Source organism: Paraburkholderia sp. HC6.4b, assembly GCF_014200875.1.
Lineage (GTDB): Bacteria > Pseudomonadota > Gammaproteobacteria > Burkholderiales > Burkholderiaceae > Paraburkholderia > Paraburkholderia tuberum.
Map to the genome: position 1 here is coordinate 115,343 of NZ_JACHDC010000022.1, position 55,767 is coordinate 171,109.

Sequence of the window (55,767 nt, forward strand, 5' to 3'; positions counted from 1 at the left end):
CAATGCCGCGCACGAACCAGCGGCCCGAAATGAAATAAACCGCGAGCGGCACCAGCGACGTCAGGATCGTCGCCGCCATATTGACGTTGTAGAGCCGCTCGCCGGTCGTCGTGTTGATGATGTTGTTCAACTGCACCGTCATCGGCAGATTCTTCGTGCCAGCGAACACGAGGCCCAAAATGAAGTCGTTCCAGATGTTCGTGACCTGCATGATCAGCGCGACGACGATGATCGGCGTCGACATCGGCAGCATCAGTTGAAAGAAGATGCGCCAGAAGCTGCCGCCGTCGATGCGCGCGGCCTTGAACAGCTCCTGCGGAATCGACGCGTAGTAGTTGCGGAACAGCAGCGTCATCACCGGCATGCCGAACATCGTATGGATCAGCACGATGCCCGGCAGCGAGCTGAACAGATGCACGCTCGCGAGCACGCGCACGAGCGGATAGATCATTACCTGCACTGGAATGAACGCGCCGACGAGCAGCACGCCGAACAGCAGACCCGCGCCGCGCGGCCGCCAGAACGACAGCGCGTAGCCGTTCACCGCGCCGACCATGATCGACAGCACTGTGCTTGGCACGACGATACGCACCGAGTTCCAGAAGCCGACGCGAATGCCGTTGCAATCGAGCCCGGTGCAGGCCGACTGCCATGCGGCGCTCCACGCGTCGAGCGTGAAATGCATCGGCAAGCCGAGCAGATTGCCGAGGCGGATCTCGCTCATCGGTTTGACCGACGTGACCAGCATCACGTAGAGCGGCAGCAGAAAGAACACCGCCGCGGTGAGCAGAAACGCGTAGATGCCGAGCCGCGCCGGCGAGAACGCCGAGCGGCGGGGCCGCGTGCGCGCGCGATGCGGCATGCCGCCTTTGAGCGTGGAATCGAGCGTGTTCATCCTCTCTCCCCGCGCAGCGCCGCACGGCTGCGTGCATAGAAGAACGGCGCGAGAACCGCCAGCACCGTCGCGAGCAGCACGATCGATGCGGCCGACGCAAGGCCGATGTTCGCGCGCCCGAACAGATAGTCCATGATGAATTTGGCCGGCACTTCGCTCGCAGTGCCGGGGCCGCCCTGCGTCATCGCGACGACCGCGTCGTACAGCTTCACGACCATCACGAACAGCAGCACGAACGCGGTCGAGATCGACGGTCCGAGCATCGGCACCACGATGCTCGCGTACACGCGCCAGCGTGGAATGCCGTCGACGCGCGCGGCTTTCCACAACTCTTCGTCGATGCCGCGCAGGCCCGCGAGCAACAGCGCCATCACGAGGCCCGAAGCCTGCCACACTGTCGCGATCACGATCGTGTAGATGACCCAGTCCTGATCGACGATCCAGTCAAAGCGCGCATGCGCGAAGCCGAGATTGCGCAGCACCTGCTGCGCACCGAGCGCGGGATTCAGGATCCATTGCCACACGAGCCCGGTCGCGACGAACGACATCGCGTACGGATACAGAAACACCGTGCGCAACGCGCCTTCCGCGACCACGCGCTGATCGATAAAGATCGCCAGCAGCAAGCCGATCACCATGCACGCGATGATGAAACACGCGCCATAGATCACGATGTTCTGCAGCGACGTCAACCAGCGGTCGTTGTGAAAGAGCCGCACGTACTGCGTGAAGCCCACGAAGTCGTTCGACGGAAACGTGTGCGAATTGCTGAGCGACACGCGCGCGGTCCAGACCATCGTGCCCAGGTACGTGAACACGACGGTCAGGAGCATTGGCAGCAAGGCCAGCCAGACCGCGATCGAAAACCGCCGGCTCAGCGGCTTGTTTCGCGGTTTGGGGTGCGACTTGCCCTGTGGTTTCGGACCCCCGGCTGGCAGCTTGAGCGCGTGCACGGCGAGGCCTAGCCCTTCAACGCGCTGGCGAACGCTTTCTGCGCGTCGTCGACGGACTCGTTCTTGTTCCAGAAGTTCGTCACGACGTCAGTCAGCGCACCCTGCATATCGGGCGACAGCAGCATTTCCGGATTCGGCAACTGGCGCGACTTGTCCTTCATGATCGCGATGCCCTCCTTGGCGCAGACGTCGAGGCTGCTTTCGTCGACGTCAGACCGGATCGGAATCGAGCCCTTCTTCGCGCTGAACGCGACCTGCGCGGACGGCGAGGTCATCACCGTGGCGAGCAGATTCTGCGCCTTGATCGCCGACGCGCTGTCGGTCTTCGGGAACACGAAGACGTCGCCCGCGACCAGATACGGCGAACGCGGACCGAAGCCCGGGAAGCAGCCGAAGTCCTTGCCCGCCGTTTGATTCGCCGCGACGAACTCGCCCTTCGCCCAGTCGCCCATGATCTGAACGCCGGCCTTGCCCGAAGTCACGAGCGCGGTCGCGTCGTTCCAGTTGCGGCCAGGCGAGCCCGGATCGACGAAATCGTGCAGCCGCTTGAACGACACGAGCACCTTCTTGAACGCATCGGAGTTCACCGCGTTCTGATCGTGATCGCGATAGACCTTCATATACAGGTCCGGGCCGCCCACATCGGCGAGCACCGCGTCGAAGGTGATCTTCTCCTGCCACGGCTGGCCGCCGAACGCGAGCGGAATCACGCCCGCGCTCTTCAGCTTGCCGAGATCGGCGATGAATTCGTCGTAGCTTTTGGGCTCGCTCGCGATGCCCGCTTTCTGGAACACCGGCTTCGAGTAGAAGAACCACGCGGGCATATGAATGTCGACCGGCGCCGCGTAGAAATGGCCCTTCACGCGGATACTGTCGAGAATCGACTGCGGGAAAATGCCGTTCCAGTTTTCTTTCGCGGCGACGTCGTCGACGTTATTCAGGAGTCCCTGGTCGATCAGATCGTGAAACTGCTTCGACGTATTGAACTGGGCGGCGGTGGGTGGATCACCGCCGACGATCCGGTTGATCGCGGTGGCGCGCGCCTGATCTCCGCCGGCGACTGCGTTGTCGACCCATTGGCCGCCGGCCTTGTCGTACGCGACGGCAAACTGCCGAATCGCGGCCGACTCGCCGCCCGAGGTCCACCAGTGAATCACGTTAGCCTTGAGCGGTTCCGCATGCGCGACGACGCCATACAGCGCCAGTGCCGCAACTACGCCTCTCAAGACCATTCTGTTGCTGTTCATCCCGTCTCCTCCAGGCTCAGTGCCCGTGTGTCAAGTCGAAATACCAATCAGCTCCACCCGGCTTTACATCGTTGCTGCGTCGTTTTAATTGTGTTTATTGCGCTTGCGCGTTGCGATCTTGGAGGAATTTCGACACCAGCTCCGCGCTGCGCTTGACGGTACGCTTCTGAGTTCGGTAGTCGACGTGCACGATGCCGAAGCGCCGCTCATAGCCGAAAGCCCACTCGAAGTTGTCCATCAGCGACCACAGGAAATAGCCGCGCACGTCGACGCCCGCCTTGATCGCCTGATCGACCGCGGCGAGATGGCGCCTCAGGAACGAGATGCGCTGCGTGTCCTCGACGCGGCCGTCGATCACCTTGTCGTCCGATGCCATGCCGTTCTCGGTGATGTAGATCGGCGGCAGATTGGCATAGGTATCCCTGAAACCGGTCAACAGATCGCGAAGACCGTCAGGGTAAACCTCCCAGCCCATCTGCGTGCGCTCGACACCCTCGAGCGGCACCTCCTTGAAACCGTGCCCACCATCGCTCGCCACGTTGGTGCGGAAATAATAGTTGATGCCGAGAAAATCGAGCGGCGTATTGATCGTCTGCATGTCGCCTTCGAGCACGAGCGGCTCGCTGCCAGGCCACAACTCGAACAGGTCTTGCGGATACTCGCCCTTGAACAGCGGATCGAGAATCCACGCGTTGTGCTGAACTTCGAACAGCTCGGCCGCGCGACGGTCGGCGGCGCTGTCGCTATTCGGCGTGCCGCGCCCGACATTCGCGACGATGCCCTTGTGCGAGCGCGGATCGTTCGCGCGCAGCACCGGAATCGCGAGACCGTGCGCGAGCAGCAGATGATGCATGGCCTGCGCGGCGAAACGCAGGTTCGAGAGTCCCGGCGCGTGATGGCCGTTGCCGTAGCCGAGGTACGCCGAACACCACGGCTCGTTGAGCGTCGCCCACGCATCGACGAGGCCGTGCAGCTCGCGGCTCATCAGATCCGCGTAATCGACGAAACGGTACGCGGTTTCGCGATTGAGCCAGCCGCCGCGATCCTCGAGATGCTGAGGCAGGTCCCAGTGATAAAGCGTGACGAAAGTCGTGATGTTCTTCTCTTTGAGCCGTCCGAGCAGGCGCTTGTAGAAGTCGAGCCCCTTGCGGTTCGGCGTGCCGTTTTCGTCCATCACACGCGGCCATGCGGTCGACAGCCGGTACGCTTCGAGGCCGAGGCCCGCGAGCAGGTCGACGTCCTGTTCCCAGCGATGATAGTGATCGCACGCGACGGCGCCGGTGTCGCCGGCCAACACCTTGCCCGGTGTGGCCGAGAACGTGTCCCAGATCGACGGCAGGCGGCCGTCTTCGTTGACCGCGCCTTCGATCTGATACGACGCGGTGGCCGCGCCGAGCAGGAAATCCTGGCGCCACAGCGACGAATCGGCGGGCGGTGTGAATTGATCGGAATGCGGTTCGCCGTGAGCGGTTGGACGGGCGGCGTCGATGACTGCGGATGCGTCGTTGACCACGGATTCTCTCCTGCCAATGAGGTCGTTGAACCGGGTGTGGTGGAACTCGAGGCGCTGGCGTTCGAACTTGCTGTGAACGCTTAAGTGGAAGCGCTTCCACACTGTCCAGCGAACGATAGCAGCGGAGAAATCGGCGCAGCAATCCGGGTTTGTCTGGAGGGTTTCTGGCATGCGTGCGTGGGTGATGCGGCGCGCATCGGGGGTGTTCACTGCAACGGATAGTTACGGCTTCCGACGAAAATCCCTGGCAGCCGTGCAACGCAAAGTCTCGGATCGCCGACAATCGGCTTATCCACTGAAGCATGGAAGACGATTGCGATGAGCGAATTCAATCTGTCGGAACTCTACCGCGGCTATATCGCCTGCCTGAACACGCAGGACTGGTCAAAGCTGCGAGACTTCGTTGGCGAAGACGTGAAGTACAACGGCCAACGAATCGGTTTGTCGGGCTATCGCGAGATGCTGGAAAGAGACTTCCGCGAAATTCCCGACCTGCACTTCGAGATTCAGATCCTGGTTTGCGAGCCGCCACATATCGCAAGCCGATTGCATTTTGACTGCACACCCGTCGGCATGTTACTTGGGCTTCCCGTGCAAGGAAAACGGGTGGAGTTTTCCGAGAACGTCTTCTACGAGTTTGGTGACGGCAAGATCCAGCAAGTCTGGTCGGTCATCGATAAAGCCGCGATCGAGAGTCAGTTGTAGCGGCTCAGCGACACGCGTGTCGCTCGCGTGCATCTTTTTGTGCGCGCGGAGACGCCCCGTCAGCGAGGCTGTCACGGAGCGCATCGCTCCGGCAAACCTCCGTCTCCGTTGAAGTCGCTATGCGCGGCACTCATGGCAAAACCGAACTCGCGCGGCAATTCTGCCATGTGGGAACTGCCGCGGTTATCAGAAACGCCCGCATTTCACTTCGATTCTTTTTTTATCGGGCGAATGCGCTCGTCTATGGCTTGTCGTCCTCGCTATCGGGGTCGATGTCGGGATCGAGCGGCGGCTCATCCGGGTCCTGCGATGGACCGAGGTCGGGCAGATCCGTCTGCACGACGTCGGACTGATCCGGGCGGATCGGGTTTTCGTCCTTGTTCGGTGTGGTTGCCATGGCCGGTCCTCCTTAGGTCGTTGCCATGCTGAAGCGGCAGCAAGTTCCGCTCCCGATCCAGACGCGGCCATGCCCGTTCCAGTCACAAGTCGAAGCCCATTTGCGCACGGCCAAGCTCGGTGAGATCGTCTGGCGTCGCGCGGCCGACGAAATCGACTTCGAAATGATCGGCCGGAAAATCCGGCGGGCTCCTGCCTTCGAGAAAGCCTGGCAGTTGCCGCTTCAGATACGCATCGTTCTTCGCGCAGCCCGGCAGCGAAGCGATATACATCACGTTGCTATAGCCGTTGCCGCGATGCGCGTCCTCGACCGCGTGAATGACGTCGCTATGCCAGAACACGGTGTCGCCCGCCTGCATCAGCGGAATCGACGACAGCGCATGAAACAGCGGCGCGTGATAGTCGGACTTGATCGACAGCGCGCGCCCCGGCAGCGCTCCGCACAGATCGTCTTCGGCGACATCATCCTGAAGCGCGCGCAACAGGATGTAGACCATCGAGTTCGCCATTGGCACCAACTGCAGCGTGCCGTCGCCGGGACCCTGCGGCGTCAGCGCGGTCCAGCCTTGAAACGTGCGGAACATCGAGCAGACGGCCGGCGATGCGATCTCCTCGACTTCGGTTCGCCACGCGGCGTCGAACGGATCGTAGTCGCGCCAGTGGCCCGAGAACACATGGCGATAGACCTTGCGGAAGTTCGGCTCGATCCAGCGCTCCACCGAACCGCCGTCGCAATGCGCCGACAACCCGAGCGATTCCGATCCGGGCGGCCGACGGCGCAGGCGGTCCGCATACACCGGCACATGGTTCGGATCGAAATGCACGCGCCCTTCGCTTTCGGTGCGCCACAGCCGGTTCAGGAACACGCGGGCCTGCGTGAGCTCGGTCGATTGCCGCGCGAGCACCTGCGGTTTCGACCAGTACACACCGTAGATTTGCGGCTTGCTCGAGGCGAGCTGCCCAAAGTACTTGTCTTCCGCGCGATTCTGCAGCTTTGCGTCGAGGTCGTTGCGCTCGACGTAGTCGGCGATGTCCTGATCCCATTGCTCGACGAGCGACCGGTCGAACACCTTGCGGATCACACAGGCGCCGTGAGCTTTGACGAGCGCGATCTGCTCGTCGGTGACGCGGTTCGTCACGATGTCGGCGAACTGGATTTCCGGAATGACCGGCTCGCCGCGCTCACGCAGCGTCGCGATTCGCTCCGCCTCCTTCGTCATCGCCGCTTCGACGTCGGCGAACACGTCGCGGTAGTTCGGCAGCATCGCGCGCAGTTCGCGCTTCGCTTGACGGATCGCTGCCGGCAGGTCGTCGATTTGCAAGGCCATGGCATCGTCTCCATATGGTTTCTGATGCTTGAAGCGTACGCGAACGATCGCCGCCTGCGTGATACTATCCGGTCAAAGATTTGACGATTTCGGACATGAAAGCCGCTTTTGAACATGTGGATTTTGGCCGGGACTGTTCGGTCAGGGTTTACCACCGCCGGCTGCCCCGCATCCCTTTCGAATGGCACCACCATCCCGAGTACGAGCTGACGCTGACGATGAACAGTCAGGGCAAGCGGTACATCGGAGACTCCGTCGCGACCTACGGCGCGGACGATCTGGTGCTGGTGCCCCCGAATCTGCCGCACACTTGGGCCTCGAACCGTTCGATCGACGCGGCGCACCCGCAGGTCGCGATCGTCGTATGGTTCGACGGCGCGTGGGTGCGGCGACTCGCCGATGTCTGCCCCGAATACAACGGACTTTGCGACCTGTTGCGCAGAGCGGCCTGCGGCCTCGCGTTCGAAGACGGTGCCGGCACACGCATGCGCGAACACCTCGACCGCCTGCTGTCCGACAAACCGCGCGAACGCTTGCAGGCGGCGCTCGATGTACTGGATCTGCTGTCGGCGCTCCCCGCCACGCCGCTCGCGTCCCCAAGCGCATTCGACGCGCGAACCGGAACGCCGACTGGCCACGAATCCGATCAGATCAATCGCGTGCTCGCGTTGATCGAAACACAGTTCGCGCATCCGCTTCGGCTTTCCGCGCTGGCCAAGGCGTCGGGGCTTTCCGAGCGCTCGTTGACGCGGCATTTCACGCAGCATCTTGGCGAGAGCGTCGGGCGCTACGTGACGCGCGTACGAATCGGCCACGCATGCCGGATGTTGACCGATACGCAAGCGCCGATTTCCGTCATTGCGACGCGCTCCGGATTCGCGAACGTCGCGAATTTCAACCGGCAATTCAAAGCCGCCAAGGACATGACGCCGGTTGAATTCAGGCAGCAGTTCGCGGGCGCGCGGCGGGCGGAGCAACAGATGTCGCCAATGCTCACCGAGCGCTCGCCTTCTCTGCAGAGACTCCGCAACAAAGGAGACGGCAAACGGATGTCCGGGCCCTCGCGCGCAGGCCGGCAGTCCGAATGACCGGACTACTCGGCGAGCAATCCCTGCAGGCGCCAGACATTTTTTGCACGTCAGGGGGAGTACTTGCAGCAAGGGTGGGGCCAGGGATTTTATGGCGCACACTATGCGCTGGCGGCGAAATTTCAACGCGACGGCAACGCGCGGCTGGTCGACTGCAATACCCGACTCTGGAGGCACTCCATGAACGAACAAGCGATACGTGAAGCCTTGAACGCACACTGGCGAGCGTCGGCGGACGGCGATCTCGACGCCGAACACGCTATCTACGCCGACGATGCGATCTGCGACTATCCCCAATCAGGCGAGCGAATCCACGGACGAACCAATTTGCAGGCTCTGCGCGGCCATCATCCCGGCAAGCCATCGGGTTTCGCGATCAGGCGAATTCAAGGCGAAGGCAATCTGTGGATCACCGAGTACACGATCAACTATCAGGGGCGCATCGCTTACACGGTCAGCGTGATGGAGTTCCGCGAAGGCAAGGTCGTCCGCGAGACGCAGTATTTTGCTGATCCGTTCGAGGCCCCGGATTGGCGGAGTCAATGGGTTGAGCGGACCGCGTGAAAAAACGCGCCGCGGCCGTGTAGGACCAAGGTCCGATTGATGACAAACGCGCGCATGCGACTATGCTTCGAGGGGGCTGAAGCCCGAACTTGACGAGGTTCGCTATGCGGCAGGCCAAGATCGTTATCGTCGGCGCGGGGCTGGTCGGGGGATCGGCAGCCCTGTTCGTGGCGTTGGCCATTCCGAGTGCGAAAGTCGTCATCATCGATGTCGCGCGGGTGCGCGCTGAGGGACAGGTTCTCGATCTCGCCCACGCCGCGGCATTCTGGGGGCACAGCCGTTTTCGCGCAGGGGACTACGAAGACGCGCGTGACGCCGACATCGTCGTGATCACGGCCGGCGCCGGCGTCAAACCCGGCGAGACTCGCCTGCACCTTGCCAGAACCAATGCGGACATCGCGACCGAAATCGTCGGGCGGATCGCGCCGCTCGCGCCCGACGCCATCTATCTGATCGCGACCAACCCATGCGACGTGCTGACCGGCGCCGTTTACGACCAATTGCGTTGCGAGCGCGAGCGCGTCATCAGCACGGGAACCTCGCTCGATACCGGGCGGCTGCGCTCCCTGCTGTCCGAGCGGCTCGGCGTGGTGGCCTCCGCGATTCACGCCTATGTGCTCGGCGAGCACGGCGAATCGGCCGTGATCCAGTGGTCCGCCGCAACGGTCTGCGGCATGCCCCTCGAAACCTTCCTGACGCGCAACGGCAAGGAGCTGGGCCCCGCCAGCAGGGATCTGATCCTGCGCTCCGTCCACGAGGCGGCGAAGCTCATCAAGGAAGGCAAAGGCGCCACCCATTACGGCATCGCCAGCGCGATAGGAAGGATCTGCGAGGCCATCGTGCACGATACCGATCTGATTCTCACGGTTGGCATCGTCCAGCCCGAAGTGGAAGGCATACCGGACGTGTGCGTGTCGCTGCCAATGGTCGTCAATGGCGCGGGCGCGCGGTTGATCGCCTATCCGGAACTCGACCCTATCGAGCGCGAGACCTTGCTCGGTAGCGCGCGCATCGTCAAGGACGCGACGGAAAGCGTGCTCCACGTGCGGTGACACCTTCCCGCGCACTCCGAAAAAACCCAACCACGCCGGCACGAGGTCCATCATGGCTCCTACACCTGCCAAGGTTTCACGGCCCACCAGCTCGCCTCCCGCCACGCCGAAGCCCTCGGTCGGACTGCCGGCCGGCGTGTGGAAATATCTGGTACCGATCGCGGTCGGCGTCGCGCTGTGGTTTCTGCCCGCGCCCGCCGGACTCCAGCCGAAGGCGTGGCATATGTTCGCCGTGTTCGTCGCGACCATTGCCGGCATCATGACCGCCCCGCTGCCGATGTCGGTGGTTGCCATCATCGGCTCGACCATTGGCGTGCTCGTCGGCGTTCTGTCGTTTGCCGACGTCACCAAATCCACCGGCACCGACCTCGTATGGCTCGTGATGCTCGCGTTTTTCATTTCACGCGGCGTGATCAAGACCGGCCTTGGCCGCCGGATCGCGCTTCTGTTCATGCGATTGCTGGGAAAGCGAACGACGGGGCTCGGCTACGGGCTCGTGTTGACCGAACTCGTGATCTCCCCCGCGATGCCGAGCATCACCGCGCGCGCGGGCGGCGTGATGTTGCCGATCACACGAGCCATTTCCGAAGTGCTGGGCAGTCACGCCGACGATCCGGAATCACGCGTGAAGGTGGGACGCTACCTGATTCTCTGCGCCTTCCACGCGAACATCATCACGGCGGGCATGTTCATCACGGCAATGGCGGGCAATCCGCTGGCGGTCAGGCTGGCCGCGGACCAGGGCGTGTCGATCAGCTGGCTCGACTGGGCGGTGGCGGCGTCGATCCCCGGTCTGCTGTGCCTCGCCGTGATTCCGATCGCCATGCTGTGGATCGCCCCGCCGCAGGTCAGACGCACCCCCGATGCCACCGACCTCGCGCAACGAGAGCTCACGACGATGGGGCCCATCTCGGTCAAAGAAATCATCATGGCGTGCATCTTCGTCGGCTTGCTGGTGCTGTGGGTGTTCGGCGACGATCTCGGCGTCGGCGCAACGCTCGCGGCGGCGATCGGCGTTTCGTTGCTGTTCATCAGCGGCGTGCTGACCTGGCAGGACGCGCTGAACGAGAAGTCCGCCTGGGACACGATGATCTGGATCGGCCTGCTCATCATGCTGGCCTCCAAGCTCAACGAATATGGCATGGTGAGCTGGTTCGGCAAGGAATTCGGCGCGCATCTCGCGGGCTTTCCGATGCTGGCGGTCTATATGATGGTGGCGGCGATCTACGTTTACATTCACTACTTTTTCGCCAGCGCCACCGCGCATATCAGCGCGCTGTTTCCGCTCTCCATGGCACTGATGGTCGCCGCCGGCGTCCCACCCTTCGTCGCCGCAGTCTCGCTCGGCATTCTGAGCAATGTGAATGGCTGCCTGACGCAATATGGCATCGGCTCCGGTCCCGTCATGTTCGGCGCGGGCTACGTGACCCAGGGCGAATGGTGGAAGGCGGGATTTTTGATGAGCCTGTTTTACATGGTGGCCTGGCTGGTCGTTGGGCCGCTTTGGTGGAAGGTGCTGGGGCATGTATGAGACAACGCGACTTTCGCCGCGCGGCTCGTACGGCCCGCGCACACGTGATCCTGCTCCGCTTCCCGCTTCGTCAATCGCGAGCGGTCATGACCCGCGCAACTTCCCCGGTCGTCATCGATCGCCGCCGATCACCGCGACGCCGTCCGCAGCCCTGACGCCCGCGCCGGCCCTCCAATGCAACGCTTCAGTTGCCCGTGCCGCTCGTCTCGAAGGTTCCCCGATCATAAGCTTCGCAATAAGCCTTCCAGTCTGCCGCGACCTGCGCCTCACACTGCGTCGCAAGATCGATCAACGGCAGTTGCCAATCGCGCCGACTGCCAAACGCGATCAGATCGTCCGCGATCGCCGACTTCTGCCGCCCTCCGCTGCGCAGATGCGCCCACGCGCTCAACTCGGCCATGCTGTTGATCACTTCCTCGAGCCGCGGCAGCTTGCCGTCCCAGTCGGCAAGCGCGACGCGATCTTCCGATGGCTGCAAACTCCGCAGCACATAGGAGCGCTGGTTGAATTCCACCGCGTGCAAAAAGGCCTGCGAGACCGCCTGATTGCGCCGCTGCACTTCGACGACACGCTGCGCCTCGGTCTGCCACTTCGGCTGCGTCGCCGTCACGTGCGCACTCACTGATGACGGCAGCGCCTCTTTCAAATCGATCAGGTAGTTGCCATCGGGCGAGCCCTTGCCCTCGACCAGAATCACATAGCGATCGACACCGAGGCTGCCCGTCCCCGCAATGCGGCGCGCGACATCGAGCGTGCGGTAGAACTCGGGATTCGGCTCCGTCACCGCGAACTGCTGCATGAACTGCGCGACCGCGGCACGCCGTTCATCGCTGACGGGCAGCGCTTTCTTGCCGTCGACCTTCAGCATGCGCGTTTTGCCCTTGAGCACCGTGCGCCGGTCCAGATGCGCGGCGCGCGTGCGGCTCACGAGCGCGACGAACAGATCGCGCACCATGCCGGTCGCGGTCTCCGCTTCGATCCAGCGCGACTTGCCGTACGCGAGCGCGGCGCCGTAGGCATCGAGCGCGGTGTGGCACAGCGCGAGCGCTTCAGCGCGGCTCAGCTTCAGGTTGGCCGCGCCGACCAGCACGCTCGTCAACAGACGCACCAGCTCGTACGGAACCGGCGCGAGACAGGCTTCGTCGAAGTCGTTGTTGTCGAAGTAGACGAGGCGATTGTCGCCCTTGTAGCTGCCGAAATTTTCGAGGTGCATGTCGCCGCAGATCCACACGTGCGGCGCGTCGTCGAGTACGTTCGCGCGCGGCAGACGCGCATAGAACAGATGGCAGGTGCCGCGCAGAAATACGAACGGCGAGCCGCGCATGGCTTTGTATTTCATCGCGAGTCGTTCGGGGTCCCGCCCGGCGTTGAAGTTGGCGATGATCTTTGCGATATCGGACATAGCGGGTTCCGTTGAATGGGCAAGCTCGACGTGAGCTCCATGCCTGCTGCTGTGACCTCGGAGCGTGCCGCGAATTCAATGCGGGTTCAACCCGGATGCAGTGACGTGGCTGTCGTTGCTTGTCGCGGCAGTGGCGATCGGTGGGCTGCTTGCCTACGCGTATCGCCAGTGGGCGCGCTCGACAGGCTCGAACTTCGAGTTCTATGCGTCGTTGTTGGCGTTCAACGCGACCGCGCTCCTGTTGCTGACGAACGAGCTATGGTGGTTCGAATACATGTCCAATGTCATCAATGTGTCGCATCCATTGTGCTTACGACCTGCTGGACTCACCCCTCCCCACCGAACCTGCGCCGATACGCCCCCGGACTCGTCAACGCGATCCGGCGAAAATGCCGCCGCAACGACTCCTCCGACCCGAACCCCGCCGGCTCGGCGACGCGCGCCATCGGCAGCGGCGTCGCGGCTTCGAGCAACTCTCGCGCAAGCGCGACGCGCTCCCTGACGAGCCATTCATAAGGCGCCATGCCGGTCGCGTCGCGGAACTGCCGTTGCAGCGTGCGCGGGCTCATCGCCGCGCGCCCGGCGAGCGAGAGCAGCGTATGCGGCTCGGCCGCATGGCTGCGCACCCAGTCCATCAGCTTCGCGATACGTCCGCTTTCGTCGGGCGGCATCGGGCGCGGCACGAACTGCGCCTGGCCACCCTCGCGATGCGGCGGCACCACGAGCCGTTGCGCGACGCGATTCGCGACCGCGCCGCCATGATCGCGCCGCACCAGATGCAGCAGCATGTCGAGCCCGGCCGCCGATCCCGCCGAGGTGATCACCTGCCCTTCATCGACATACAGCGCGTCGGGCTGCACACGCAGTTGCGGATAGCGCTGCTGCAACTTGTCCGCGTAGCGCCAGTGGGTCGTCACGGTCTTGCCGTCGAGCACGCCGGCCGCCGCGAGCACAAACACGCCCGAGCAGATCGAGCAGAGCCGCGCGCCGCGCTCGTAAGCCGCGCGAAGCCTGCGCAGCAGCGCGGCCGGCGGCACCTCGTCGGCATCGCGCCAACCCGGAATCACGATCGTGTCGGCGCTCGCGAGCAGCTTCAGCGTGTAGGGCGCGGCCAGCGTGATGCCGCCCGCCGCGCGGATCGGACCGGGCTCGCTCGCGCAGACCGCGAAGCGATACCACGGCACGCCGAGCTCGGGACGCTCGAGCGCGAACAGTTCGGTCACGCAGCCGAATTCGAAGGTGCAAAGCCGGTCGTAGGCCAGCGCGACGACGAGATGATTGTGCATGGCGTAATGTTACCGAAGATTGACGATCACGCCACTTACCGGGCGACCCGCCGCTCGTCACAATCGACCGTGCCTGAAAAGCGCGCGTCCCACCACCTAATCAACTCACCCCTGCTGCCATGACTCACGACAACCTCACCACCGTCCCGAACGCCGTCACCGCGATCCCCGCCGCCGACAGCGCCGCCGCGCTCGCGCACTTCCAGGCGTCGCTGCGCTTCGAAACCGATTGCACCGACGTCCACGCCGCGCTCGCGAGCGGCGCGCCCGGCTTCGTGCTGCTCGACGTGCGCAGTCCCGCGCTGTTCGCGCAGGGCCACGTGCCGGGCGCGCTGAATCTGCCGCACGGCAAGATCGTCACGTCGAAGCTCGCGGCTTTTGCGCCGGACACGCTGTTCGTCACCTACTGCGCGGGCCCGCACTGCAACGGCGCGGCGCGCGGCGCACTGCTGCTCGCGCAGTTGGGGCGGCCCGTCAAGCTGATGGCGGGCGGCGTCACCGGCTGGCTGGACGAAGGCTTCCCGCTGAGCCGCGAGGACGCCGATCCGCCGTCCGATCCACGCTCCGATGCATAGCGTGACTCGCAATCCGACACGCGTTCCAGCGCGGCATCCGCCGCCGTCCGCGCGTCGGCTTTGCCCCCTGTTCGCAAATCGCAAATAAGTTAAACAAAAGTTCGAAAGGTGCCGATAACATGTCCAGCCGGACTCTTCCCGGCGGACCCAATATGCAGAGTTCATATAATTTCTGGCTCGTCGCGATTTCGTTCGCGGTCGCGACCCTCGCGTCGTACACCGCGCTCGATCTGACGGGCCGCATCTTCCTGCTCGGCTCGACGCGCCGGCGGCACGCATGGCGGCTCGGCGGCGCGTTCGCGCTCGGTGTCGGCATCTGGTCGATGCACTTCGTCGCGATGCTCGCGTTCTCGCTGCCTATCCCGCTCGGCTACGACCCGGCGACGACCGCCTGCTCGCTGGCCCTCGCGATCGGCGCTTCGTATCTGGCGCTCTCGCTGACGACCCAGCAGCGCCTGACGCCGGTCCGGCTGCTGATGGGCGGCGTGGCGATGGGGATCGCTATCGCCGGCATGCATTACACCGGGATGGCGGCGATGCGCATGGCGCCCGCGATCCACTACCAGCCGGCATGGTTCGCGGCCTCGATCGCGATCGCGATCGGTGCGTCGAGCGCCGCGCTGTGGATGGCGCGCGCGCTCAGCAACGAACACGAGCGCCATATCGCGCGCAAACGTCTCGCCGCGGCGCTGGTGATGGGCGTCGCGATCAGCGGCATGCACTACACTGGCATGGCCGCCGCCGACTTCGCGCCGGGCGCGATCTGCGGCGCGGCCAACGACATGAACGCGCGATGGCTCGCCACCTCGGTGATCCTGCTCACGTTCGCGGTGCTGATCGTCACGCTGATGCTGTCGCGCTTCGACGTGCGCACCACCTTCCTGCTCGGCGCGGTGTCGCGGCTGAACGGCCAGATCGTGCGGCTCGCGACGCTCGACGCGCTGACGGGCCTGCCGAACCGCGCGACGCTGACCGAGCGGATCGAACGCGCGATCAGCGGCGCGCGTCGCCAGCGTACGTCGTTCGCGGTGCTGTTCATGGATCTCGACGGCTTCAAGACGATCAACGATTCGCTCGGTCACTCGGCTGGCGACGCGGTGCTGTCCGCATTCGCGCAACGCCTGCAGCAATGCGTGCGTTCGAGCGACACCGTCGCGCGGCTCGGCGGCGACGAGTTCGTCGTGCTCACGGAACATCTTACGTGCGGCGACGACGCGGCCGCGCTCGCCGACGGCGTGCTTCACCGGATGCGCCAGGGCACGTGGAGCGACGAACAACCGCTGCAGGTGATGCCGAGCATCGGCATTGCGCTCTATCCGCGCGATGGCGACAGCGTCGAGACGCTGCTCCAGCACGCGGACGCCGCGATGTACGAAGCGAAGCGCGCCGGCCGCGGCACCTACCGATTCTTCGAGCGCAGCATGAACGAGGCCGCCACGCGCACGCTGCGGATCCAGCAAGTGCTGCACGACGCCTTCGCGAATGATCGTTTCTCGCTGCTGTTCCAGCCGAAGTTTGAGCGCGGCGGCGACGCGCTCGCGGGCGCCGAGGCGCTGATCCGCCTGCACGATCCGGAGATGGGCGCGCTGATGCCGGCCGAGTTCATCCCGGTCGCCGAGCGCTCCGGGCAGATCGTGCAGATCGGCTACTGGGTCGTGCGTGAAACCTGCCGGCGCATTCGCGGCTGGATCGAACAGGGCCTGCCGGCGATGAAAGTGGCGATCAACCTGTCGCCGCGTCAGCTGTTGCAACCGGACCTCGTCGAGACGATCCTCGACATCGTCAGGAGCGAGGGCGTCGCGTGCGAGCAGATCATGTTCGAGATCACCGAGACCGTAGCGATGCAGGATGCCGCGCGCACCGTCGAAGTAATCCGCGCGTTTCAGGCGAGCGGCTTCGACATCTCGATCGACGACTTCGGCACCGGCTATTCGAGCCTGGCGTATCTGCAGCGCTTCCAGGTGAAGCAGTTGAAGATCGATCGCTTCTTCATCAACGGTCTCGACGCGAACGGCGCCGCGGGCAGCGCAATCGTGTCGGCGATCATCGCGCTCGCGCACTCGCTCGAAATGGACGTGGTCGCCGAGGGCGTCGAAACCCAATCGCAACTCGACAAGCTGTGCTCGATGATGTGCGACGAAGTGCAGGGCTACCTGCTCGGCAAGCCGATCAACGCCGACGACTTCGGCGCAATGCTCCGCGGCAAAACGATGGCCGCAAGCGGCGTCTCTATCTGAGCAGCGTCTCCCCTGACGCCGCGAGCCGTTCGGTCAACGCCTCGCTCGCACGCGTCATCGGCAAACGCAATTCGTTGCGCACCCATCCCCTCGCCGCGAGCAGCGCCTTCACCGGCGCGGGATTCGGTTCCGCGAACGCGAGTTGGATCTGCGGCACGAGCGCGTGAAAAATGCGTCGTCCTTCGTCGAGCTTCCCCTGCGTCAACGCGCGATAAAGCGCGATGAAACGCTCGGGCCGCCAATGCGCCGACGCCGCGATCGCCCCGCTTCCACCCGCGCACACCGTCGAGAAGAGCTCGAGGTCGTTGCCCGCGAGCACTTGCAGACGGCCGTCGCGAATCAGCGCGAGCGTCGTGTCGAGCGAACCGGCGCAATCCTTGATCGCCTGAATTCGCGGATGCACGGCGAGCGTCAGCAGCGTGTCGAGGTCGAGCCGCACGCCGGTGCGTTGCGGAATATCGTAGAGCACGACGGAATGCACGCTCGCGTCCGCGAGCGCGCTGAAATGCGCGACGATGCCGTCCTGCGAGGGCCGTGTGTAATACGGCGCGGCGATCAGCACGCCGGCAATCGGCAACGGATTCAACTGCTCGATCCGCGCGCGCATGCTCGCCGTGTGATTGCCCGAGACGCCAACCAGCACCGGCAACGCGCGCCGCTGCGGCGACGCGCTGACGGCTTGCGCCGCGTCGAGAATCGTCGCGAGCACGGCGTCCTGTTCGGCGGCGTCGAGCGTGGCGGGCTCGCCGGTCGTGCCGAGCGCGACGAGCCCGGCCACGCCGGCCTCCGCATAGCGACGCACCAGCGCACGCAACGCGGCGTGATCGACGGCGCCGTCGGCGAACGGCGTGATCAGCGGAATCCAGATACCCGAGAAATCAGACATGTTTTCTACCTCGATGACGACCGTATCGATTCCGGGTCAGCGGTGCGAGGGAGAACAGAGGAGAAAGCCGCAGGCGGGCGGTCGACCGGTCGTTCCGTCGCACATCTGACGACGGAACAGCGTGCTCCGGTCAGATGAGCGGCTGTTTTTTGGCTTTGGCGCCGACGTTGCGCGAAACACCGATCGCGCGTGCGACCGCCGCGCTCGCCAGAGCGACGCGGGCGAAGGTCGAAGAACGGAGCGGGAACGTGGGGCCGGAGTGCATGGACCGCAGTGTAACCGCGAAACCCGCGTCGCAGGGTCTTCGGCGCCTCGCGAACCAGCTCGCGAAGGAAAACGCTTGACTTCTACGCGCCGGAAACTAATATACGCACCGCGTACATCAACGCGTTTTGCTGCCTTACTCCCGCCGACCCCACTTTTGCGACAGGTGCCCTCATGAGCGTTCCGCAACAAGCCTTCCTACGCGATGCGATGCGTCGCCTGAACATGACGCGCGATACGTTCGCTAACCGCATCGGCGTGTCGCGCCGGGCGCTGGATACGTGGCTGCTGCCGGACGACTCGCAGGAATCGCGGGCGATGCCGGAAATCGTCGAGCGTTTCGTGTCGGAGATCGTCGCGAACACGGAGCCGGGCGAAGGATATACGCAAAGCGTAGACTCGCAATCGCTCGCAAGCCAGATTCTGTTCGAGGGCAAGCCGCAGCTGCTGTCGGTCGATCAGTTTTCGCGCGACTCGGTCGAGGCGCTCTTTCGCGTCGCCGACATCATGCAGCCGATCGCCCGGCGCCGCAAAATCTCGCGCGTGCTCGAAGGCGCGGTGCTCGGCAATCTGTTCTTCGAGGCGAGCACGCGTACCCGTGTGAGCTTCGGCGCGGCGTTCTGCCGGCTCGGCGGCTCGGTGTGCGACACGACCGGCTTCACGTTTTCGTCGATGGCGAAGGGAGAATCGATCTACGACACGAGCCGGGTGATGAGCGGCTATGTCGACGCGCTGGTGATCCGCCACCCGGAGCAAGGCTCGGTGGCCGAATTCGCGCGCGCGACCAACGTGCCGGTGATCAACGGCGGCGACGGTCCCGGCGAGCATCCGAGCCAGGCGCTGCTCGATCTCTACACGATCCAGCGCGAGTTCTCGCGGCTCGGCAAGATCGTCGACGGCGCGCACATCGCGCTGGTCGGCGACCTCAAGTACGGACGTACCGTGCATTCGCTCGTGAAGCTGCTGGCGCTCTATCGCGGCATCAAGTTCACGCTGATTTCGCCGCCGATGCTCGAATTGCCGGGCTATATCATCGAGCAGATTTCGCGCAACGCTCACGTGATCGAACAGACGCATGACCTGCGCACTGGCTTGCGCGGCGCCGACGTCGTATACGCGACGCGCATCCAGAAGGAGCGCTTCACTGACGAATCGTTCGAAGGCTACACGCCCGACTTCCAGATCAACCAGGCGCTCGTCGATAGCGTGTGCGGCGCCGACACGCTGATCATGCACCCGCTGCCGCGCGACAGCCGGCCCGGCGCGAACGATTTGAGCACCGACCTCAATCACGATTCGCGGCTTGCGATTTTCCGGCAGACCGACAACGGCATTCCGGTGCGGATGGCGATTTTCGCGGTGCTGCTCGGTGTCGACAAACAGGTCCAGCATTCGATGCGCGATGCCGCGTGGCGCCCGCCGGTCTACCTGGGACCGGACGACGCGGTGTTTCACGGAATCGATTGACGCGGATAGCCGTCTGCCGTCAGGCCGCGGCCGCGGCCCGCGCGTCACGCATTTCGCGCACCGCCTGCCTGAACGTGCCGGCAAAGAACAGCACCTGATATTTGACCGCGTTCGACCAGTACTTCCACGTATGGCCGCCGGGCCGCTCGGCGTAATCGTGCGGCACGCCGAGTTCGACGAGCCGCTCGTGCAGCAGCCGGTTCGACTGCACGAGCGAGTCGTTCACGCCGCAATCGATCGTCAGCGCGATATGGTCGCGGCCGAAATCCTCCGCACTCGCGACGATCGCCTTGCTGTTCCAGAAGTCCGCATATTGCATCGGGTCGCCGAACACCCGCTCGATGCCGGGCTCGTCCTCGCTCCCGCGCGGGTCCACCGCACCGCTGATGCTGCCCGCCGCGCCGAACGCGTCGGGCCGGTCGAGCGCAATGCGTAGCGCGCCGAAGCCGCCCATGCTCAAGCCCGTGATAGCGCGCGCCTGCTTCGTCGCGATCGTGCGGAAATGGCTGTCGATATAGGCCACCACTTCCGTACCCACGTAGGTTTCGTAGCGGCTGCGCGGATCGACGGGGCTATCGATGTACCAGCTGTCGCGGCCGCCGTCGGGCATCACGAGGATCACGTGATAGCGGTCGGCGAGCTTGCCGATATGCGAATTCGCGGTCCAGTCCGTGTAATCGCCGCCCGAGCCATGTAGCACGTAGACGACCGGAAAGCGCGCGGCCTGGTTGCCACGCGCGTATCGATCGGGCAGTACGATGGTTGCGTCGAACGTACGATGCATCGCCGCGCTCGGAATCGTGACGACGCGCGACTGGAACGCCCACGCCGGCGATGCGATCAGCATCAGAATGAGCCAGAACGTATGGACTGGATTCATGGTGAGTCGCCCCTTGCGCTTGCTTCCGGCTGCTTACGTTCGTCAGGCGTCCGAAGAAGAGCGCCCCGGCATGCCTCGGCCTATGTCCGCGAACGACTGTAGCAATGGCGACTTACAACCAAATTTCAGGGAAACATACGATCCAGTCAGGCTTCGGTCGCTTCATCGGCTTCAGTTGCCGTCTCTGCGCCCGCATCTTCAACGTGCGCGGCAAACCCCACCCGCCCCGGCGCCAGATCGTCCCGCAATGTGAGCGCCGGAATCTCATACGCGCCGCCGTTCTGCGGCAGGAACGCGATCGGCGCGGCCGTCCACAGCGTGTCGAGCCGTCGCCCGGGCACCTCGCTGACCTCGGCATACTTCGCCTCGTCGACGCGGCTCGTGCGATAGACGACGAACGGCGGCAATACCTCGAAGCCGGGGTAAAACAGCGCACCGTGCTGGATCGGGAACAGCACGTCGTCGATCGGACCGTTGATGCCGCGTGCGCTGTAGTGCGACTCCCAGCCGCCCGTCGTGACGATCAGCATCGCGCGCTTGCCCGCGAAACGGCCCTCGCCATAACGCTCGCCCCAGCGCGCATCGGAATGCTCGCCGACGCCATACGCGAGACCGTACGCATAGACACGCTCCACCCAGCCCTTCATGATCGCCGGCATCGAGAACCACCACAGCGGAAACTGCAGGATCACCGCATCGGCCCACTTCAGCTTGTGCTGCTCACGCGCGATGTCCTCGCTCTGCAGACCGTTCTCGAACGCATGCTTCGATTCGAGCGACGCGAAGAAGCGCTCGCCGCTGTGACGCTCGCTGGTGTCGTGCGCGTCTAGCGACGCTTTCCAGTTCATCGCGTACAGATCGGACACCTGCACCGTATGGCCGGCGCGTTCGAGATGGCGGACAGTGAAGTCCTTCAGCGAACCGTTCAACGATTTCGGTTCGGGATGCGCATAGATGATGAGAACGTTCATGATGGGACCTTCGTGGCTGAAAACAGTCACGATAGGCATCGCCGAGGTATATTGGAAATGAATTCCCAATATGTCAGGTATTGCCGTGGTTAATCTCAGAAGACTCGACCTGAACCTGCTGGTCACGCTCGTGTTTGCCCACAAAAAAAAGAAAAAAGAAAACAATAAAGATGAAAAAACCGTTGCCGACGCGACTCAATAAAGAACGAAAAATGCAAGCAAAACGAAAGATGTAGAGCCTCCGATTTACGGGCACAACCCAGCCAAAGGCGTTATCGGGAGGTGGATGTCAGTGCGGCAACCCGCTCCGAATGCTCGAATTGCGCCTCTCCCGGCATACCCCCCCGCCGACCGAAGGACCAAATCCGATCCACCGTTGCGGGTCGCGCGCCGACTGATCCGGTCGCCACGTCGGCCAAAGCTGACGCTCGCCCGTTTGACGGCGAAGGCTGCAGGTCACTTCGCTGCCGTTCGCAGGCAGATGTTGGCGAGCGGACACTTCTCGCGTTCAGCAAATGACAGTCCCAAACCCGCCTTTAGTCGCCCGCAATTACGCCGACAGACGTCTCTTCCTTTAACACGGTGCTGAAGAAAACGGCTACTACTGGATCATTGACGACACCGGCTTTCCAAAGAAGGGACGTCATTCGGTCGGGGTGGCACGTCAGTACTGTGGGCAACTCGAAAAGCAGGACAACTGCCAGGTTGCAGTGAGCCTGTCGATCGCGACGCAACGCGGCAGCCTGCCGATTGCCTGGCAGCTGTATGTCCCCAAGGAAGGGCACCAGGTACGGCGCCGCTTCCGCCCAAGCCCTGGAGCGGGCGCGGCAAGCCCCCGACATTGTTGCGCCGTGCGCCCGGCCACGAGCCGATCGCCGTGAAGGAACTGGCCATGCAATTACCCGTAAGCGCCAGGCAATCCGTAACCTGGCGCGAAGGCAGCAACGCAGCACTTTCCTCGCGCTTTGCCGCCGTACGGGTTCGTCCCGCACATCGCGACTATTGGCGAAGCACCGTTCGCGACGAAGAGTGGCTGCTTATTGAATGGCCTGATGGCGATCCGGAGCCGCTCAAATACTTTCTTACTACCGCCCCTGACGAAGCGAGACTTGAGAAGTTTGTGTTCGTGACCAGAATGCGCTGGCGCATCGAGCGCGACTATCAGGACCTGAAACAGGAGTTCGGGCCCGGTCATTATGAAGGGCGAGGCTGGCGTGGCTTTCACCACCACGCCACACTGAGTATCGCTGCGTATAGGTTTCTGATGGCTCAGCGACTCCGAATGCAATCAGATGGACGCGATAAAAAAACTTCCTTGAACGCGCGCTGTCTGCCCTTCCCCCGGATTACATCCCCCGGGGCAGTCCAGCGCGCTCAACGCCACGTTCCTGATTCCACTACTACGTTGCGCATCCTGCTTGGGCTAAGGCTCATGCAACGATGGCTCTCTTCCTGTATGGCAATAAAGCGCTCAACTAATTATCTGACACAGTAAGATTGGGGAATCGTCATAGCGCCGTCGCAGTTATGACCATGGTTGCACCCTTCGCTATGTCATTGATCCGGTCTTGAGCATCGGCAATACGTTGATCTGCGTAGTCGTAGTCATTGGATTCGCCTCTTGCTGGTTCAACCGGCCGCAATCATGCGTCCCGTAGCGCCACGATCAACAACGACGCGCGAATCATTCCAGGCGCCGCAGCGTGTCGTGCCGGGTCAGGCGCGCTCCAGCGCAGCGAGCTTCTTCCGACCACGGCATGCAGACCCGGAAAGACGCGGGCTTCCAACCGGGAATCTTCCGGTTTCCTCCATCCTCACCCGTGCATGGCATTACCGGAAGTCACCAGATCCAACGAGATAATCACCGCTCCCGGAACGCTTCACGAGCCTTGAAAATCGGCTTCAGAATGTAGTCAAGAATGGTTTTCTCACCGGTACGGATGTCGACCGTCGCGACCATCCCGGGCAGAATCGGTAAGCTTTTTCCGCCTGCATGCAACTCACTGGAGTCTGTCAGCACAAGCACGCGGTAATACGTCGCATCGGGCCGGCCCGCGGCGGCCTTCTGGTCGTCCTTGAGCGTGTCGGGGCTGATGTGCTGAACCGTGCCTTTCAAGCCTCCATAAATTCCGTAGTCGTAAGCCGTAATCTTCACGGTGGACGGTTGATTAGGATGCAGGAATGCGACGTCCGAAGGCTTGATGCGTGCCTCGACGAGCAATTGATCTTCCAGCGGGACAATTTCCATGATGTGCTCGCCCGGCTGGATGACCCCGCCAATCGTATTGAAGCGTATATTCTTCACCGTGCCGTACACCGGTGCAATCACAGTCGTACGCTGTAGAACATCCGCACGACCCACTACGGTTTCGCTGGTTTGCGCCAGTTCGAGTTCCAGCTTCGTGAGTTCCGAGTTTGCGTCGGCCTGAAATCTGTTGCGACGCTCGACGATCTGTGAGCGCAGGTCGTTTGCCTGCCGGCGCATGCGGAGCAGTTCGACTTCAGAAACAAGACCTTTGGCCGCCAGCGGCTCGGCCAGGCCAATTTCCTTGCTCGACAGCGAGTAGCTCTTTTCCAACGCGGCCACGCTATCGTTCAGTGCACGACGTCGCGCGTTGTAAGCAAGCGTCTCCTGCTTCACGACCGTAGGCACGGCTTTCACGTCGTCAGGAAACGTCAGCGGCTGCTCGTACGCCTCGGCACGCAAACGCGCAATCGTCGCCTTCAGTCCTACTGACTTGGACCACGCTTCGCGATAGCTCGTCTCGGCTCGCGTCGGATCGATCTTTGCCAGCACTTGTCCCTTCTTGACAATGTCGCCTTCACGTACGTCCAGTTGTTCGAGAATGCCGCCCTCAAGACTCTGGATGACCTGTTCGCGGCTCTTCGAAATGATGGTCCCCTCGCCGTGCGTTATCTCCTCCACGCGCGCAAAGTACGCCCAGGTCAGACCGCCGGCCAGGACCGTGAGAATGACGTAAAGCATGATCATTGAGCCCGGCGTCGACTGCGTCAGCAGCGATTCCCGGATGTCGCTCATGAAAGCAGCGTCGCCTTTGGCGAGCTTAGCCTTTTTCTTGCCTCGTTTGAAAATATTGAAGTTCATTGCGATTGCTCCTTGTTCGGTGCGCCTGCCTGCGTATTGCCCGCTTGCGCAGCGGCTGCCGGTACCGTCTCTTTGGCGCTCATGATCCTGATCTGCGCGGCAACGGCCTGAGGCGCCACGGGCGTATTTGTTGCGGCCGCGACGCCGGGCGAGGTGCCCGGTCGCGCGCGCTTCGGCGTTCCATCCACCGCTGCCGGTTCGCTCTTGCCTGACAGCATCGCGAGGATCTTGTCCTTCGGACCATCGGCCACGACCTTGCCTTCTTCGACTACGACAATCCGGTCAACCAGGGCCAGCAAGGATGGGCGATGGGTCACCACAACGATCGCCTGCCCCGCAGTTGCACGCGCGAGATGTTCAAGGAAGAGCGCCTCGGTTTGGGCGTCCATTGCGCTCGTCGGCTCATCGAGCAACAGGAGCTCCGGCCGGGCAAGGAGGCTGCGGGCCAGCGACACCAGCTGACGCTGGCCACCGGAGATGCCCGCACCACCTTCTCCGATTGGGAGGTTGATACCCCGTGGGTGGCGGCTAGCGACATGATCAAGCCCTGTCAAACGTATCACGCGTAGAAACTCGTCGGCGCTCGCTTCAGGCCGTCCGATCATCACGTTTTCGCGCAGACTGCCGTGAAAAAGACGCGCATCCTGGCCCACGTACCCCACAGCTTTGCGCCAGTCGGCAAGGTCAATCTGCTCAACGTCCAGACCGTCCGTGAACATCTGGCCTCCGACCGGCGCGTAAAGACGCGCCATCACACGCAGAAGGGTCGATTTACCGCTTCCAATGCGGCCCAGGATAGCAACCCGCTCGCCGGACTGGATGCTCAAATTGACGTCCTTCAGAACCGGTGGATTCGGTTGCATCTCCTGTGTGGGATACGAGAAGCAGACGTCCTTCAGGGTGATTTGCCCCGAGAGCGAAGGCTTCGGCAGATACGTGCGCGATGAATCGCGATCGACAGGCATCGCCATCAAGCTATTCAACGAATGTAGCGCGGCTTTTGCCTGCTGGAAGCGCAAGGCGAGTCCCATCACCTGGCTCAACGGCGCAGTAATCCGGCCAGCCAGCATCACCGTACCGATCAACGCGCCTTGCGTGAGCTCGCCTGCGTCGATCAGGTAGACGCCGAACACGACCAGCACCACGGTCTGCAACTGCTGCAACAAGGTAATGAAGCTCGTCGCCTTGCTGGAAATCTGACGCGACTTCATCGAAGAAGATGCCGCCATCGCGCTGAAAGACTCCCAGCGCTTTTGCATATGCCCTTCGCCACCCACCGCCTTGAGTGTTTCCAGACCTTCAACCGATTCGATCAGCACGCCCTGCTTGAGCGACGCCTCCTTGAGGTTCTCTTTCATGATCCGCGCGAGCGGCCATTGCACCAACAGACTCACACCGATGATCAACGGGATCATCAGCAACGGCACCCAGCCGAGCGAACCGCCGACCGCGAATACCACGCCTACAAAGACGAGCACGAATGGCAGATCGGAAATTGCAGAGAGCGTGGCAGAGGTTGCGAAGTCGCGCACCGACTCGAACTCGCGCAACTGGTTGGCGAATGACCCTGCCGACGACGGTTTGTGCTCCATGCGGATGGAGAGCGCCTGGCGGAACAAAAGCGTGCCCATGACCAGGTCGGCTTTCTTGCCGGCGACGTCGAGTAAATGGCTACGTACATGGCGCGAGATCGCTTCGAACAGCATCGCAATTCCAACCCCGATCGCGAGCGACCAGAGAGTGACGTAGGCCTGGTTCGGGACCACGCGGTCATACACGTTCATCGTGAAAAAGACGCTGGCAAGGCCGAGCACATTGATCAGCAATGCACCGAGCGCAGCACTCGCGTAGTAGCGTCGATAACGCCATAGCGTGCCCAGCAACCAGTGGCCGGCCGGTTCGACGCTATCCCCTTCGCGCAGCTCGACTTTGGCCGTCGGCTTGACCAGAATGGCGTAGCCCGAATAGATTTCGTCCATTTCCTCTTGGGTGTACTCCACGGGCTCGGGACCAATTTCCGGCACCATCACCTGATATAGAACGCGGCTTTTGGCTTCCTTGTCCGGATTCGCACGCCGACCCAGCAGCACGCAGCCACCCGTGCGGCGATGCAGCAAGATGACCGGCAGCACGTGCTCCGGCAGCAGTTGCAGGCGACGCTCCACCAAGCCCGCCGTGAGGCCCGCGTTTGACAGGGAGTCGAGCGCCAGTGACGGCGAAAGCATGCCGCTCTTCGGCAGCCCCGCGGTGAGCGCCTGCGCCGTCTTGCCGCAACCGTAGCGCTCGCAGATCCACATCACGGAACCGAGGAGGCCGTCCTCGTTGGTGAGGGGCGCGGCAGCCTGTACGTCAGGAAAATCGTTTCGAGTCATGATCGTAACCGGTTAGATTGAAGTATGTGGTGCGACACCTGAACCGCAATCCAGACTCAGAAAACAATGAAGCAATGCTCGTCGTTTAAAGGATCGATTCGGCTAATTCGGGTGACCTGATGAACGAAACACGAGATTTCGTACTGGCTCCAATTGTCCGGATATCGGTGACCCCGCGAAATCAGACAGCCGCGACAACATAGTGAGACTGGTACGAATTTTTAGTTCACAGTCTTTCACAAGCACTGATTTCCGTGCGCGATTGTCTGACCAGATAGGGCCGCCAGGATCAACGGTGGCCAACCCACTATTCGCCTGTTAATCTTGTATCGTTACTAGTAACATGAAGTTAAAGTCCGACGTTTGTCGATTTAAATTTGTCTCAGTGCGGTGAAACATGAAATGGCACCGATTTAAGGTTAGAAACCTGACAGACAGGCTGACCAGCCCCAGGAAAACGGTCCCGCTTTCTCATAGTCGAATTGCTTATGCGGGCGCGTTGTAATGCAAGGCATTGTGCCCGGAGATAAAGGACGCCCCAAATGGAGAATGCCGCCATCCAGGTCATGTTTGCTGACGATCACCCTGCGATCGTTGCCGGACTGATTTACATGCTTGAAGAACACCGTACCATCAAGACAGTGGGCACCTGCACAAACTCGACCGAGCTGATCGCGGAACTCGGCACGCAGCCATGTGATGTACTGGTGTGCGATTACTCCATGCCGGGCGGCAATTACGGTGACGGCATTACGCTGTTTTCATTTTTGCGGCGCCGATACCCGGCCATGCGCATTGTCGTGCTGACGATGATCGACAACCCAGGTATCATCCGCTCGCTGCTCAAGCTCGGCATTCAGTGCATTCTGAGCAAGGCCGACCCGATGGAACATCTGGTCGCCGCGATTCACGGCGCATATGCGGACGCACGTTATTTCTCTCCAACCATTTCAAAGATTGTCTGGCAACTCAACGTGGATACGCCTGCCTCCGGCAGTCGAGCGCTTACTGCACGCGAATCCGAAGTGGTCCGACTCTTCGTGTCGGGACGGTCGGTCAACGAAATCGCAGCGCAACTCAAGCGCAGTAAACAAACCATCAGTTCGCAGAAAGCCAGCGCAATGCGCAAGCTAGGCGTGGGAAACGACATCGAGCTGATCAAGTGTTCGATTGACACGGCGCCTACCCTCGTACCGGAAGATGGTGACCATGATGCGTCCGATCCGACGCAGCCACGCGACGGCAAACCCTGACGACGAAATGAGAGCGGCGACGAGGGCCTTTAAGTGCACACGCGACCGAGGGTAGCATCGCAACAAAAAACACTAAAAGCGCAAAAGCGATGAGTTTGGACGCGTGTGATACGAAGACTGAGCCGGTCAGATCTCCGGCTGCGACCCATCGGTCGCCACACCGAGCCCAGCTTCGTATGCAAAGTGAAACAGGTCGGCGTCCCGTTCAATCCCGAGCTTTCGCATAGCGCGGGTCTTTTGGGCACTGATTGTCTGCTTAGTGCGATGTAGTCGGTCGGCGATTTCATTCACAGACATACCTGACACGAACAGCCGGATGACTTCCGTTTCGCGCGTGCTCAGCGTTTGGGTGCGCTCGTTCCGACCAGGAGAGGAATCCGGAATAGCGTCTTTCAGGCTTCGCGAGGTAGAAAGAAAGTAAGTGGCGCCCGCATAGACAGCGTGAATCGCGGAGATCAAATGGCTCGTGTCATGAGATTTACTTAACACCGAATGCACGCCACGCTTTGACATTTCACGCGTAATGGCAGGGTTTTCGATAGTCGTGAAGACTACGATCTTGAGCGCCGGGTAGGTTCGTCGCAAGAATGCCAGCAACGTCAAGCCGTCCCCGTACTCTCCACCGGGCATCGCGTAATCGGTAATGAGGACATCGCAAGGGGCGCTGTTCAGCACCTTGATGAGCTCGCCGGAGTCTCCTGCCGTGCCTGTAATTTCCAGCGTAGGCACAGCGGAAAGTTCGTGCTTGATACCGGAAAGGAGTGCCGGATGATCGTCGGCCAGCACGACACGGATTTTCATTTTGCTCATGCAAAGCTCCGCGGAAATGGGATGAACCGGGCCGCGACGGCAAGCTCAATGTACCCGAATCTGACTTATCCGAGAGAATACCCTCTGGAAAACTGGAAAGCAAAAAAAGTGGGGCAAATTCGACCGACTGGAGAATTTATGGCTTTCCCTCGTATGTGTCGGATTTCCGAGGGCTGGCCACCTGGAACCGAGAGCCGGGCCATTGTCGACGTTGTCAGGTAGCTGAGGTCGTCGCGAAGAGGGTCAGATGAAGAAATCAAAATCGCCGCTTCACGGTCACCGTTTGTCCGCTGGCGTCATCAGCACGCCGTGCGTTGGTATTTTTCTCTTTCAGTTGAGCTTGCACGTCATCGAGGAGTTGCTCTTCGAGCGCAGCGTGGTCGTGACGTACGAGACGATCCGAGGCTGGCGCGACAGATTCCGTGCAGGCTTTGATGCCGCTTGAAAGCGGCCCGACGCGAGACAGATAGCACCCGGCATCTCGATGCGATGTTTTTGACGCTGCGCACCCTCACTTCCCTGCTTGACGAACATGACGCCGGGCCCCGAACAGTCATCAACCCACGCGTAAACGTGGGCGCCGCATGCGAGGCTTATTTGACAAACCGCCTCAGCATGCGCTGGCACTGGATCGTCACGTTGATAACCCATCCTCCGGACGTCCTTTCACCAGAATCAGATTTCTCAACCGACCTCAGGACACTCAGATTCTGATACCTCCGCAAGAACTTCACGCAGTGTTTTCGTGTCGGTCAGAACATCGGTGCGCAAACGGGCGCCAAGAGTCTCAATCATTTTCTGCGCCACCTGAACACCATCCTTCGATATCGTCATTTCCAGCCGGGCGCATTGATCTGCCAGGGCGTCATGCCCAAACACCGCTAACGCGCCTCGCAGCGAATGCAACTCAGCCAGCAACCGGGTTGCATCCCCGTCATTGTGTGCCGCACGGATCACCCTCAGCGATGCCTCACACGACTTCCGGAACGTTTCACGCGTCTGTTCCGGGACGGCTCGCCCCCCCAGCATGCCGTCGCGCCTGGGCTCGCTTCCATCCGCTTCTATCACCACGCGTGGCACGCCAGTCACTTCCGACAGAACCGCCGACAACTCATCCAGTTGTAGCGGCTTGGTCACCACGCGTGCCATTCCGGTCGCCTCGCACCACGTTCGCACCTCCAGCGTTGCGCTCGCCGTGGCCGCCACAATCGGCATCTCCGGCCAGTGCACCTGTGCTTCGCGTGCCAGCGCGTAGCCGTCCAGTACCGGCATCGACAGATCCGTCAGCAGCACATCAAAGCGTTCCCGCGATAGCCAGTCCAGTGCGTGCCGCCCATCTTCTGCCGCCCGCGTCTCGCAGCCCAGCATCCTCAACTGCTCCTCGAACAGTTGACGGTTCACCGCGTTGTCCTCCGCGATCAGCACTTTCAACCGGCGCGACGACAGCACCTGCTGCGTCTCATCGCACGCCTGGAGCGCCTCGCCTTGCAAGGTGTACCGCAACGCCGCCACAAGCCCCTTCAGGCTGTAGCTCGAGACCCTGACTACCGGCTCTACCGCTACCGGATATGCCGGACCTTCCGTACTACTGTCGATCACCCACGACGACTCCGCTAACAAACCGCTTTCATCATCCGCGTGCCAGGTGTCACGCTCGCCGCAGAGGATCAGCGCGTCCGCCTCGTTCAACATCGCCGGGTGAAGTTGCGCCGGATGCCGGTATGCCTGCACCTGCAGCCCCCACGCCTCCAGCGCTGCCACTGCATACGTGTGCCAAGCGTCCGCCGCAGCCACGAACAGTATCCGCTCTCCCGCGAAACGCGGCATGTCCGACTCGCCTTCGCTCTCGCCCAGCGGCACCCGCGCCGTAAAGCAGCTGCCCTGACCTGGCTCGCTGCGCACGGCGATCGTACCGCCCATCGCATCGATCAGCCGCGCGCACAACGCGAGGCCAAGTCCCGTGCCGCCAAAGCGACGGTTGATCGTTGCATCCGTCTGGCTGAACGCCTGGAACAGAAGCGCCTGCTGTTCCGACGACATCCCGATCCCGCTGTCTTCCACCTCGATCGTCAACATCGCGTCCTGATCGTCCACGCCCGCCTCCACCGACAACCGCAGCGTCACCTCCCCATACGCCGTAAACTTGATGGCATTCGCCAGCAGGTTGTTCATCACCTGGCCAAGCCGAGTCGGATCACCCTGCATCGGCAGCACCGGCGACGTTCCGAACACGCCCGACAGCCTCACGCCCTTTGCGCGCGCCAGCGGTCCGAACATCAACAGCGCCCGAGACGCCACCTCCTGCGCGTCGAATGCGATCCGCTCCAGTCTCATCTCGCCGGCCTCGCTCCTCGAGAAGTCCAGCACATCACTGACGACCTCAAGCAGTCCGTCCGCCGAGGCCCGGATCGTCGTCAGACGGTCGCGCTGCAACGCATCCAGTTGCGAGCGCGACAGCAGTTCCAGATTTCCCATGATTGCATTCAGCGGCGTGCGGATCTCATGGCTCATCGCCGCAAGGAACGCCGATTTCGCCGCGTTGGCGGAGTCGGCCGCCTGCTTCGCGTCACGTAGCTGCCGCTCCAGACGCTTTCCCGCCGTGACGTCCGTGAACGCCGTCACAAGCACGTCCTGTCCCTGGTAGCGCGCCGGCACGACGCTCACCGAGAGGTCCATCGCCCCGCCCTCGCGCGTAGGGAGCGTCAGTTCCTCGTGCAGCATGCCGTTCGTCCCCGTTGCCCCGCCGCGCTCCCGGTGACGTCGAACCAATTCCGCCGACAGCGTCTCGGTCGGCACGACTACCCGCGCCGCAGCGTCAATCATCGTCGGGCTGCGCAATAGCGCCTTTCCGCTCTCCACTGCGATCAGCCCCAGCCCCACTGGCGCCGTTTCGACCAGCATGCGGCTCAGGTGCTCACTCTCGAACACCCGTCGCGATCGCTCAATTGCCGGCCGGAAAACGCGTTGCTTGAGATAGATCAGAAACCCCCACACGACGGCAAGCGTCGCAAGCGTAAGCACAGCACCGATACCGATCTGTTTGCCGATGCCCGCAACAACGTCGCGCCACGTAAATACATAGACAAGCACCCAGCCCGTATCGCCAAGACGATCCGCAATCGTGAATACACCGTCCCGCCAGGTTTCGCGTTGCATGCTGCCGGTCGCTCCCGCGACCCCTAACGCCCGAACGCGATCAATCAATGCAGGGGCCTGCTCATTCCAGGCTGTGCTCGCTACTATTTCTCCTTTCTCTGACACGACCATATACGTGCCATCGAACCCGCCAACGGTCAAAGGTGCTGTCAAGATTTCCGGGTCGTATTCCGTCACGAGGATCGCAAACGGTGATCCGTCTGAGAACACCGGCGCGGCGATGCGAATCGCCATTTTTCCCGTCAAGGGACTGATAGCAGGCAGCATCCAGGATACGGGCCGACGATTATCGGGTTGCTCGCCCGCATGGATGCCGGCCAGACCATCCAGCCCATCCCCCAGATCCGCAATCAAATGCGCACGGCCGGCAGACGTCCCGGCCATCGCTGCCTGGGGGGGCAAGGGCGCAGACAGAATTCCGGCAATATTGTGCCGCGCACCATAGAAATAGCGGCTCGCCTGCTGGCCCCGCACCAATGAATTTACTGCGCTGACACGGCCGAGTTGTGCAGTGAGACCAAGATAGCGACGGCGTTCATCGTGGGTCAGGGATTTACCTGGCATGTCGAACAACAACGGCGGTTGTGCCGTGGACATGGGCAATGGCACGAATGCGTACCCCTGACTGCGAAATCGCGTGATTAGCTCGAGATCGACCTGATCCGCGTCCTGCCACGCCAGCTCCGCGCTGACTAGCGCGGAGCGGAACAATGCTTCGCTCGAGTTGACTTCGCTCATGACGAGGTTGCGATCGACGAGGAAGTTCTGCCGCTCGGCTGCAACCTGCCCGCGTACCGCCGACAACGCCGCGAGCGTGAAAGCGAAAAGCATCATGATCGTGGTCACCAATCCACCACCGAACACCAGCAGCTTCTTGTAGCGCTGCAACTGGTTCAAGGCATCATTCTGTGGAGCGGAGGACATGGCGGCACCGGTTCGTTCTGGAGACTGTCGATGCACCTTTGACAATCACACTGACATAGCGCACCGGACCAAAACGATTATCGCGGCGCGAGAGCGGATCCGATCAGCCGCCCCCACAAATCAGACCCATACGATGCGAAAGCAAATAATAATCAGACCCGTCAACGTGCCGGCGTGCGCACTGAGTGTGAGTCAAGGCTTCGCGAGTAGGTTCGGACGAGTCAGTAGTCGCGAACATTTTTGCCAACAGTGGTTCTTCACCCCTGCCTCACTCATCTCTGTGCAGGCTGTATTGAGCGCAATGAAGATCCCGCATCGTGTTCGCTGACGATCATCCCGCGGTGCTTTTTCGGCATTAAGCAATAACTGGCTGTAGCCCTCCCACTAGACGTTTTAGGTACGGCGAAGGACTCAGGCGAACCAGGCAAGTCGCTAGACGCTTCCTCTTGCGACATCCTCGTCACGGAATACGCGATAGTACGGTGACGGCTTGAGGTTTTTAGCCCTCCTGCTGCGAAAGTATCCTGCACTCAGCTCAGAATCGTGGTCTTTACGACATTCGAAAATGCCGCATCACCCATGCAGGTATCTTCACGTTGCTGGCATGTTGACGGGATCGCGGTGAGAAGCAACACAACACACCTGCCACAGACGTCATTTCTTATGCCGGCTACCGATTTCCGTGCGACGTGATTGGCTAGGCGGTGTGGCGATACTTGCGCATAGCCAGAGAATCGCTGGCTGCGCGCGGCATTGAGCTCACGTACGAAACGGTGCGACGCTGATCGGTGAAGTTCGGGCTTGCCATTGCTCGACGCATCCGTTCCATCGCGTTGGACCGGGCCAACAGGTGGCACCTCAACGAAGTGGTGATCACGATCGACGGCAAGCAGTACCCGCCGTAGCGTGCGATGGACCAGCCTGGCGCGGTACCGGATGTACTCGCACCAGCCGACGCGAGTGCGCGAAAAAGTATTGCACGCTTCAAATCAGCGCGCTATCTGACGCGATTCGCGTCGGCTCATGCTCAGGTGAGCAATCGGTTCAAACGCTGGCGGTACAGCGCGAACGCGCAACAGAAGCGGCAGACACGCAAGGAGGCCTGCGAGGCGTAAGAAGCTGCAACCGGAAATCCGATTCCGGATCGCCTTGCCAACCAGGTGAGCCAAACTTATGTCATGCGATTTCGCATGCACGTCATTCGGCAAGTTGACATGCCAGTCACGGAAAATATCGACTGAAGCACGCGAGACTCACCGAGCGCGAAGCGACCGACTCATCCAGAGAAGCATAGTGTCGTAACTCAGACCAACGAGTCTTTAGGATTCTCTGCGTGGTTCAGCGTGCGTCCGGCGTTCGATGCTGTCCTGACCGTCGGGGCGTCGACCGTTAACGCCGCCAGTTGCTCACGCATGGCGCCCGTCATACCGTCGAACGCGATGCGCTGACTGGCCGTAAGCGGCGAAGCGCCAGTTCGGCTCGTCAATGCGAGTGGATCGGTAGGGTGATTGTTCCGCCGCACCTCGAAATGCAGGTGAGGTCCCGTGGACCTGCCGGTGCTGCCTACTGCGCCGAGTCGTTGTCCTTCAGTCACGGACGCGCCAACGCGCAAATCGCGGGCGAAGCTAGACAGATGTGCGTAATACGTCGTATAGCCTTGTGGATGATTGAGCACAACGTACTGCCCATATCCGCTTTCGTTGCCTACGAACTTCACGGTTCCCGAAGCGGCCGCCACTACGGGCGTCCCCTTCGGCGCGCTAAAGTCCACGCCGGTGTGAAAATGCTGCTTGCCGCCGACCGGATGGACACGATTGCCGAAAGTCGAACTGACCCTAACGTAATCGAGCGGCATCGAAAAGGGTTCAGCGGCAAGCCGCCGTCCGTCGAATGAATAATAGTCCCCGTTGGCGTGCCCCGGTGCGACAAACCACACGGCCTGGTAGACCTTAGCGCCTGAGCGGAGTTCGACGGCCGTCACGCGCCTGCGCTGTGGCGCCGCGGCATCGCGCCCATGGAAAACGCGATAGGTGTCGCCCTTCTGCGCGGGCGCCGCAACGTCGAGCCGGGAGGCAAAAATACGTGCAATCTGTTCCCGTATCTCGACAGGCACGTCGGCCCGCACCAGAGTATCGTGCAAGTTGCCTTCGATCCGCCCAGCGTATGACCCGATTTCGGCCTCCGGCACGACAAGCGGCACAGCGCCAGATAGCGGACTATTTTGAGCCTCGCCAACGAACCCGCTGAACTTGCCGGCAATATCGGCCGAACCTTCGGACATCTGCCGAGGTCGCTCGACGGGTTGCGCAGCCGGCACGGTCACCCCAAGGCCGGACCAGATCGCGCTGGATGCCTTCACGCGATTGAATATTTCTGGTGCTGCAGTCGAAACTGATAGGCCGAGAATCGCGACCATGCCACACAGCACTCCTGCACCCGCGATGGAACTCGCTGGAGATTTACATCTGGAACGAATAGAATTGCCCACTTCGATGGCAATGGCTTGCGTCTTGGGGAAGGTGTTACCTAGAAAGTGGAACGACATCATGTCAAAACCTCGCAGTCAAAATAGAGGGCTGCAGGCGTAAATGACAGTGCTTGAAACGCGCGGCAGCGGGCGGAAACGGGACAGAGCGAAAATCCAACAGTCTGGGTACCCTTCCGCGCTACACAATCCGGTCAGAAACCGTTGGAAAGGGTCCCTTCGCTATCTACATGCGAGTCCTAAAAGGGTTAATGCAATAGAGATAGAGTAAGGCGGCGCCCCATTTCGCCCTATGTGACCAATCCGAAAGAACTCTGTCGCCATAAGTATCGACCTGCGGCAGCGAGTCGCATCGCCCCCGCGCACGGCACAATCGCGAAGCTCGACGACCTCGGGCGAGCGCCAGAGGTTCATGGAGATTCGACTCTTCGCCCGCCAAATTTGCTTTGACCGGAGGCATGCAATTTCGGACTTGTAAAGCGGCGCGCCTTATACCTCCTCGCTTTTATCGGTTGTTCTTCTCGGGATCGCCGGCGCAAGCTAGTGCATCCAACTTGCCGGGCTGATCCCCGCGCGATTCATGACGCCGACGGGTTTGCCAACAGGCCAATTTCCACTCATGGGAAAAAATTGGGCATGTTCGGTGACATCGTGAACAAGCTGTTCCACGAGGCAAAGCCCGACGCGAGGACGCCGACAGTTGAGCCTGCTCCTGATCCGGCACCGAAGCGTTGAATATCGCAAACAGCTGACGCAGGATCTGAAGTATTCCGGACACTTGAATGACTCGGCGAGCGTGAACATCTGGCTGCATAGCGAGGTGACGGCGACGCTGGCCGCAAAGGGTGGCAAGTTTCCGCCCGATCTGGGCGGTTAAGCCACGCGTTGACAGAAAGTCCAATACGGGCCTCTTCTAATTCGCCAGAGCCCCAAAATTCATACGTGTCATATTGGCTGAATGCCGTGAATCGTGAAAACTGATTCGGAAGGGCGCACGGGCATGCACGGATCACATCTGCCGTCCCTCGCGGCTAACTCGGCGATGGCGCTTGCATTGACAGACCGCGACGAATACAGCTCATCGGCATAGACATGCCGGAGACGACCGCTCTCGCCTTTGCGATGACAAGTTCTACCGTTAGAAGCTGTTTCGAAATTAGTTAAACATCGGCTTGAGACACGCTCAACACATCAAATCGCAGGCGAGAGAAAGGAAATCTTCATGGGATATGGGCGTATCGTTCGTAGCGAATCTTCAGGCGTCAAAACGAGCGAAGCCACGCAATCGATCGTTCGACTGGCCAATGCGTTTCTCCGAGACCACTGCCGTGTGGCGAACCGATTTTTGCGAACGCCGGCGTGACGCCATGTTTTTACAGGCGCTGTCGATGATTCTCAGAACTGTAGCCCCGGTCGCGCTGAACAATTTACGGTCTATGCAGTGGACCTCCCCACTTGCCACGAATGCGCGCATGGGATCTATTGGAACGAAGAAACGGGTTTGCACAGCAACCGTGTGACGGTACTAGTTTTGCCCCGCAAGGCGAGACGCTGGTGCGTGCGGCCGAAAAGCCCTTCAAGGTACAACATGATTTCGGCGATCACCAACCGCGGCGAGTTGAATTTCATGATCTTCGATGAAATTCTCAGGAATGCCGCCTTCATCGAACTCACGAAGCGGTTTCTCAAACAGCTCACGCGCAAGATCTACTAGATGGTCGACGGCCATCCGGGCCGCATCGGTCTGCTGCTATCAAGATGTTTGCCGCCGACCAAGCAACGCGTCTGCGGTTGATCCGGCTGGCGAGCTATTTTCAGGAGCCTAATCCCAGACGAGACGCCCAACCAGGGACGTCAAGACTAACGCGCTCGGCAAGATCTAACCGACCATCAAGACGGGAATGAACCGGGATCCGCGGTGGCATCTGCATCGTCCGCAAAAGGAACTCCCGTGATTCGCAACAACCCTACTGCAGTAAAAGCATGTCGATATAGCACCCGATCGACTACGAACTAGCTAATGGTTTCATCAGTGCCTTTGTAATTTTCATTATTAATTTATCAATACCTATCACGAAAATGCGCTTTTTTTTGGGGCCATTTTACGAAGAGGCATCGATGATGCGGGCAGTCCATTAGAGAACTCGCGCTGAACGACAACTTGACAATACTTTTGAGGATTCTATGAGAATTGCTGTCCTAGACGACGATCAGGCACAAACCGACTTTTGCTCTCAGACGTTATCGCCGGCAGGGCATATCTGCCACACGTTTTCCTCTGGCCGGGAACTGGCACGGCAACTGAGACGGCAGACCTTTGATCTACTCATACTCGACTGGAACGTGCCTGACATGTCGGGCAAAGAGATCTTGTGCTGGGTTCGAGGTAGCCTCTCTGAACGACTTCCTGTTCTGTTCATGACGAGCCGCAGCAGTGAAGCGGATATCGCGTCAATACTTAATCACGGAGCCGACGATTACGTCGTCAAGCCGGTCCCTGGAAGTGTCCTGCTCGCGCGCGTCAGTTCGCTGTTGCGACGCACCTATCAGATCAGTGCTGCTGGGCGCGAAGTCTATGGAGATTACGACTTCGATCTGATTGCGAAGCAGGCGCTGCTTAAGGGTACCGCTGCTGCGCTGACCCAAAAGGAATTCGAACTTGCACTGCTGCTGTTCCAACACTTGGGCCGACCGTTGTCTCGCGCCCACATTCGCGATGTAATCTGGAATCAGATCGCCGAAATCTCGTCGCGGACAATTGACACGCACGTGTCGGTACTACGTGCCAAGCTCAATCTGCGCCCGGAAAACGGTTATCGGCTCGCAGCGGTTTACGGTTATGGCTATCGCTTGGCTCAGATGAATAGTGTCGAGACACTCGAGCGTCCGTCCCATTAATCGCGCACCGATGACGTCAGCGGACAAACGGTGATCGTGAAGCCGCGATTTTGATTTCTTCTTCTCGCCATCTTCGCGACGACCTCAGCAACTGACAACGTCGCTCGAGCGCAACGGAATAGAGGACGGACTGCGGTCGCTGGTCGGTTCGATTCCCGTTTCACATCTCACGGCGGTGCGGGCCCGAAACCTTCCGTGCCATGCGCTGGCAGCGTCAAGCCTTGAGAGAAATTAATCTACGCCCAAATACTTTGGAAACGTGGCGGATGAGCCGTTGCGCGTCTCGTGGCGCAAAGTGCGCCGGGTTTTCTTCGGTAAATCGCCAATGTCGTGCCCAGGTATTTGCGGGCCTCAGCCGGCGAGCGCGTGAAGAATGAATTTGCCACCTTTGACGACGCCCATACGAACGAGGCTTATCGCGCGGAGCCGCTCAATCAATCGTCTGCTTGATGCTGTTTGCCGTCGATAACGGCTATCAAACCGTTGTATTCGCCGCGCCGGGCCAGCGACAACAATGCCTATAGCCTTCCGGGAACATCAGAGTTCACCAAAGTTTTCCCCTGAAGTTGGGCAATGATTTCCCGCCGTCCTTTTGGAGAGGCTCGAAGCAGGAGGTTCATTGTTACTATAAATTCGCGCTCTTCATTCTTTTGGAGATTGACGAACGCGAGTAGCGCCTGAACAGTTGCGGCCTCTTTGTTATTCGACATTTCGATTTCCTTTGATCTTCACACTACATCGCAAGTTGTAAAACTGCCGAAGAAGGGAAAGACTTACATCGCCCTGAAAAAATCAACCAGAACTCAACAAAAATAACAGCCAAACGTTGCTAACTGAAGTTGCAAAGGTTACCCGAGAACGCACCGCGTATTGCCGATACAAGCTCGCCGACGTCAGCACTCTTTAGAATAAGGGAATGTACTCCAATCCGCGCGAGCGACCGTCGAAGATCAGGGTCGCCATTCATACTGAATACGATGATCTTCAAATCCGGAAAACACTTTCTCAAGAACGCCAGATAGGGAACTCCGTCGCCGTATTCGCCTCCGGGCATCGCGTCATCAGTGACGAGTACGTTGCAGGGCACGCGAGCAAGACGTTCAACAACCTCAGTCGAGTCGCACGCAGTCGCTACCATTCTTAAATCAGTATGTCCGCTCAGTACCATTCTGACACCCGATAATACGACAGGGTGGTCATCGGCCACAATAATATCGATTATTCCTTGCACTTTACTACCTCGCGATCTATCGGAAAGACAGTTTTTCGCGCCATCTCGTCTGAGTCGCGACTCCACGTGCACAATCCAAAACCCTTCATTGCCGTGAGTTTTATGAATTCAGATCGCACTCGGAATATTCATGCTGGAATAAAAGCACTTGCTATGCAAATAGCATCAACCAACGCCTTTCATACATTCTATTTTTCTGAGTATCGACGGAAATGCGACGGGTGTTATTTTTCTTTTACACCAGTCGGACTCGTCATAAATTTGTTTTTGGTGTTGTGGCGGCGCATAGAAAGAGGCTGGGAGTTGCTCCTGTAACTCAGGAAGTGGACACCGTTAGGTTGATGGCGCAGCAGTTCGCCGGAACCCGCGAGCGAAGCTGCGCGTGCGATGGTCGATGTAGGCAGCGCCGTTGTCCGACAGCCGTTCGACGGCCGCACCCGCCTGGGTCGCTCCGAAGCGTCGCTCGACCGCAGCGAGCATCACATCACGCACGACGCGTCGTCATTATGTGCGCCTGTAGTCGCTGCCGAACGGATGTCACCTACCGGTCATGGCAGTCCAGTTACTTCTAAATAGTACCAGGCATTGGCTGACGATTAGACACCCGTATTTGGGTATAACCTGACATTCGCGTCGATATCCTCTGCGTGAACCGCGGAGGCCGAAAATCCGCTTTCATATGCAAACCTGAATAAATCAGCGTCACGTTCTATGCCCAGCTTGCGCATCGCCGCCCTTTTCTGTGCGCTCACTGTCTGCTTCGTCCGATTCAACTGGGCGGCTATTTCGTTAATCGTGACGCCGGACACGTACAGACGTACAACCTCGGCTTCCCGCCCCGAAAGATTGCGCGGCGGTATGGCTTGCGTTGGGCCGACTCTTCCGGGTTGCTCGCGTGAAGTCGGTGAAAAGTAGGTTGCACCCGCGTGAACTGCATGTATGGCGGTAATCAGATAGTCAACATCTTTCGATTTGTTCAGTACGGATTGGATACCAATTTTCCGCATCTTGGAAGCAATGGCGAAATTGTCGATCGTGGTGAAGACGATTATCTTAAGGTCGGGATAGCGGCGCTTTAAGAACGAAAGCATGGCCATCCCGTCACCGTATTCTCCCCTAGGCATGGAGTAGTCTGTGATGAGAATGTCACATTCGACATTTGACAGAAAATTGACGATTTCCGTCGAATCCTGCGCCGTCCCAAGGACGCTGAGAGTATGGACTCTGGATAGTTCGTATTTCACGCCAGTGATTAATGCCGGGTGGTCGTCTGCAAGTATCAGCTTTATTTTCATTGCTCGCTCGATCGGTCAACTGCATTTATGAATCGAATTTTGGAATGCTTAATGTAACGGCGGCCATCGAGGGCGGCCATCTTACTAGCCTCATTCAATCCACCAAACTGTCTGACTGATCCGAAAAACCAACGGGATATATCTGGAGATAGCCCATTGCCGTCCGTATGATCCGACGACGGAGTGGTTCGTTTTCAACGAGCTTCGGGCGGCGAGAGCGTCAGTCGGATATTGCTGGGACGGATGGAATTCACATACGAAACGGTGCGACGCTGGTCGGTGAAGACCCAAGGGTGTCTTCGAGGCGCAAGAAGCTGCAACCGGAAATCCGATTCTGGATCGCTTTTTCTACTAGATTAGTATGACTAAAGTCACTCACTTTCTCATTCACGTCATTCTGGCAATTTGACAATTCCTCAATTCCACATCGCTCGAAGATTCCAGGTCTTCAAAAACATCGTGGTTACCGTACAAGTTGGTCAAACGCCCGCACTGTGATTCTGAAAAATATTGCAGGCAGAAAAAATGCCAGCTCTTTCTCTCGCTCATTGAACCTGATGTGAGACGTTCTTGTCAGACCAATTCTTCTCTTGTTTTCATCTGCATGACTATCGATTGGATCATGCCCTGGTCGATACGCGCGATGAACTCGTTTCATTTTGCATAGCCTGTGTTCAAAGGGTCCACCTCGCGACCAGGCTTTACCTGATCAGGGAGTTAGTGGCAATGCATCGTCCCAAGAGCATGCTTCTCGCCAATATCGTATGGGCGCGAGAAACCGCTGAATGCGCGCCAGATTTCTTCACCACCCTGTCGCTCGGCCAAAATCCCCGTGTGCTCTGGATAGGCTGCTCCGACAGTCGGGTGCCTGCTGAAGCCATCACCCACAGTGCGCCGGGGGCGAGCTGTTTGTCCATCGCAACGTCGCCAACCTTTTTCATCCGAACGACAATAGTTACGCGAGCGTGCTCGAGTATGCCGTGCGCGCGCTGATGGTCGAGCACGTGATCGTTTGCGGGCACTACGGCTGCGGCGGTGTACGCGCATCTCTCTCCTACCGCCCTCTTCCGGAATGCCGCACGTCAACCGCCACATCGCACCACTTCGCGTGCTTGCCCACCGGCATTGCGCAGAGCTCGACTGCGAACCGAGCGACCGGGCGCTCGACTGCGAACCGAGCGACCGGGCGGCCGACCGGCTCTCCGAGTTCAACGTGCTCGAACAGGTAAGGTTGCTGCGTGACACGACGATCATCCGTGACAGCGTCCCCGCCCCGCTAGTGCACGGCTGGATCTTTTCTCTCACCGATGGCCGCATCGAGGAATTCGACTCTGGCTATTCCGCAGGTAGCACCCACCAGGACACACCACATAAGAACGCAGGCTGATCCACCACAATGAATCGCCCTCCAAATCACCCTCCTCTTTTCCGTCCATCATGAATCTACGAGCATCACTCTCAACGCTCCCACGCGACCTGATTGCGGGTGTCGTTGTCTTTCTTGTCGCGCTGCCGCTGTGCCTGGGTATTACCAATGCATCTGATGTTGAGCCCTTCGCAGACCTTGTGTCCGGCATCATCGGCGGCCTCGTCGTCGCGCTTCTGAGCGGCTCGCCACTCTCCGTCAGTGGACCGGCGGCGGGCCTCGTCGTCATCGTCGTCGAAGGCATTGCGCGCCTCGGCAGCTTCTCGGCCTTTCTGCTCGCCGTGCTACTATCCGGCGTCATTCAATTTGGCTTCGGAATGGTGAAGGCAGGCCGAGTGGCCGCATATGTGCCTTCGCCCGTTATCAAGGGTATGCTTGCCGCCATTGGCATATTGCTGATCGTCAAGCAGGTGCCGTTCGCGTCAGGCATGGCAGGTGACCTTGATACGCCCGTCGGCAACATGCCATTCAGCCTCCGCGCACTAACCGCCTTCGCCGTCGCGACGGTGTCACTCGTCCTGCTAGCCAGTTGGGAAACCCGGGCGCTGCGACGCTTCAGGCTTGTGCGCCTAGTCCCTGCGCCGCTCGCCGTTGTGCTCCTCGGCATTGCCGCGACGCTGTTGCTTGACATGCTGTCCCCAAGCCTCGCCTCGCCCTCCGAACACCGTGTCGCCCTGCCCGAGCTCGCCTCGATTGCTGCTCTCAGCGCCGCAATCAAGAGCGCTGATCTCGGGCCGAATTTCGCCCAACTACTGAACCCCGACATCTGGCGCGTCGCGTTGACGCTGGCGGTCGTCGGAAGTCTCGAGACGCTGCTGAGCCTCGAAGCCGTCGAACAGATCGATCCGAGGCGCCGCCCGACTCTGCCAGACCGGGAGCTGAAAGCGCAAGGCGTGGGCAATCTGATTGCAGGAGCAATAGGCGGCCTGCCGATCACGTCGGTAATCGTGCGCAGCTCGGCGAACGTCAATGCAGGTGCACAGAGCCGCGTGTCCGCCATCGTGCACGGCATACTGCTGCTAGTCAGCGTGTTTGCACTCACCGGCCTGATTAACCAGATCCCCTGGCAAGTCTTGCCGCGATCCTCATCCATACCGGCATCAAGCTCGCCAAACCGAGTTTGTTCCTGTCCGTTGCGAAACAGGGACCAGGTGCATTCGCACCGTCCATCGCGACGATAATCGGCGTGCTCGCCGTGGATCTCCTGTTCGGCATCGCGCTCGGACTCGCGGTCGTTGTCCTCATGGTCGCGTGTGCGAATTTGCGTGGTCCCGTTATGTTTGCGCAGCAAGACGACCACTACCTGCTGTCTTTCCGCAAGGATGTGTCATTTGTCGGCAAGGTGAAGGTCAAGCACTACCTGCGGCAGATTCCTGACCAATCGGCCGTTATCATCGACACGACCCGTGCCGACTACATCGATCACGATGTGCGCGACCTGATCGACGCGTTCGTCGTCGATGCACGGGGCCGCGGTATCACGGTCGAGATCAGGCAGCAGCCACATCACGCGAAAGAACGGAATGGACGCTGGCTGTTCCGCAACCAGACCGCGCGATAAGCATTAAATAGTGGAGCAGACACAGGGACGGGTTGTGCAACGATGAGGACCACTCATCTGCCCGACAGGTAGGAATGTTGGGCGGATGTCTGTGCAACGCCGCCATCGCCACAACCGGATTCACCGTCTGCTCCGTCAATCGCCGGCATACGAAATGGCGGCCGTGGCAGCGTGTTGTGTTGCGGGGCGTGGGCTCTTGGGTATCGCAGCCCCGATCGGGGCAAGCGACAGAGGTACGGAATGATGGTCAGCAGGGGGATAGTGGAGGCACCTTGACGATCCGATCAGCTATTCCCGCCCGGCACGTTGCAACCTCGCTGCCTGCGTAGCAGATACAACAGAACCGACGATGCCCTACGTCGAAACGTGATGAGTCTCGACGCGTTTGGGCACTTAAGTAGCCCGCGAAAAGGTTGACGACTTTCTTGAGATGTTGGCGGAGTGGACGGGACTCGAACCCGCGACCCCCGGCGTGACAGGCCGGTATTCTAACCAACTGAACTACCACTCCTTTTCGAAGTTAACCTTAGCATGTCTGCCCGCGTTTTTCCAGCAAGAACCTTGCTCAAGAAGCACGAATCCGGATGGCGTCGCTACATGGAAGATGATCCCAACAAATGTCAATATGACCAGTATTACTAATCGTGCCAACGAGTAGCATGACTGCACGAATGTTTGTGCGACGCACACCGTCTTTCATCCTGGCCCCGCGCGATGCAATAAACCGGCGAGAGCGGCCTGCGTGCAGGCTTATGGCGGCTGCGGCATCAGGAATACACGGATGAGGAAGCTGTGCAGCGCGCCGACGATGAAGGCCTTGAAACTTCAAGTGGATCAAGTCAGGATAGTGGCACTCAACTGGCTATCGAAAGCATCAATCATGTCCTGCGCCGCCCCGACACCCTCCTTCGATATCGCGACTTCCATTTGAGCGCACTGCTCTGCAAGCGTGCGGTATCCAAACACATTTAGCGCGCCCCGCAACGAATGCAACTCGGCGAGTATCCGGGCCGCGTCGCCGGCATCGTACGCGGCATGGATCGCCGCCAGCGCCTCTACGCACGATTTCAGGAATGTAGCCCGCACGTGGGCTGGCATTGCACGGCCGCCCAGCATCCCATCACGTTTCCTTTCCTGTTCCTGTTCCTGTTCCTCCGCCTGCACCGCCACACCCGGCACGCCGGTCACCTCCGACAGCGTTGCCGACAGCTCGTCCAGCTGCAGTGGCTTGGCCACTACCCGCATTACCCCGGCCGCCTCGCAACGCGCTCGCTCCTCCTGCGACACGCTCGCCGTCGCCACCACGATCGGCATTTCTGGCCAGCGTGCCTGTGCCTCTCGCACGAGCCCATAACCGTCCAGCACCGGCATCGCCAGATCGGTCACCAGCACATCGAAGCGCTCCCGTGAGAGACGTTCCAGCGCCTGCAGCCCGTCTTCCGCCACCTGCGGCTCACACCCGAGCATCTTCAACTGCTCGCTGAACAGTTCCCGGTTCACCGCGTTGTCTTCCGCCACCAGCACCTTCAGCCGGCGCGACAATCCCCGCTGTGTCTCTTTGCCCGCCTCCAGCGGCATGCCCTGCAAGGTATGGCGTAGCGCCGCCGCCAGCCCTTTCAGACCATAGCATGAGACCTTCACCGCCCGTCCCGTCGCTACGGGATACGCCGGTCCTTCCGCGCTGCAGTCAATCATCCAGGACGACGCTTCCAGCAGACGACGGACGTCGTCCGCATGCCAGGTGTCGTGCTCGCCGCAGACAATCAGGGTATCCGCCTCCTCCAGCGTCTCCAGATCGAGTTGCGCAGGATGACGATACGCCTGTACCTTCAGCCCCCAGGCCTCCAGTGCCGGCACCGCATACGCGTGCCAGGTGTCCGCCGCCGCGACGAACAGCACCTGCTCGCCCTCGAAGTGCGGCATATCCAGCCCAGGCTCGCCGTGACAGTCGCCCGGCGGCACCCGCACCGTAAAGAGGCTGCCCTCGCCGGGCACGCTGTGCACTGCGATCGTCCCTCCCATCGCATCCGTCAGCCGCGCGCATAATGCCAGCCCCAGACCGGTGCCACCGAAGCGACGGTTGATCGTCGTATCCGCCTGGCTGAACGCGCGGAACAGCATCGCCTGCTGCTCCGGCGATATCCCGATCCCGCTGTCTTCAACTTCGATCACAAGCTCTGGCTGATCATCACTGCCCGCTTCCGCCGACAGTCTCAATGTCACCTCTCCGTGCCCGGAAAACTTGATGGCGTTCGACAGCAAATTGTTCATCACCTGGCCAAGCCTCGTCGGATCGCCCTGCATCGGTTGAGTGGTCGATGTGCCAAATTCGCCCGACAACCTCACGCCCTTCGCCCGCGCCACCGGCCCGAACATCGTCAGAGCCCGCGAGGCCACCTCCTGCGCGTCGAACACGATCCGCTCGAGCGTCATCTCACCGGCCTCGATCTTCGAGAAATCCAGCACGTCGCTCACGATTGCAAGCAGTCCGTCCGATGAACCCCGGATCGTTTTCAGCCGGTCACGCTGCAGCGCATCGAGTTGCGAGTGCGACAGCAGCTCGAGATTCCCCAGGATCGCGTTGAGCGGTGTGCGGATCTCATGGCTCATCGCCGCCAGGAAAGCGGATTTCGCGGCATTGGCCGAGTCCGCCGCCTGCTTTGCTTCACGCAGTTGCCGATTGAGGCGCTTTTCCACCGTCACGTCCGTGAACGCCGTCACCAGCACGTCCTCGCCCTGGTAGCGCGCCGGCACGACACTCACCGAGAGATCCATCGTCCCACCCTCGCGTGTCGGCAGCGACCACGCCTCGTGCGCCATGCTGTTTGTACCGGTTACACCGCTTACATCTGCGCGTTGCCGGTGACGGTGAACCAGTTCTGCCGAAAGTGTCCGTGCCGCCGGCAGGACCACCCGCGCCGCGGCCTCGATCATCGTCGGACTGCGCAACAACGGCTTACCGCTCTCCACGGCAATCAGCCCCAGCCCTACCGGTGCCGTCTCGATCAGCGCGCGGCTCAGGTGCTCGCTCTCGAACACGCGTCGAGAGCGCTCAAGAACAGGCAGGAACACGCGCCGGTTGAACAGTTGAATCAGCGACCACACCACGAGGAGGATCACTCCAGTCGTCGCGGCCGACGTTCCAATCTGACCAGTCAGTGCCCGGGCAATCGAGCGCCACGACTGCACAAACACGAGCGTTGCGCCAGTCTCGCCGATTGGCCAGCCAAACAGCATGTGGCCGTCACGAAAGATCCTGCCTGTCGGCTCGACAATTCCTGCGACACCTAAAGCACGCGCGGTATCCAACGCCTTCGGGTCGACCGGTTGACGCGAAAATGAAGTGATAACCTGTCCATTGCGCGCGAAGAGCATAAGAGAGCCGTCAAGCCCACTCTCCCCTAGAGCGGCAGTGATAATGGTGACCGGTAACTCGTAAACAGCGACGGCGAACGGCTTGCGCTCCTTGTCAAACAGGGTCGCTGCAACTCGAACTGATCGCCTGCCGCTTAACGGACTATCGTAGGGAGGGAGCCACCGAAATGCACGCCCCCCGGTGCGGGGATCGAGCAAGGGCACGTCTCGCGGAACAAGGAGATTGCCGCCAGGTCCCGCTAGTGCAGAAAAAAAAGCAGCACGATCGGCAAGCAACGTCGCCATCCGGGCATCGCCAGGCGATGGTACCAGGATGAGCAGTGGACGGTCAGGCCTGTACAACCAGAATGTCAACAGGCCTCCGTTTCGTTCGGAAGCTGCCGTCGCCGCCTGACTTATCTGTTTAGCAAGCCGAATGTACCGGGTTGCCAACAAATCGGGAGGCGTTGCAGACGAGGCACCCACCACGAGCACCGGCAGATGATCTGGGGCCTGCTGAAGACGAAGCATCTGGCCATTGCCTGTGAACTGTTCGATAAGGCGTGGCTCGGCCTGTTCGCCGGCCCTCCAGGCGACCTCGATGAGCCGTACGCCGTTTTGCATAAGCACGACGTTGCGCGAGTTAAGGTCGGTGAGCCGGTTCACGCCGGACATTAGTTCTTGATGCTCGAGCGCAACATAGGTACGTACAGTGGCCACCGTGTTCAGGACGAACGCAACCAGCACCACCGCCGTTACCACTGTCCCGCCGCCGAACATCAACAAATGCTGATAGCGGCGAAAGCGGTCCAATACATTGCGTTGTGCGTATGGAGTCATAGGTGCCAGCGGAGTTGACGCTTTCGCCGGGTGCCCCCTCGAAGGAAGGTTCACGTGGCAGGTAACAACCTGATTATCCACCGCGCGGCGCAACAGCAAAACGCTTCTTTACACGCGTGCTGACGGCGAGTCCCGAAGCACCGAAGAAAATCGTTACCGACCTGTTACGCATTTACCTGACCGCAAAAGCAGAACTCGCCGCGCTGGCGAGCGTGAAGCACATCAACTGCTGCGCTGTTCGCTTTATCGCCAATAGTTCGCCGCGCAATGCGTGGCGTTTTTCATAGGCGTCGCCCAAGTTCCGTCCGTTAAGCTTTGAATGGTGGCATCGCCTGCCAATCTTCCGCCGCGTGAACGCTAATGTGACAACGCCGTTCTTTGCCCCGGTCGGGACTGCGATTGCCCCACAGCCCTTACCCAGCAGGGCGCCGACGCCGGGGACCGGATTGACGAACTCTGCTATACCTCTCGGCGAGGTCAATCCTTCAGCGTGAGCGACAATACCCTCACGACCAGTTCCTGATAGCTGATACCAACCGCGCGAGCAGCCTTCGGCAACAGCGAGTGATCGGTCATTCCTGGTGATGTGTTCACTTCGAGGAAGTACGGCTTGCCCTCGCCATCCATCATGAAGTCGACACGCCCCCAGTCCCAGCAACCGAGCACGTCAAACGCGCGGCGCGCGAGTTGCTTCAGGCGCATCTCTTCCTGGGATGCCAGTCCGCATGGAATCAGGTACTGCGTGGAATCGTGAACGTACTTCGCGTCATAGTCGTAGAACTCGCCCGCTGGCACAATTTGGATGACCGGCAGATCGAGGTCGCCCGCAATGCACGCAGTGTATTCACCGCCGCCTTCGATACTCTTCTCGACCAGCACGATAGCGTCGAACTTTGCTGCTTCCGCGATCGCTGAGGGTAGCGCCTCGGCCGCTTTTACCTTGATCACGGCGACGCTTGAGCCTTCGCTCGCCGCCTTCACAAATAGCGGCAACCCGAGTTGCGCGACGATCTCCTGCGCACGCGCATCGTAATCGTCGCCGCGCATCACGGCCTCGAACGGCGGCGTCGGAATACCCAGTTGCTGCCACACAAGTTTCGCGCGGAACTTGTCCAACCCGAGCGCCGAACCAAGCACGCCGCTGCCCGTATATCGGATCCCATAAAAATCGAGCGCGCCCTGAATCTGTCCATTTTCGCCGTAGCCGCCGTGCAGCACGTTGAACGCGCGCACAAAGCCCTCGTCCTTTAACGCTGACAACGGCCGCGTGGACGGATCGAAGGGGTGTGCGTCGACGCCTGCATCGCGCAGTCTCTGCAACACGAGACAACCAGAATTGAGCGACACGTCACGCTCGGCGGACACTCCACCAAACAACACTGCCACCTTGCCGAATCGCTTCGGATCGATACTGTCCATCGAGCTCCCTATTTATGCGCAAGGCACCTTTATCTTCTCGTCCGCTAATCGAGACTTTGACCAGCGAGGCCGGTATCTGGGGGTGCCCCTAACGCGCGACAAAAGACATAGCCCCCTGCTCAAACCCACGCCCACCGTTTCGCGATCATCCCATCGCAAGCAACTTCGGCACGAGCCCGGTTTCGAAGCGTCATACAGCCCAATCGGAACGGAAATTGAGGCGGCAACTTTCAACCACAAATCTCACTGTCGAAGCCAGGGACGCAGCGAATAACAGGCAACCAGCCGTGAACAAGTTTAGGAAAAATACCGTCAGGTGTCCATCGACAGTGGATGCTGTTCCGGGCTAACGTAACGACGGAAACAACTACCCAAACGAAAGCGCGCGGTCTGTCCGATCGGCTGCCGCAGGCTGACGGCGACAACGACACAACGAGCTTTCGGACCACTACGAATCGGCTGCATGGGTCGCTTGACGGCATCAACGTCAGCCCCCCACGCCCGGCCCGATTTGCTGACCAATGCTCCTCACCATGACAACGCCAGTCAGTGCTCCCCGGAGGTCGCACCTTTTCGTGGCTTACTTAACCTGCGACAGGTCAAGTTCTGCAAGCGCCATGTGGATTTCCTTCGCTGATTTCCCTTGAGCAAAAAGCGTTGCAGCGCGTTTCGCGTGTCCGGCGAGCAGGTGATGTTGCGGCCCGGGAGCATTGGCGTAGATGTGATGCGGCTTGAGGCCGGCGGCACGCAGACGGCGGACATAATACAGCTGGCTGTAAAAGGGAACCACACGATCCTCCGGATCAGAAATCACATAGATTTCCGGTCGTGGATCCTGGCGAATGCGCCCGATTTCGTCCACAGGATCGTAATAGCTCCGGGCATCGTAAAGCAGTCGACCGGGGATTTCCCGCTTGTATTCCCAGTACGCCGCGACCTGTTTGGCGGAAACAAGGGCAGAAGAAACCACCGATGCCGCGACGTCTCCGCGTCTGTTCAGGAGCGCAGCGGCGATCTGGCCTCCTGCGGAATGTCCGGTCAGAATGAATGATGCAATGTTGTAACGCTCCTTGAGCATGTCCAGTGCGCGGTCCATCAGTTCGATCTCGCGATGCGTGCGGCGCATGTTATGGTCGCCAGAGGAGCCGTAGATACCCGGCCGGGCAAGATAGAGCGTGGGACGGCCGGAATCGGCGGACCATTTAGCCATATCTTTCCCAATCTCCATGGGCGAAACAGACAGGTAGGATTGTGTAACGTACCTGACTCCCTTCGTCGTTCTCAGCATGACATCCCCGCTGAAATAAACCAGCACAGTGGGGCTTTCGCTGCCGGACAATCCATGCGCGTAGTATCGAATGCAATCTCCCTTGCCGTTGACTTCGACCCACAGGCTATCGGGCACTCGCGCGCAGTGTTCCGGTGAACTGAATGAACCGTTCAGGGCTTGTGCGGCATCGAATGGCTCGCGTCCCACAGGGATATTAAGCTCCCCAGGCCGTGGAGTCTCAAACGGCCCCAGTGTGGGTCGGTCCGCCAGACTGGGTTCGGTAACGCCCAAAACGCCAAAGACAACGAACAGGAAGCGCCGGAGTCTCCAGCGCAGAAGGTGCGATAAACGCCGACAATGTCGGCCAAACCATTTCATAAAATAAGGTTCCGTGAGGTTATGCAGAAAAGACAGAAATGATCAACGATGGCCATGCGCGCGGGCAACGAACTCGCCTACACCAGACGCAGGCGAGCACCTTGGGTAGTACGGCTGATTTGGCATTCGGGTCCCGTGCTGCGCGCAGACTACTCCGCGCGGCTTACCGCCATCGGGGGTGAGCGCTGGAAGCTTTCGGGTCGTTCAGGCACGCCTGAAGACCCATTGCTCGCAGGGCCAGAGGTCAATGCTACTTTTGCGCGCCAGCCCTCAGCCACGCTACGACCTCATGGAGACGCGTACTGTTCGAGCCCTTGAGCAGCACTACGTCCTTGTCGACAAGCTCTTCTTGAAGTGCAAGCTTCAATTCGTCAAGCGAATTCGTGTAGCGCCCACGGCGTGCAGCCGGCAACCGTTCCCAGAAGTCGGTATAGAGCTTGCCCATGACATAGACGCGATCGATCCCGCAACGCTCGACCACTGCAGCCAGGTCGGTATGAAGCAGCGACGCCTGGGGACCGAGCTCCGCCATCTCGCCCAGCACAGCGACTCGTCTGGCTGCATTCTTCATGTCCCGCAAATGTTCCAGAGCGGCCTGCATCGAGCCGGGATTGGCATTGTAGGCATGGTCGACAATGGTCACGTGACGTCCGTCGAGCGTCAGCTCAAACTCCTCGCCGCGGCCCGACAGGGCAGCAAAGCGTGCGATCCGTTCGAGCGCAGGTTCGAACGGATAGTTGAGCGCCGAGACAGCGGCAAGTACTGCCAAGCTGTTCAACGCCATGTGCAAGCCTGCGGCCCCAATCGGATAGGTGATATCGCGCCCTCTAATACGCGCATCGACCCGCTGCCCCGACGCGTCATGATCCACGAGTTGAAACTCGCTCTCGGCAGTCGTGCCGTAAGTAAAGATTTTCAGATCCCGTTCGATGGCCGCCTGGTAGACGGTATCCCATTCCAGCATGTCACGATTGAGCACCACGACACTTCCCGCAGACATGCCAAGAAAAAGCATGCTTTTGGTCCGGGCAATATCAGTGATTGTGCTGTTTTTTCCGAGGTGAGCAGGCTGGATGTTAGTGAAAATGCCGACGTCCGGGCGGACAATGGCCGCGCTCTGTCTCATTTTGCCCACGGCAACTTCCAGGACGACATGAGGGGTGTCCCACTTGATTGACGCAAGATTCCAGCTCACACCTTGGGGAAGGTTTGCGTTGAACGCGCTCGCCGCTGTCGGACCGTAAGCATTGAGGGCGTCAGCCAGCATGGCCACGAGCGTGGTCTTGCCAGCGCTTCCGGTCACCGCCAGGACAGTGCCGCTCATCTGGCTGCGTGCATAGGCTCCCATCGCAAGAATTGCCGTGGCCGTATCTGCGACATGCAGGACCGGCAAATCGGCAAGTTGAGCCTGCACATCAGAATGGCTCGAGATAACACCCGCCGGGCGCGGCTGCATCTGTCGAATGACAGGAACAGGGATCCCCCGGCTTACCTCACCGGTTCGGGCAACCACGACGTTTCCAGGCTGCATGGCAGGCGCGTAAATGCAAAGGCCGCTCGCCGTCCACCCCAATGGCGGCTGCTTGAGCCACGTCCCCTGCGTGGCCGCCTCGATCAGGGACGCGTTCCATTCCCGCGCCAGCGTTGCGGATACTGAATGCCGCTGCGACTCCAGATAGTTCAGATAGGCGACAAAACCCGATAGATAGTGCTCGACATCGTCAATGCGGACCCGGAAGGCATGGTGGCGAATGAAGAAGCTGCCGGTGATCCTGCCCGGATTGGCAAAGTACATGGCAAGTTCCGGCCAGAAATGGCCATCTAACAGGCGCTGCGCCCGCGCATGCAGTGCATGGAAGAACTTATCCAGATCGACCTCGGCAAGCAGGTGCTCCAGGCCGGGCTGCTGCTGCATGCGGCTAATCATCTGCTCGGCAGCCGTCATCAATTCAAGCAGGGTTGGAAACGTCGTCACCCTTTCAGCCACGAAATCAAGATAGGTGGCGAAGTTCTGGATTCCAAATTTGTAATACGCTTCCAGTGGCCTGTGACGGGTCAGTTCGTTCACACAATAGCTGAGCCAGTGGTCATGCGCCTTCCAGTGTTTTGCCTCGATGAAATGGCCGAACGCCTTTTCTACTGCTGCGAGCCACCTCGCATCGCCAGTCAGACCATAGAGGCGCATCAGGCCGAAGGCCGCTTCGCCATCGTAATAGATGATCCGGAATGCCTGCTTAACCGACAGATCCGGATAGTTCAGCACATGGCTGAATTTGCCGGTGTCCGCATCCTGCATGAAGAGGATGCCTGTTGCGAGCTGTTCTAGCAGAGTCAGATATTCGTCTGAGCCGGTCAGCTGGCTGTATTTGACCAGCGCCAGAAGGCACACGCCGTTGCCACCCAGTTTGACTTCGCCCTGCCGGTCAACCAGAAACGCCGCGCGGGCACCGGACGGCAATTCCGCCGGCATGATGAGTTCATTGACGAGATAATGCAGCGCTGCGTCGATTGCTGTCTTGAGGTCGTTGTCCTGGGTCACTTCCCAGGCTTCGAGCATCGCATAGATCGAACTTGCATGACGCAGGGTGTTGTAAGTGCCGATTTCGCGATCGAAACAGGGATGCCAGCCATAGTGGAAGCGCCCGCCAGGCTGTACCTGGCCGGCCAGATAACGGCTGCCGGATGCGACGAGCGCCCTCACGTCTGCCGGCCGGAGATGTTCGATGATGCGGCGGCCCGCGTTCAGACCCGTCCCGTGCAGAAGGTGTACCTCCGGCGCTTGCAGGCTTGCGAACGCCCCACGGGTCGAGAACACATTAACGTTTTGCTGATCCTCGAAATTAACACTGGCAAGCTGGTGCCGAATGGCGGCATACCGTTCGAAGTTCTTTGTGTTCACAACCGCATGCGTCTGTGCCGGGCCGCCATACAGCATGGCATTGCCATTCAGTTCGGTCTCCAGAAAGGCATGCCTGAAATTACTGTCCAGCGACAGGCCGCAACGAAAATAACTGCGCCGGGTCTGTTCGAGGCGGCCCCGCAGTGCCTCCCAGGTCATGCCTTCAACGCTGGTAACCCAGTCCACCCGAAGCCACTGGACGACCAGTCCGACCGCGCCGGCAGCCTGCGTCACCTGCTCCATGCCTGCGTCCCAGGCCTCGGCAAATGTCGCCGCCGTTGCGGTCACGACGTCGGCCCGCCGCTGCCCGTCGCTCCATGAAAAGAACAGGACAAAGGGTGGCCAGGACGCCGCAAGGGGATTGACCTGCGGTTCAACGATGGAGCGCAGTCGCGCGAACAATGCGGCGAAGCCTGTGGGGTTGGGATGCGCGTGCTCAGACGGGGTAGATGTCATGTGGTTTTACCCTTGGGTAGAGGCAGCCAGCACACCTGCGGCCAGATACCTGGCGACGATGTCTCGTCTGGCCGCAGCCATTACAATCTTACCGAACACGATTTCGCCCTTCAGTATATACATTTGTTGTTCGAGATTTTTGCAGGGGCACGATCCGCGTGGATCGAAAGACTCATGCTCTGCACTCCGGCAAATTCTCCAGCCGCCAGGATCTGCATTTCAGCATCGCGAACCCTGAATCAACCGCAACTAATCCGTTGCAGCCCGAAGATCTGACTGCGCCTGACAGTGCCCTTCATTTTGAAGATTCGTGTCTATCGGCGTTGTTCCGGTAGCCGCGAGCGCTCGCTGCCACTGCCTGATGAACTCACGTTTGCTCGATCGGGACGCAAACACGAACTCGTTGAGCTTCCCGTTAAAAAATACCTGATCCCTGTCGCGCAACTCTGCATAGGCGAGCAGCACATTGATTGCAGGAATCTCTGTTTGTCTGGTCATCGCGACACTCCCGTTTTCGGAAGGCCCTCACCGTTTGCCCGGGCATGCGGTGAAGGCCGGTAGGTACGCGACCTTCCCGATTCAGGAAGATCGCGCCTCAGGGCCCAGCATCAGGGCTCAGCATCCCCCCATGCCTTTATCGGGCCGGGCCCGACAGACTCAGTTGCACCACCACCCGGCGGTTGGGCTCATTGCAGGCAATCTTCTGCTGCATCGTGCCGCTGCAGTCGGCGACCACCGGATCGGAATTGCCCGCGCTTTCCGCGGTGATCTTCTGCGCCGGAATACCCTGCTCGATCAGCATCCGGCGAACCGTCATCGCACGCTGCTCGCCAAGCTTCTGCGCCGCTGCGTCCGAGCCGATCAGGTCCGCGTGGCCGATCACCGTCACGGCTTGCAGCGAGGTGTTTTCCGCGCGAATCTGCTCAGCCAGATGTGCAATTGCCGCATGGCCTTTGACAGTCATGTCGCGATTGCCAGACTTGCCGAAGGCGAACAGCGTGTCGCCCTTGAGCGTGTACTCTTTCGCCGCGACAGGCTGCGCCACCGGGGCTGACGTCACGGGAATTGACGCAGGGTCACACGCCTCCACTGCCGATGCGCGGGAAAGAACGTGCATCTGGGCGCGCATGCCTTGCAACTGGGCTTCGGCTTCGTTGCGCGGCACCATGATCGGTGCATCGTTGCTGCCGGCCGGCCCGACCTTCACGAAGTAGGTCATGCCGCCCTTCAGTTCTGCGCCGGATCGCCCGGTGGTCTTGCCTTTGTACAGCGGCGCATCCTGAATGTACGCGCCCAGCGTGTGCTGGCCCGGCTTGACGCAGAAGATGCTGTAGCCATTGGGCAGCAATGCGGTCTGCAGTTCGCCATCAACGTAGACGTCGGCAGCGGCCGAC

The 55,767-nt window shown here is 60.5% G+C and carries 40 protein-coding genes, 1 tRNA gene and 5 pseudogenes (1 of these 46 running past the window's edge); 17 read left to right on the plus strand and 29 right to left on the minus strand.

Translation table 11 applies throughout. From position 1 onward, the window contains the following. The 4 genes from HDG34_RS30075 to HDG34_RS30090 form a co-directional block, all read right to left on the minus strand. Nucleotides 1-895: the 5' portion of a carbohydrate ABC transporter permease gene (locus HDG34_RS30075; RefSeq protein WP_090806412.1), read on the minus strand. It extends 23 nt beyond the left edge of the window; 895 of the gene's 918 nt are visible here — the first part of the coding sequence; it begins with the start codon at nt 893-895; its stop codon lies off the left edge, out of view. Further along, nucleotides 892-1,848 (minus strand): carbohydrate ABC transporter permease, encoded by a 957-nt coding sequence (locus tag HDG34_RS30080; RefSeq protein ID WP_184065340.1) that lies wholly within the window; start codon nt 1,846-1,848, stop codon nt 892-894. Before HDG34_RS30080 ends, HDG34_RS30075 begins: the two co-directional genes overlap by 4 nt. A gap of 8 nt (nt 1,849-1,856) precedes the next feature. Beyond that, the gene (locus HDG34_RS30085; RefSeq protein WP_090806416.1) at nt 1,857-3,095 is read right to left on the minus strand and encodes an ABC transporter substrate-binding protein; all 1,239 of its coding nucleotides are present in this window, start codon (nt 3,093-3,095) and stop codon (nt 1,857-1,859) included. A 94-nt stretch (nt 3,096-3,189) separates the two neighbouring features. After that, on the minus strand, nt 3,190-4,608 hold the full coding sequence (locus HDG34_RS30090; protein ID WP_184065343.1) for a GH1 family beta-glucosidase: 1,419 nt from the start codon (nt 4,606-4,608) through the stop codon (nt 3,190-3,192). A gap of 318 nt (nt 4,609-4,926) precedes the next feature. On the opposite strand from HDG34_RS30090, the gene HDG34_RS30095 reads away from it, so the two are divergent. Beyond that, nucleotides 4,927-5,313 carry an ester cyclase gene (locus HDG34_RS30095; protein ID WP_184065346.1) on the plus strand — a complete coding sequence of 129 codons (387 nt, stop codon included), beginning with the start codon at nt 4,927-4,929 and terminating at the stop codon, nt 5,311-5,313. Between the two features lie 241 nt (nt 5,314-5,554). Here the strand turns inward: HDG34_RS30095 and HDG34_RS30100 are convergent, their stop codons facing one another. Next, complete coding sequence (locus HDG34_RS30100) at nt 5,555-5,710, minus strand: hypothetical protein (protein WP_184065349.1); 156 nt, start codon at nt 5,708-5,710, stop codon at nt 5,555-5,557. 82 nt (nt 5,711-5,792) lie between these two features. Beyond that, nucleotides 5,793-7,037, minus strand: a complete 1,245-nt coding sequence (locus tag HDG34_RS30105) for a DUF1479 domain-containing protein (protein WP_184065352.1) — start codon at nt 7,035-7,037, stop codon at nt 5,793-5,795. Nucleotides 7,038-7,132: 95 nt separating this feature from the next. Here HDG34_RS30105 and HDG34_RS30110 point away from each other — a divergent pair, with 95 nt between their 5' ends. From HDG34_RS30110 to HDG34_RS30125, 4 genes are all read left to right on the plus strand, one after another. Then, nucleotides 7,133-8,125 carry an AraC family transcriptional regulator gene (locus HDG34_RS30110; protein ID WP_184065355.1) on the plus strand — a complete coding sequence of 331 codons (993 nt, stop codon included), beginning with the start codon at nt 7,133-7,135 and terminating at the stop codon, nt 8,123-8,125. A 180-nt stretch (nt 8,126-8,305) separates the two neighbouring features. Then, nucleotides 8,306-8,689: a nuclear transport factor 2 family protein gene (locus HDG34_RS30115; RefSeq protein WP_184065358.1), complete on the plus strand. Its 384-nt coding sequence runs from the start codon at nt 8,306-8,308 to the stop codon at nt 8,687-8,689. 104 nt (nt 8,690-8,793) lie between these two features. After that, nucleotides 8,794-9,741, plus strand: coding sequence for a lactate/malate family dehydrogenase (locus HDG34_RS30120; protein ID WP_184065361.1), 948 nt, complete (start codon nt 8,794-8,796; stop codon nt 9,739-9,741). Between the two features lie 52 nt (nt 9,742-9,793). Further along, the gene (locus HDG34_RS30125) at nt 9,794-11,272 is read left to right on the plus strand and encodes a DASS family sodium-coupled anion symporter (protein ID WP_184065364.1); all 1,479 of its coding nucleotides are present in this window, start codon (nt 9,794-9,796) and stop codon (nt 11,270-11,272) included. A gap of 184 nt (nt 11,273-11,456) precedes the next feature. On the opposite strand, the gene HDG34_RS30130 is transcribed toward HDG34_RS30125, so the two are convergent. Then, nucleotides 11,457-12,674, minus strand: coding sequence for a DUF2252 domain-containing protein (locus HDG34_RS30130; protein WP_184065368.1), 1,218 nt, complete (start codon nt 12,672-12,674; stop codon nt 11,457-11,459). A gap of 326 nt (nt 12,675-13,000) precedes the next feature. Continuing rightward, nucleotides 13,001-13,960: a transcriptional regulator FtrA gene (ftrA, locus tag HDG34_RS30135; RefSeq protein ID WP_184065370.1), complete on the minus strand. Its 960-nt coding sequence runs from the start codon at nt 13,958-13,960 to the stop codon at nt 13,001-13,003. 119 nt (nt 13,961-14,079) lie between these two features. Here ftrA and HDG34_RS30140 point away from each other — a divergent pair, with 119 nt between their 5' ends. Together HDG34_RS30140 and HDG34_RS30145 are read left to right on the plus strand one after the other, a co-directional pair. Beyond that, entirely contained in the window at nt 14,080-14,535 is a 456-nt protein-coding gene (locus tag HDG34_RS30140; protein ID WP_184065373.1) for a rhodanese-like domain-containing protein, read from the plus strand. A 152-nt stretch (nt 14,536-14,687) separates the two neighbouring features. After that, entirely contained in the window at nt 14,688-16,772 is a 2,085-nt protein-coding gene (locus HDG34_RS30145) for a bifunctional diguanylate cyclase/phosphodiesterase (RefSeq protein ID WP_184065376.1), read from the plus strand. Here the strand turns inward: HDG34_RS30145 and dapA are convergent. After that, a complete protein-coding gene (dapA, locus tag HDG34_RS30150; protein ID WP_184065379.1) occupies nt 16,765-17,658 on the minus strand; it encodes a 4-hydroxy-tetrahydrodipicolinate synthase in 894 nt (297 codons plus the stop codon). The two genes, HDG34_RS30145 and dapA, sit on opposite strands and share 8 nt — an antisense overlap. Nucleotides 17,659-18,096: 438 nt before the next feature. On the opposite strand from dapA, the gene HDG34_RS30155 reads away from it, so the two are divergent. Beyond that, nucleotides 18,097-19,389 carry an aspartate carbamoyltransferase gene (locus HDG34_RS30155; RefSeq protein ID WP_184049474.1) on the plus strand — a complete coding sequence of 431 codons (1,293 nt, stop codon included), beginning with the start codon at nt 18,097-18,099 and terminating at the stop codon, nt 19,387-19,389. A 19-nt stretch (nt 19,390-19,408) separates the two neighbouring features. Here HDG34_RS30155 and HDG34_RS30160 read toward each other — a convergent pair whose 3' ends face one another. After that, complete coding sequence (locus HDG34_RS30160) at nt 19,409-20,269, minus strand: alpha/beta hydrolase family protein (protein WP_184065382.1); 861 nt, start codon at nt 20,267-20,269, stop codon at nt 19,409-19,411. Between the two features lie 146 nt (nt 20,270-20,415). After that, on the minus strand, nt 20,416-21,240 hold the full coding sequence (locus HDG34_RS30165) for an NAD(P)H-dependent oxidoreductase (RefSeq protein ID WP_184065385.1): 825 nt from the start codon (nt 21,238-21,240) through the stop codon (nt 20,416-20,418). A gap of 70 nt (nt 21,241-21,310) precedes the next feature. Here HDG34_RS30165 and HDG34_RS39565 point away from each other — a divergent pair, with 70 nt between their 5' ends. Both HDG34_RS39565 and HDG34_RS30170 read left to right on the plus strand, forming a co-directional pair. Beyond that, on the plus strand, nt 21,311-21,442 hold the full coding sequence (locus HDG34_RS39565; RefSeq protein WP_260321389.1) for a hypothetical protein: 132 nt from the start codon (nt 21,311-21,313) through the stop codon (nt 21,440-21,442). 391 nt (nt 21,443-21,833) lie between these two features. Further along, nucleotides 21,834-22,632 (plus strand): annotated as a pseudogene (locus HDG34_RS30170) (IS701 family transposase); the annotation flags it as partial. 469 nt (nt 22,633-23,101) lie between these two features. Here HDG34_RS30170 and HDG34_RS30175 read toward each other — a convergent pair. Then, nucleotides 23,102-24,346, minus strand: a complete 1,245-nt coding sequence (locus tag HDG34_RS30175) for an HlyD family type I secretion periplasmic adaptor subunit (RefSeq protein ID WP_184065388.1) — start codon at nt 24,344-24,346, stop codon at nt 23,102-23,104. Further along, a complete protein-coding gene (locus HDG34_RS30180) occupies nt 24,343-26,718 on the minus strand; it encodes a type I secretion system permease/ATPase (RefSeq protein WP_184065391.1) in 2,376 nt (791 codons plus the stop codon). The genes HDG34_RS30175 and HDG34_RS30180 overlap by 4 nt, the downstream gene beginning before the upstream one ends. A 542-nt stretch (nt 26,719-27,260) precedes the next feature. Here HDG34_RS30180 and HDG34_RS30185 point away from each other — a divergent pair. Further along, nucleotides 27,261-27,971: a response regulator transcription factor gene (locus HDG34_RS30185; RefSeq protein WP_184065394.1), complete on the plus strand. Its 711-nt coding sequence runs from the start codon at nt 27,261-27,263 to the stop codon at nt 27,969-27,971. A gap of 126 nt (nt 27,972-28,097) precedes the next feature. Here HDG34_RS30185 and HDG34_RS30190 read toward each other — a convergent pair whose 3' ends face one another. Beyond that, nucleotides 28,098-28,781: a response regulator transcription factor gene (locus HDG34_RS30190; protein ID WP_184065397.1), complete on the minus strand. Its 684-nt coding sequence runs from the start codon at nt 28,779-28,781 to the stop codon at nt 28,098-28,100. A 247-nt stretch (nt 28,782-29,028) separates the two neighbouring features. On the opposite strand from HDG34_RS30190, the gene HDG34_RS30195 reads away from it, so the two are divergent. Continuing rightward, nucleotides 29,029-29,226, plus strand: a complete 198-nt coding sequence (locus HDG34_RS30195) for a hypothetical protein (RefSeq protein WP_184065399.1) — start codon at nt 29,029-29,031, stop codon at nt 29,224-29,226. A 239-nt stretch (nt 29,227-29,465) separates the two neighbouring features. On the opposite strand, the gene HDG34_RS30200 is transcribed toward HDG34_RS30195, so the two are convergent. Together HDG34_RS30200 and HDG34_RS30205 are read right to left on the minus strand one after the other, a co-directional pair. Then, nucleotides 29,466-32,861: an ATP-binding protein gene (locus tag HDG34_RS30200; protein ID WP_184065402.1), complete on the minus strand. Its 3,396-nt coding sequence runs from the start codon at nt 32,859-32,861 to the stop codon at nt 29,466-29,468. Between the two features lie 1,303 nt (nt 32,862-34,164). Further along, nucleotides 34,165-35,409 (minus strand): M23 family metallopeptidase, encoded by a 1,245-nt coding sequence (locus HDG34_RS30205; RefSeq protein WP_260321390.1) that lies wholly within the window; start codon nt 35,407-35,409, stop codon nt 34,165-34,167. Between the two features lie 637 nt (nt 35,410-36,046). On the opposite strand from HDG34_RS30205, the gene HDG34_RS30210 reads away from it, so the two are divergent. After that, entirely contained in the window at nt 36,047-36,223 is a 177-nt protein-coding gene (locus HDG34_RS30210) for a DUF3597 family protein (protein WP_409259625.1), read from the plus strand. Nucleotides 36,224-36,529: 306 nt separating this feature from the next. Here the strand turns inward: HDG34_RS30210 and HDG34_RS30215 are convergent. Continuing rightward, nucleotides 36,530-36,812, minus strand: a pseudogene (locus HDG34_RS30215) (transposase); the annotation flags it as partial. Nucleotides 36,813-36,934: 122 nt separating this feature from the next. Between HDG34_RS30215 and HDG34_RS39570 the strand changes: the two are divergent. Continuing rightward, nucleotides 36,935-37,060 (plus strand): hypothetical protein, encoded by a 126-nt coding sequence (locus HDG34_RS39570; protein ID WP_260321391.1) that lies wholly within the window; start codon nt 36,935-36,937, stop codon nt 37,058-37,060. 470 nt (nt 37,061-37,530) lie between these two features. Then, nucleotides 37,531-38,244: a response regulator transcription factor gene (locus HDG34_RS30220; protein ID WP_184065405.1), complete on the plus strand. Its 714-nt coding sequence runs from the start codon at nt 37,531-37,533 to the stop codon at nt 38,242-38,244. A gap of 518 nt (nt 38,245-38,762) precedes the next feature. On the opposite strand, the gene HDG34_RS30225 is transcribed toward HDG34_RS30220, so the two are convergent. The 4 genes and pseudogenes from HDG34_RS30225 to HDG34_RS30240 form a co-directional block, all read right to left on the minus strand. Continuing rightward, nucleotides 38,763-38,954 (minus strand): hypothetical protein, encoded by a 192-nt coding sequence (locus tag HDG34_RS30225; protein WP_184065410.1) that lies wholly within the window; start codon nt 38,952-38,954, stop codon nt 38,763-38,765. Between the two features lie 119 nt (nt 38,955-39,073). Continuing rightward, entirely contained in the window at nt 39,074-39,547 is a 474-nt protein-coding gene (locus HDG34_RS40270) for a response regulator transcription factor (protein WP_409259626.1), read from the minus strand. A 294-nt stretch (nt 39,548-39,841) separates the two neighbouring features. Next, nucleotides 39,842-40,002, minus strand: a pseudogene (locus HDG34_RS30235) (IS3 family transposase); the annotation flags it as partial. A 69-nt stretch (nt 40,003-40,071) separates the two neighbouring features. Then, nucleotides 40,072-40,770: a response regulator transcription factor gene (locus HDG34_RS30240; protein WP_184065416.1), complete on the minus strand. Its 699-nt coding sequence runs from the start codon at nt 40,768-40,770 to the stop codon at nt 40,072-40,074. Between the two features lie 726 nt (nt 40,771-41,496). Between HDG34_RS30240 and HDG34_RS30245 the strand changes: the two are divergent. Together HDG34_RS30245 and HDG34_RS30250 are read left to right on the plus strand one after the other, a co-directional pair. Continuing rightward, a pseudogene (locus tag HDG34_RS30245) lies at nt 41,497-42,157 on the plus strand (carbonic anhydrase). 50 nt (nt 42,158-42,207) lie between these two features. Further along, nucleotides 42,208-43,757 (plus strand): annotated as a pseudogene (locus tag HDG34_RS30250) (SulP family inorganic anion transporter). A gap of 434 nt (nt 43,758-44,191) precedes the next feature. Here HDG34_RS30250 and HDG34_RS30255 read toward each other — a convergent pair. From HDG34_RS30255 to HDG34_RS30285, 8 genes are all read right to left on the minus strand, one after another. After that, nucleotides 44,192-44,268: transfer RNA gene (locus tag HDG34_RS30255), tRNA-Asp, on the minus strand. A gap of 323 nt (nt 44,269-44,591) precedes the next feature. Continuing rightward, complete coding sequence (locus HDG34_RS30260; protein ID WP_184065419.1) at nt 44,592-47,924, minus strand: ATP-binding protein; 3,333 nt, start codon at nt 47,922-47,924, stop codon at nt 44,592-44,594. Between the two features lie 199 nt (nt 47,925-48,123). Further along, the gene (locus HDG34_RS39580) at nt 48,124-48,249 is read right to left on the minus strand and encodes a hypothetical protein (RefSeq protein ID WP_260321392.1); all 126 of its coding nucleotides are present in this window, start codon (nt 48,247-48,249) and stop codon (nt 48,124-48,126) included. Between the two features lie 179 nt (nt 48,250-48,428). After that, complete coding sequence (locus HDG34_RS30265) at nt 48,429-49,370, minus strand: D-alanine--D-alanine ligase (RefSeq protein WP_184012006.1); 942 nt, start codon at nt 49,368-49,370, stop codon at nt 48,429-48,431. A gap of 580 nt (nt 49,371-49,950) precedes the next feature. Continuing rightward, nucleotides 49,951-51,018, minus strand: a complete 1,068-nt coding sequence (locus HDG34_RS30270; protein ID WP_184065422.1) for a S9 family peptidase — start codon at nt 51,016-51,018, stop codon at nt 49,951-49,953. Between the two features lie 250 nt (nt 51,019-51,268). Further along, the gene (locus HDG34_RS30275; protein WP_184065425.1) at nt 51,269-54,373 is read right to left on the minus strand and encodes a UDP-N-acetylmuramoyl-tripeptide--D-alanyl-D-alanine ligase; all 3,105 of its coding nucleotides are present in this window, start codon (nt 54,371-54,373) and stop codon (nt 51,269-51,271) included. A 249-nt stretch (nt 54,374-54,622) separates the two neighbouring features. Next, nucleotides 54,623-54,871 (minus strand): hypothetical protein, encoded by a 249-nt coding sequence (locus tag HDG34_RS30280; RefSeq protein WP_184065428.1) that lies wholly within the window; start codon nt 54,869-54,871, stop codon nt 54,623-54,625. A gap of 136 nt (nt 54,872-55,007) precedes the next feature. Beyond that, on the minus strand, nt 55,008-55,767 hold a 760-nt coding region (locus tag HDG34_RS30285), incomplete at its 5' end, for an OmpA family protein (RefSeq protein ID WP_184065431.1).

Excerpts from the sequence above, each read along its gene's own strand:
- HDG34_RS30085 (WP_090806416.1), bottom strand. The coding sequence starts at position 3,095 with ATGAACAGCAACAGAATGGTCTTGAGAGGCGTAGTTGCGGCACTGGCG.
- HDG34_RS30095 (WP_184065346.1), top strand. The coding sequence starts at position 4,927 with ATGAGCGAATTCAATCTGTCGGAACTCTACCGCGGCTATATCGCCTGC.
- HDG34_RS30100 (WP_184065349.1), bottom strand. The coding sequence starts at position 5,710 with ATGGCAACCACACCGAACAAGGACGAAAACCCGATCCGCCCGGATCAG.
- HDG34_RS30105 (WP_184065352.1), bottom strand. The coding sequence starts at position 7,037 with ATGGCCTTGCAAATCGACGACCTGCCGGCAGCGATCCGTCAAGCGAAG.
- HDG34_RS30110 (WP_184065355.1), top strand. The coding sequence starts at position 7,133 with ATGAAAGCCGCTTTTGAACATGTGGATTTTGGCCGGGACTGTTCGGTC.
- HDG34_RS30115 (WP_184065358.1), top strand. The coding sequence starts at position 8,306 with ATGAACGAACAAGCGATACGTGAAGCCTTGAACGCACACTGGCGAGCG.
- HDG34_RS30120 (WP_184065361.1), top strand. The coding sequence starts at position 8,794 with ATGCGGCAGGCCAAGATCGTTATCGTCGGCGCGGGGCTGGTCGGGGGA.
- HDG34_RS30125 (WP_184065364.1), top strand. The coding sequence starts at position 9,794 with ATGGCTCCTACACCTGCCAAGGTTTCACGGCCCACCAGCTCGCCTCCC.
- HDG34_RS30130 (WP_184065368.1), bottom strand. The coding sequence starts at position 12,674 with ATGTCCGATATCGCAAAGATCATCGCCAACTTCAACGCCGGGCGGGAC.
- ftrA (WP_184065370.1), bottom strand. The coding sequence starts at position 13,960 with ATGCACAATCATCTCGTCGTCGCGCTGGCCTACGACCGGCTTTGCACC.
- HDG34_RS30140 (WP_184065373.1), top strand. The coding sequence starts at position 14,080 with ATGACTCACGACAACCTCACCACCGTCCCGAACGCCGTCACCGCGATC.
- HDG34_RS30145 (WP_184065376.1), top strand. The coding sequence starts at position 14,688 with ATGCAGAGTTCATATAATTTCTGGCTCGTCGCGATTTCGTTCGCGGTC.
- dapA (WP_184065379.1), bottom strand. The coding sequence starts at position 17,658 with ATGTCTGATTTCTCGGGTATCTGGATTCCGCTGATCACGCCGTTCGCC.
- HDG34_RS30155 (WP_184049474.1), top strand. The coding sequence starts at position 18,097 with ATGAGCGTTCCGCAACAAGCCTTCCTACGCGATGCGATGCGTCGCCTG.
- HDG34_RS30160 (WP_184065382.1), bottom strand. The coding sequence starts at position 20,269 with ATGAATCCAGTCCATACGTTCTGGCTCATTCTGATGCTGATCGCATCG.
- HDG34_RS30165 (WP_184065385.1), bottom strand. The coding sequence starts at position 21,240 with ATGAACGTTCTCATCATCTATGCGCATCCCGAACCGAAATCGTTGAAC.
- HDG34_RS39565 (WP_260321389.1), top strand. The coding sequence starts at position 21,311 with ATGTCAGGTATTGCCGTGGTTAATCTCAGAAGACTCGACCTGAACCTG.
- HDG34_RS30175 (WP_184065388.1), bottom strand. The coding sequence starts at position 24,346 with ATGAACTTCAATATTTTCAAACGAGGCAAGAAAAAGGCTAAGCTCGCC.
- HDG34_RS30180 (WP_184065391.1), bottom strand. The coding sequence starts at position 26,718 with ATGACTCGAAACGATTTTCCTGACGTACAGGCTGCCGCGCCCCTCACC.
- HDG34_RS30185 (WP_184065394.1), top strand. The coding sequence starts at position 27,261 with ATGGAGAATGCCGCCATCCAGGTCATGTTTGCTGACGATCACCCTGCG.
- HDG34_RS30190 (WP_184065397.1), bottom strand. The coding sequence starts at position 28,781 with ATGAGCAAAATGAAAATCCGTGTCGTGCTGGCCGACGATCATCCGGCA.
- HDG34_RS30195 (WP_184065399.1), top strand. The coding sequence starts at position 29,029 with ATGAAGAAATCAAAATCGCCGCTTCACGGTCACCGTTTGTCCGCTGGC.
- HDG34_RS30200 (WP_184065402.1), bottom strand. The coding sequence starts at position 32,861 with ATGTCCTCCGCTCCACAGAATGATGCCTTGAACCAGTTGCAGCGCTAC.
- HDG34_RS30205 (WP_260321390.1), bottom strand. The coding sequence starts at position 35,409 with ATGATGTCGTTCCACTTTCTAGGTAACACCTTCCCCAAGACGCAAGCC.
- HDG34_RS39570 (WP_260321391.1), top strand. The coding sequence starts at position 36,935 with ATGATTTCGGCGATCACCAACCGCGGCGAGTTGAATTTCATGATCTTC.
- HDG34_RS30220 (WP_184065405.1), top strand. The coding sequence starts at position 37,531 with ATGAGAATTGCTGTCCTAGACGACGATCAGGCACAAACCGACTTTTGC.
- HDG34_RS30225 (WP_184065410.1), bottom strand. The coding sequence starts at position 38,954 with ATGTCGAATAACAAAGAGGCCGCAACTGTTCAGGCGCTACTCGCGTTC.
- HDG34_RS30240 (WP_184065416.1), bottom strand. The coding sequence starts at position 40,770 with ATGAAAATAAAGCTGATACTTGCAGACGACCACCCGGCATTAATCACT.
- HDG34_RS30265 (WP_184012006.1), bottom strand. The coding sequence starts at position 49,370 with ATGGACAGTATCGATCCGAAGCGATTCGGCAAGGTGGCAGTGTTGTTT.
- HDG34_RS30270 (WP_184065422.1), bottom strand. The coding sequence starts at position 51,018 with ATGAAATGGTTTGGCCGACATTGTCGGCGTTTATCGCACCTTCTGCGC.
- HDG34_RS30275 (WP_184065425.1), bottom strand. The coding sequence starts at position 54,373 with ATGACATCTACCCCGTCTGAGCACGCGCATCCCAACCCCACAGGCTTC.
- HDG34_RS30280 (WP_184065428.1), bottom strand. The coding sequence starts at position 54,871 with ATGACCAGACAAACAGAGATTCCTGCAATCAATGTGCTGCTCGCCTAT.